The sequence below is a fragment of the Sinosporangium siamense genome, assembly GCF_016863435.1.
Taxonomy (GTDB): domain Bacteria; phylum Actinomycetota; class Actinomycetes; order Streptosporangiales; family Streptosporangiaceae; genus Sinosporangium; species Sinosporangium siamense.
Genome location: NZ_BOOW01000003.1, coordinates 1 through 57,071, shown reverse-complemented (window position 1 = coordinate 57,071; position 57,071 = coordinate 1). Strand labels below are relative to the sequence as shown.

General features: G+C 69.3%; 43 protein-coding genes and 1 tRNA gene. 20 read left to right on the top strand and 24 right to left on the bottom strand.

Annotated elements, in window-relative coordinates; all coding sequences use genetic code 11:
* Positions 1–517 precede the first annotated feature (517 nt).
* Entirely contained in the window at positions 518–1,429 is a 912-nt protein-coding gene (locus Ssi02_RS01220; protein ID WP_204020119.1) for a phosphotriesterase family protein, read from the bottom strand.
* 239 nt (positions 1,430–1,668) lie between these two features.
* Here Ssi02_RS01220 and Ssi02_RS01215 point away from each other — a divergent pair, with 239 nt between their 5' ends.
* Positions 1,669–2,187, top strand: coding sequence for a TIGR02611 family protein (locus Ssi02_RS01215; protein WP_239128496.1), 519 nt, complete (start codon positions 1,669–1,671; stop codon positions 2,185–2,187).
* Positions 2,188–2,215: 28 nt separating this feature from the next.
* On the opposite strand, the gene Ssi02_RS01210 is transcribed toward Ssi02_RS01215, so the two are convergent.
* The gene (locus Ssi02_RS01210; RefSeq protein ID WP_239128494.1) at positions 2,216–3,070 is read right to left on the bottom strand and encodes a 1-aminocyclopropane-1-carboxylate deaminase/D-cysteine desulfhydrase; all 855 of its coding nucleotides are present in this window, start codon (positions 3,068–3,070) and stop codon (positions 2,216–2,218) included.
* A gap of 114 nt (positions 3,071–3,184) precedes the next feature.
* Here Ssi02_RS01210 and galK point away from each other — a divergent pair, with 114 nt between their 5' ends.
* Complete coding sequence (galK, locus tag Ssi02_RS01205; protein ID WP_204020117.1) at positions 3,185–4,324, top strand: galactokinase; 1,140 nt, start codon at positions 3,185–3,187, stop codon at positions 4,322–4,324.
* 355 nt (positions 4,325–4,679) lie between these two features.
* Here the strand turns inward: galK and Ssi02_RS01200 are convergent, their stop codons facing one another.
* The 3 genes from Ssi02_RS01200 to Ssi02_RS01190 form a co-directional block, all read right to left on the bottom strand.
* The gene (locus Ssi02_RS01200) at positions 4,680–6,161 is read right to left on the bottom strand and encodes an ABC transporter ATP-binding protein (RefSeq protein ID WP_204020115.1); all 1,482 of its coding nucleotides are present in this window, start codon (positions 6,159–6,161) and stop codon (positions 4,680–4,682) included.
* Positions 6,162–6,486: 325 nt separating this feature from the next.
* Positions 6,487–7,668, bottom strand: a complete 1,182-nt coding sequence (locus Ssi02_RS01195; protein ID WP_239128493.1) for a nitric oxide synthase oxygenase — start codon at positions 7,666–7,668, stop codon at positions 6,487–6,489.
* A 351-nt stretch (positions 7,669–8,019) separates the two neighbouring features.
* Positions 8,020–8,095: transfer RNA gene (locus Ssi02_RS01190), tRNA-Asn, on the bottom strand.
* A gap of 188 nt (positions 8,096–8,283) precedes the next feature.
* Between Ssi02_RS01190 and Ssi02_RS01185 the strand changes: the two genes are divergently transcribed.
* Complete coding sequence (locus Ssi02_RS01185) at positions 8,284–8,598, top strand: YtxH domain-containing protein (protein WP_204020142.1); 315 nt, start codon at positions 8,284–8,286, stop codon at positions 8,596–8,598.
* A gap of 45 nt (positions 8,599–8,643) precedes the next feature.
* Here the strand turns inward: Ssi02_RS01185 and Ssi02_RS01180 are convergent, their stop codons facing one another.
* Positions 8,644–9,129, bottom strand: coding sequence for a hypothetical protein (locus tag Ssi02_RS01180; protein ID WP_204020113.1), 486 nt, complete (start codon positions 9,127–9,129; stop codon positions 8,644–8,646).
* 23 nt (positions 9,130–9,152) lie between these two features.
* Positions 9,153–10,451, bottom strand: a complete 1,299-nt coding sequence (locus Ssi02_RS01175; protein WP_204020111.1) for an MGH1-like glycoside hydrolase domain-containing protein — start codon at positions 10,449–10,451, stop codon at positions 9,153–9,155.
* Between the two features lie 446 nt (positions 10,452–10,897).
* On the opposite strand from Ssi02_RS01175, the gene Ssi02_RS01170 reads away from it, so the two are divergent.
* Both Ssi02_RS01170 and Ssi02_RS01165 read left to right on the top strand, forming a co-directional pair.
* The gene (locus Ssi02_RS01170) at positions 10,898–14,161 is read left to right on the top strand and encodes a S8 family serine peptidase (protein ID WP_204020109.1); all 3,264 of its coding nucleotides are present in this window, start codon (positions 10,898–10,900) and stop codon (positions 14,159–14,161) included.
* 202 nt (positions 14,162–14,363) lie between these two features.
* Positions 14,364–17,621 (top strand): S8 family serine peptidase, encoded by a 3,258-nt coding sequence (locus tag Ssi02_RS01165; protein ID WP_204020107.1) that lies wholly within the window; start codon positions 14,364–14,366, stop codon positions 17,619–17,621.
* Between the two features lie 51 nt (positions 17,622–17,672).
* On the opposite strand, the gene Ssi02_RS01160 is transcribed toward Ssi02_RS01165, so the two are convergent.
* The 3 genes from Ssi02_RS01160 to dnaG form a co-directional block, all read right to left on the bottom strand.
* A complete protein-coding gene (locus tag Ssi02_RS01160) occupies positions 17,673–19,241 on the bottom strand; it encodes a serine hydrolase domain-containing protein (RefSeq protein ID WP_204020105.1) in 1,569 nt (522 codons plus the stop codon).
* A 154-nt stretch (positions 19,242–19,395) separates the two neighbouring features.
* On the bottom strand, positions 19,396–20,499 hold the full coding sequence (gene rpoD, locus Ssi02_RS01155) for an RNA polymerase sigma factor RpoD (RefSeq protein WP_239128492.1): 1,104 nt from the start codon (positions 20,497–20,499) through the stop codon (positions 19,396–19,398).
* Positions 20,500–20,685: 186 nt separating this feature from the next.
* Positions 20,686–22,569, bottom strand: coding sequence for a DNA primase (dnaG, locus tag Ssi02_RS01150; protein WP_204020101.1), 1,884 nt, complete (start codon positions 22,567–22,569; stop codon positions 20,686–20,688).
* Positions 22,570–22,825: 256 nt separating this feature from the next.
* Here dnaG and Ssi02_RS01145 point away from each other — a divergent pair, with 256 nt between their 5' ends.
* Positions 22,826–23,689, top strand: coding sequence for a M23 family metallopeptidase (locus tag Ssi02_RS01145; protein ID WP_204020098.1), 864 nt, complete (start codon positions 22,826–22,828; stop codon positions 23,687–23,689).
* 208 nt (positions 23,690–23,897) lie between these two features.
* Here Ssi02_RS01145 and Ssi02_RS01140 read toward each other — a convergent pair whose 3' ends face one another.
* From Ssi02_RS01140 to Ssi02_RS01115, 6 genes are all read right to left on the bottom strand, one after another.
* On the bottom strand, positions 23,898–25,115 hold the full coding sequence (locus Ssi02_RS01140) for an NAD(P)/FAD-dependent oxidoreductase (RefSeq protein WP_204020096.1): 1,218 nt from the start codon (positions 25,113–25,115) through the stop codon (positions 23,898–23,900).
* A gap of 178 nt (positions 25,116–25,293) precedes the next feature.
* Positions 25,294–26,532: a deoxyguanosinetriphosphate triphosphohydrolase gene (locus tag Ssi02_RS01135; protein ID WP_204020134.1), complete on the bottom strand. Its 1,239-nt coding sequence runs from the start codon at positions 26,530–26,532 to the stop codon at positions 25,294–25,296.
* Positions 26,533–26,677: 145 nt separating this feature from the next.
* On the bottom strand, positions 26,678–29,341 hold the full coding sequence (gene ppdK, locus Ssi02_RS01130) for a pyruvate, phosphate dikinase (RefSeq protein WP_204020094.1): 2,664 nt from the start codon (positions 29,339–29,341) through the stop codon (positions 26,678–26,680).
* A 497-nt stretch (positions 29,342–29,838) separates the two neighbouring features.
* Positions 29,839–31,203, bottom strand: a complete 1,365-nt coding sequence (locus Ssi02_RS01125) for a glycine--tRNA ligase (protein ID WP_373870063.1) — start codon at positions 31,201–31,203, stop codon at positions 29,839–29,841.
* 93 nt (positions 31,204–31,296) lie between these two features.
* Positions 31,297–31,605, bottom strand: coding sequence for an antibiotic biosynthesis monooxygenase family protein (locus tag Ssi02_RS01120; RefSeq protein WP_204020090.1), 309 nt, complete (start codon positions 31,603–31,605; stop codon positions 31,297–31,299).
* Between the two features lie 364 nt (positions 31,606–31,969).
* Positions 31,970–33,235, bottom strand: a complete 1,266-nt coding sequence (locus tag Ssi02_RS01115; protein WP_204020088.1) for a BtrH N-terminal domain-containing protein — start codon at positions 33,233–33,235, stop codon at positions 31,970–31,972.
* 409 nt (positions 33,236–33,644) lie between these two features.
* Between Ssi02_RS01115 and Ssi02_RS01110 the strand changes: the two genes are divergently transcribed.
* The 6 genes from Ssi02_RS01110 (at position 33,645) to Ssi02_RS01085 (ending at position 38,576) form a co-directional block, all read left to right on the top strand.
* Entirely contained in the window at positions 33,645–34,040 is a 396-nt protein-coding gene (locus tag Ssi02_RS01110) for a DUF6703 family protein (protein WP_204020132.1), read from the top strand.
* A gap of 31 nt (positions 34,041–34,071) precedes the next feature.
* Positions 34,072–35,043 carry a metal ABC transporter substrate-binding protein gene (locus tag Ssi02_RS01105; RefSeq protein ID WP_204020086.1) on the top strand — a complete coding sequence of 324 codons (972 nt, stop codon included), beginning with the start codon at positions 34,072–34,074 and terminating at the stop codon, positions 35,041–35,043.
* The gene (locus Ssi02_RS01100; RefSeq protein WP_373870062.1) at positions 35,040–35,828 is read left to right on the top strand and encodes a metal ABC transporter ATP-binding protein; all 789 of its coding nucleotides are present in this window, start codon (positions 35,040–35,042) and stop codon (positions 35,826–35,828) included. Before Ssi02_RS01105 ends, Ssi02_RS01100 begins: the two co-directional genes overlap by 4 nt.
* Positions 35,825–36,658: a metal ABC transporter permease gene (locus Ssi02_RS01095; RefSeq protein ID WP_204020084.1), complete on the top strand. Its 834-nt coding sequence runs from the start codon at positions 35,825–35,827 to the stop codon at positions 36,656–36,658. Before Ssi02_RS01100 ends, Ssi02_RS01095 begins: the two co-directional genes overlap by 4 nt.
* Entirely contained in the window at positions 36,655–37,041 is a 387-nt protein-coding gene (locus tag Ssi02_RS01090) for a Fur family transcriptional regulator (RefSeq protein ID WP_204020082.1), read from the top strand. Before Ssi02_RS01095 ends, Ssi02_RS01090 begins: the two co-directional genes overlap by 4 nt.
* Before the next feature lie 986 nt (positions 37,042–38,027).
* Positions 38,028–38,576 (top strand): CGNR zinc finger domain-containing protein, encoded by a 549-nt coding sequence (locus Ssi02_RS01085; protein ID WP_204020080.1) that lies wholly within the window; start codon positions 38,028–38,030, stop codon positions 38,574–38,576.
* Positions 38,577–39,243: 667 nt separating this feature from the next.
* On the opposite strand, the gene Ssi02_RS01080 is transcribed toward Ssi02_RS01085, so the two are convergent.
* Positions 39,244–40,092 (bottom strand): isocitrate lyase/PEP mutase family protein, encoded by an 849-nt coding sequence (locus tag Ssi02_RS01080; RefSeq protein WP_204020078.1) that lies wholly within the window; start codon positions 40,090–40,092, stop codon positions 39,244–39,246.
* Positions 40,093–40,389: 297 nt separating this feature from the next.
* Positions 40,390–40,776 (bottom strand): winged helix-turn-helix transcriptional regulator, encoded by a 387-nt coding sequence (locus tag Ssi02_RS01075; RefSeq protein ID WP_204020076.1) that lies wholly within the window; start codon positions 40,774–40,776, stop codon positions 40,390–40,392.
* Between the two features lie 122 nt (positions 40,777–40,898).
* Here Ssi02_RS01075 and Ssi02_RS01070 point away from each other — a divergent pair, with 122 nt between their 5' ends.
* Positions 40,899–41,750 carry an NAD(P)H-binding protein gene (locus Ssi02_RS01070; protein ID WP_204020075.1) on the top strand — a complete coding sequence of 284 codons (852 nt, stop codon included), beginning with the start codon at positions 40,899–40,901 and terminating at the stop codon, positions 41,748–41,750.
* Positions 41,751–41,810: 60 nt separating this feature from the next.
* Positions 41,811–42,677 carry a haloalkane dehalogenase gene (locus tag Ssi02_RS01065; RefSeq protein WP_204020074.1) on the top strand — a complete coding sequence of 289 codons (867 nt, stop codon included), beginning with the start codon at positions 41,811–41,813 and terminating at the stop codon, positions 42,675–42,677.
* A 284-nt stretch (positions 42,678–42,961) separates the two neighbouring features.
* Here Ssi02_RS01065 and Ssi02_RS01060 read toward each other — a convergent pair whose 3' ends face one another.
* Positions 42,962–43,741: an isoprenyl transferase gene (locus Ssi02_RS01060; RefSeq protein WP_204020073.1), complete on the bottom strand. Its 780-nt coding sequence runs from the start codon at positions 43,739–43,741 to the stop codon at positions 42,962–42,964.
* A complete protein-coding gene (gene recO, locus Ssi02_RS01055) occupies positions 43,680–44,477 on the bottom strand; it encodes a DNA repair protein RecO (protein WP_204020072.1) in 798 nt (265 codons plus the stop codon). The genes Ssi02_RS01060 and recO overlap by 62 nt, the downstream gene beginning before the upstream one ends.
* Before the next feature lie 150 nt (positions 44,478–44,627).
* On the opposite strand from recO, the gene Ssi02_RS39205 reads away from it, so the two are divergent.
* The 5 genes from Ssi02_RS39205 to rocD all read left to right on the top strand — a co-directional run bounded on the left by Ssi02_RS39205 (position 44,628) and on the right by rocD (position 49,709).
* A complete protein-coding gene (locus Ssi02_RS39205; RefSeq protein ID WP_204020071.1) occupies positions 44,628–46,172 on the top strand; it encodes a CDP-alcohol phosphatidyltransferase family protein in 1,545 nt (514 codons plus the stop codon).
* 70 nt (positions 46,173–46,242) lie between these two features.
* Positions 46,243–46,956: a DUF5941 domain-containing protein gene (locus Ssi02_RS39200; protein WP_204020069.1), complete on the top strand. Its 714-nt coding sequence runs from the start codon at positions 46,243–46,245 to the stop codon at positions 46,954–46,956.
* Positions 46,957–47,040: 84 nt separating this feature from the next.
* Positions 47,041–47,514 (top strand): Lrp/AsnC family transcriptional regulator, encoded by a 474-nt coding sequence (locus Ssi02_RS01040; RefSeq protein WP_204020067.1) that lies wholly within the window; start codon positions 47,041–47,043, stop codon positions 47,512–47,514.
* Between the two features lie 114 nt (positions 47,515–47,628).
* Positions 47,629–48,429 carry a dimethylargininase gene (gene ddaH / locus Ssi02_RS01035; RefSeq protein ID WP_373870061.1) on the top strand — a complete coding sequence of 267 codons (801 nt, stop codon included), beginning with the start codon at positions 47,629–47,631 and terminating at the stop codon, positions 48,427–48,429.
* A 65-nt stretch (positions 48,430–48,494) separates the two neighbouring features.
* On the top strand, positions 48,495–49,709 hold the full coding sequence (gene rocD, locus Ssi02_RS01030) for an ornithine--oxo-acid transaminase (protein ID WP_204020065.1): 1,215 nt from the start codon (positions 48,495–48,497) through the stop codon (positions 49,707–49,709).
* A gap of 77 nt (positions 49,710–49,786) precedes the next feature.
* Here the strand turns inward: rocD and Ssi02_RS01025 are convergent, their stop codons facing one another.
* Complete coding sequence (locus Ssi02_RS01025) at positions 49,787–51,382, bottom strand: alkaline phosphatase D family protein (protein ID WP_239128490.1); 1,596 nt, start codon at positions 51,380–51,382, stop codon at positions 49,787–49,789.
* Positions 51,383–51,585: 203 nt separating this feature from the next.
* Here Ssi02_RS01025 and Ssi02_RS01020 point away from each other — a divergent pair, with 203 nt between their 5' ends.
* Positions 51,586–52,602 carry a trypsin-like serine peptidase gene (locus tag Ssi02_RS01020; RefSeq protein WP_204020064.1) on the top strand — a complete coding sequence of 339 codons (1,017 nt, stop codon included), beginning with the start codon at positions 51,586–51,588 and terminating at the stop codon, positions 52,600–52,602.
* Here Ssi02_RS01020 and Ssi02_RS01015 read toward each other — a convergent pair.
* The 3 genes from Ssi02_RS01015 to Ssi02_RS01005 all read right to left on the bottom strand — a co-directional run bounded on the left by Ssi02_RS01015 (position 52,599) and on the right by Ssi02_RS01005 (position 56,684).
* On the bottom strand, positions 52,599–53,510 hold the full coding sequence (locus tag Ssi02_RS01015) for a Gfo/Idh/MocA family protein (RefSeq protein WP_239128489.1): 912 nt from the start codon (positions 53,508–53,510) through the stop codon (positions 52,599–52,601). The genes Ssi02_RS01020 and Ssi02_RS01015 overlap by 4 nt on opposite strands.
* Before the next feature lie 168 nt (positions 53,511–53,678).
* On the bottom strand, positions 53,679–55,409 hold the full coding sequence (gene leuA, locus Ssi02_RS01010) for a 2-isopropylmalate synthase (protein ID WP_373870060.1): 1,731 nt from the start codon (positions 55,407–55,409) through the stop codon (positions 53,679–53,681).
* Between the two features lie 432 nt (positions 55,410–55,841).
* Entirely contained in the window at positions 55,842–56,684 is an 843-nt protein-coding gene (locus Ssi02_RS01005) for a bifunctional 5,10-methylenetetrahydrofolate dehydrogenase/5,10-methenyltetrahydrofolate cyclohydrolase (protein WP_204020063.1), read from the bottom strand.
* Between the last annotated feature and the right edge of the window lie 387 nt (positions 56,685–57,071).

Here is a 57,071-nt window from a genome sequence, read left to right as displayed (position 1 = left end):
GCACGGCACGGGGCCGGACGGCACGGCACGGGGCCGGACGGCACGGCACGGCCGCACGGACCGGCACGGCCGCACGGACCGGCACGGCCGCACGGACCGGCAATGGCCGCACGGACCGGCAATGGCCGGTTGGCCAGCGCGCCATGGGCCGGTTGGCCAGCGCAGCAAGCGCAGCACGGCCGGACGCACGGCCGGACGGCGCGGCGCGGCACGGCCGGACGGCACGGCACGGCACGGCCGGACGGACCGGCAATGGCCGGTTGGCCAGCGCGGCACGGCCGGACGGCGCGGCCCCTGGCATAACCGGCCCGAGCAACGGGTCCACGTCGATGAGTGGGGTGCCCAGGCGGCCATATGCAAGGAGCCGACGCGCCCGCGGCCACTATGAGGCTTGAAAAGGTTGCTGTGACCGGCGGCGCTGCGGCGGGGGTGGTTGTGCCGGACGGCTCCGGCGGTGGGAACGGGGCGGCCGGGTGGTCATGCGCACGGAGCTGTGCCCCGAGGGTCGGGTGCTAGGTCAGCGGTAGAGGGTCAGCCAGCGCAGTGGGTTGGCGCGGGTGACGGTGTGGAGGGTTGCCTCGTCGACGCCCGCGTCGCGCAGGGCGGGCAATACGTGGCGCGGCATCTGGGCGAAGCCGGCTCCGCCGTACTTCCTGAGTTGCTCGACGCGGCAGATCCCGGTGCTGAGCAGCAGCCGCTCGGCGTGGCCTTCCTCGATGAGGGTGAGGGCCGCCCGCACGACGTGGTCGAGCGGCATGCCGAGGGTGCCGAGTGAGACATAGGCGCCGGCTTCGGCGATCTTGCGCAGCACGGCGGGGTCGAGGGCCGAGCAGCCCACGGCGACGCGGGAGCCGTCGAGCCCCTCGCCGAGCACGATCTCCAGCAGCGTGAGCCCGTCGCCGCCGTAGGTCGACACCGGCAACCCCGTGGTGCGCCCCGCCCGGGCGGCGGCCCGCAGGGCCTGCTCCTCGCCGGGGGTGGGCTCGGCTCCCCACGCGCCCACCTCGCCGATGACGCCGGGCAGCACGTTGGTGCCGTCGAGGCCGCCGAAGATCTCGGTGAGCAGGTGGTCGGTCAGCGCGGCGGCGTCGGCGACCCGGAGCTGTACTGTGTTGAACGGCTCGGTGAACAGCCCGGTCGAGGCGACGACGGCGACCTTGGCGCTTGCGGCGATCCTGGTCAGGGAGACGGCGTCGCGGCCCATGCCGAGGCAGGTCTGGTCGATCACCAGGCCGAGCTCCTCGGCCTCGTGCAGGACGCGGAGCTCGTCGATGACGCTCTGCTCCTCGTCGAGCCACCGCGCGGGGTCGGACTCGACGCCCACACCCCAGCGGGTGTCGACCCGCAGGTGCTCGTGCGGAAGAACGAAACCGTTGACGGCTGATGGTGCGACGTCGCCGGTGACCGTGCGAATGAGGGGCTCGCGCATGCAGGGACATTAGCCGAGAATTACCGTAAAAGTTACAGGCGGCGGAAAATTTTGCCGTGCTCATACCCGGGGCGGGCATCGATCTCCACTGGGGTCGGGACCGGGTCCACGCCGCAGAGGAAGTTCGCCCCTATCCTGGGAAGCCTGACGATGACAAATGCTTTTCATCCTCTCCGAGACGGCCACCCGCAGGGCGTGGGCTGGGATGGAAAGGTGTGGCCTGGGGGTTTCCTGTGTCCATGTCCGACGGCGGGGTGCACGACCCCCAGCACGACCGGCCCGAGCAACGGCCCACCGCGCCCGCGGCCACTCTGGGCTCTGAGAGGACTGTCATGACCGGCAACGCCGAGGATCTGAAGCAGGAGGGCGTTCGGCGGCGCGGGCTCGCCGGATGGCTCGACGGTGTGCGCGCGACCCGCTCGGGGCGGCTGGCGCTGAAGATCGTGGTCGGCGTGATCGGCGCGATCCTGGTGATCGGCGGCCTCATCCTCGTGCCGTTCCCCGGCCCCGGCTGGCTGATCGTCTTCGCGGGCGTCGCGGTGCTGGCGACCGAGTTCCCCTGGGCGCACAAGGTCCTCGACTTCGGCAAAAGCACCCTTCACGCCTGGACCGAGTGGCTCAAGCGGCAGGGCTGGACGGTGCGCATCCTGGTGCTGGGCGTGACACTGCTCGCGATGGGCGTCATCATCTGGGCGGCGCTCAAGTTCAGCCTCAAGATCGACCTGATCGTGGAAGCCCAGAAGCTCCTGTTCAAGTGATCGGCCGACGTCCCTGGCCTCGCTTGTCTCATCCGGTCCACGGCACTCCGGTCACCACGGCAGCGACCCGGGTGCCCGGCGCGAAACGCCCATCTCTCGCCATGGCCAGCACTCCGTAGAGCATCTTCGCCACATAGATCCGCTCGACCGCCACACCGTGCCGCACCTCAAAGTCGGCCGCGAACTCCTCCAACTCCCGAGGCACCCGGGCATAACCCCCGAAATGGTGGTCAAGGTCAATGCTCCAGTTGTCCTTGACCTCCCCCAGGGTCTCCCGTTGAAGGCGCGCCACCTCGTCGTTCAGAAACCCCGCCCCCTTGAGTACGGCGAAGCCGACCGCCCGCCGCGGACCCGAGAGCCCGGCCGAGATCCCGGCCAGCGTGCCGCCGGTGCCGACCGGGCAGCAGACGACGTCGGCGGCGTCCCCCACCTCTCGGGCGATCCCGGCGCACCCCCGGACGGCGGCGGGGTTGCTTCCGCCCTCGGGAAGCAGATGAAAGGTCCCGAAGCGCTCCCGCAGGGCGTCTGTCACCGCCGGGGTGTGCTTGAGGCGATAGGTCGCCCGGTCGAGATAGGTCAGCCGCATGCCGCAGGCGACCGCGTGCGCGAGCGTGGGGTTGAGCGGCAGCCGCTCCTCCCCCCGGATCACGCCGACGGTCTCAAACCCCATCAGCCGCCCCGCCGAGGCCAGCGCGCGGATCAGGTTGGAGTGGGCGCCGCCGAACCCGAGCACCCGGTCGTGGCCGAGGTTGCCGATCAGCTTGCGCCACTTGTTGCCCGTCACCTCGGGATGGAGGAGATCGTCGCGTTTGAGCAGCAGACGCACCCCGCCGAGCCGATCGTCGTCGATCTCCATCAGGGGTGACGGCAGTCGGGGCTCCACCCAGGCAGGCTAACCTACCTGCGACTCAAGGAGTCCCCGCTGTGATCTTCAAAGGCGCACACCTCAAGACCCGCTGAAAACCGAATCCCAGGCCAAACAATCCACGGAGTTCCAATGCACATTCCGACAAACCTGGGCGAGGTCTTCCACGCCACTTTCGGCCTCGATCCCGAGCTGGTGTGGCACGCTCCCGGCAGGGCCAACCTGATCGGCGAACACACCGATTACAACGGCGGGCTGGCGATGCCGTTCGCGCTGCAGTGGGGTGTGACGGTGGCAGTGGCCCGGCGGGCCGGCGGGGCGGTGCGGGTGCGGTCCCTCCAGCGCGACGACCCAGCCGGGCCCCTGACGCTGGCTCCAGGTGAGCACGGTGACGGGTGGACACGTTTCGTCGCCGGGGTGTTCTGGGCGCTGCGGGCGGCGGGCCACGACATCGGCGGGGTCGACCTGCTGGTCGACGGCGATGTTCCCGCAGGCGCCGGGTTGTCGTCCAGCGCGGCGCTTGAGGTGGCCACGGCCTGTGCGGTCAACGATCTGTTCTCCCTGGACCTGTCCGACCGCGAGCTGGTGGAGATCGCCCGCGAGGCCGAGAACACGGTGGCGGGGGTGCCCTGCGGGGTTCTCGACCAGGCGGCCTCGGTGATGTGCCGCGAGGGGCATGTGTTGTTCCTGGACTGCGGCAGTGTGGCGGGCCGCAACGTCCCGCTGCGACCGGCGGACCACGACCTCGCCCTGCTGATCATCGACACCGGTGTCAGACACGAACTGGGCGACGGCCGCTACGCCCGGCGGCGAGCCGAGTGTGAGGAGGCGGCGCGCAGGCTCGGCGTGGAGTCGCTCCGCGAGGTGGACGACCTGCCGGGCGCCCTGCGCTCCCTGGACGCGGTCGGCGGCGCCCGTGTGCGGCACGTGGTGACGGAGAACCACCGGGTCGAGGCGGCACTCGGCCTCCTCCGCGCGGGCGCCCTGGGCGATGTGGGGCCGCTGCTCAACGCCTCCCATCTGTCCTTGCGCGACCAGTTCGAGGTGTCCTGCCCCGAGCTGAACGTGGCGGTGGAGGCGGCGGTCCGGGGCGGCGCGCGAGGGGCCCGCATGATGGGCGGCGGCTTCGGCGGCTCGGCCCTGGCGCTGGTGCCGACCGGCAATGTGGCAGCCGTGCGCCAGGAGGTCGGCGCCGCCTATCACGACCGCGGATGGGCGTCCCCCCGCTTCCTCCCGGCCGAACCCGCGGCGGGCGCGCACCGCGTGAGCTGAACTACGCCGGAGGCTCCCCCGGCCGGAAACGCGGCAACCAGGCCCGTGCCGTACAACGGCCAAGACCGGGGAGGCCGGCAACCAGGTCCCGAGACCGGGATGCGCGGCAACCAGGCCCATGCCGTACAACGGCCGAGACCGGGGAGGCCGGCAACCAGGTCCATGCCGTACAACAGCCACGGCAACCAGGCCCGTGCCGTACAAACCGGCCGGGCGGCTGAGGCCGGGACCGGCGCCCGGCCAGTGGGAGCGGGTCGGGCGGGTCCCGGCGCTCAGCCGGCCCGGAGCGGGCTGGCACACCTCCTTCCTGGGGCGTGTTCCCTCAGCGGAAGCCGGGCGGTGCCTCCGGAAGGGATCAGCCGGACATGAGAATCGGGGACGCCGCGGACAGCAGGGACCGTGTCCGAGGGTGCCGCGGGAGGAACAGGACGTCGTCGGCGTTTCCCTCCTCGATGACGCGTCCTCCCCGCATCACCAGCACCCGGTCGCCGACGTGGTGCACCGTGCCGAGGTCGTGGCTGATGAACACCAGGGCGGTGCCGTCCTCCCGCTGGACATCCGCCAGGAGGTCGAGCATCGCCGCCTTCCCCTGGGCGTCCAGCGCCGAGACCGGCTCGTCGCAGACGATCAGGTCGGGGCGCGGCCCGAGCGCGCGGGCGAGGGCGGCGCGTTGCCGCTGGCCGCGGGACAGGGCGCCGGGGCGCAGGGCGGCGGTGGAGGCGGGCAGGCCGACCCGTTCGAGGAGTTCGGCGACGCGGGCGCGGCGAGCGGGTCCGGGGAGCGCGCCAAGGGGTTCTGCCAGGATGCGGCCGAGGGTGTGGCGGGGGTTCGCACGTGCCAGGGGTTCCTGGGAGACGAGTTGCACCATCGACCGCCAGGGGCGTCTGCTCCGCTCGGGCAACGACGACCACGCCCTGCCGTGGAGCTCCACCTCTCCCCTGGTGGGACGGGCATAGCCGAGGAGGAGCGCGGCGAGCGTGCTCTTGCCGGAGCCGGACTCGCCGATGACCCCGACGGTCTCCCCTGCGTGCACGCGGAGGGACACCTCACGCACGATCTCCCGCCCGCAGTGCGTCAGGGTCACTCCCGACGCCTCGACGACCGCCGAGGCGGTGTCGACGGGCCTGGCGGGCCGCTTCGGGCCGGTGCGCGCTGACGTGAGGCGTGTGCCACGTGTGGCGGCGGACGGCACGGGGGTGAACAGCCGGCGGGTGTGCTCGTGCCGGGGGTCGCCGAGGACGTGCCCGGCAGGCCCTTCCTCGACCACGAGCCCGTCGCTCATGACCAGCACGCGGTCGGCGACGGCGGCGATGAGGCCGAGGTCGTGCCCGGTCATCAGCACACCGGCGCCTCCGGCCCGGCGGGCGGCGACGAGCGTGAGGACGCGGGCGCGGGCGACGGGGTCGAGCGCGGCGAGCGGGTCGTCGAGGACGATCAGGTCGCGCCCTCCGCCGAGCACCTCGGCGATCTCGTCCTCGACGCCGCGGGGCATGCCGTACGGCAGGAGCCTGTCGGCCGGCACCACGCCGATCGATCTCTCGCGGAGCCGCCGGAAGTCGCGCACGCCGTAGCCGCGGGCGTCCCTGCCGTAAATCTCGAACCGGGCGGCACGCACCGCGGCGCCGGCGCCGGCGAGCCCGGCGAGCGCGCGCACGGCGGCGCTCTTGCCCGCCCCCGACGCTCCCACGATCGCGACGCATTCGCCGTGTGCCACGGTGAGGGAGATCCCGCGGACCGCCTCGCCCTCCGGATAAACCACTCGCAGGCCGTCGACGCGGATGAGGGGCGCTGAGGCGCCACCCGTCCGCCGGTCCGCCGCCGCGCCGGACAGGGTCATCGGTTGCTCCCCTCAGCTCACGCTGTTCGCGGGCTGCCGCGCCGGGTGTGGCCACCCGGCGGCGGCCAGCCTCCGCCGCCGGGTGGCCGCCATCTGAACCGCACCGACCGTGCCGCGGACCTCACCTTCCGCTTGCGGGGGCGGCCATTGGGGGGCCGCCGGATTCCCCGACGATCACGCTCGGTCCAGACGTCTTCGGTGTTTCCTCCGAAGCGGCTAAACCCATTTAAACAGTAGGAATTACATGAATTCCTGTCAAGACCACATCCCTTCCTTCTCACAGCCCGCCACGACGGCGGTGAAGGTACGGCACGAGCCCGGCCGATCAGTCCACGGGATGACGGCCGAGCGCCCGCTCGATCGCGTCCGGATGGTGGACGAACGCCGGGGAAAGCTCCGCCTCGTCGTAGTAGCGGTGGAACACCGGAGTCGCCGCGCTCGACATGGGTGGCACGATCCAGCTCCACTCCGCCGGGCAGACCCGCCCCGCCTTCTCCTCACGCGCCACATGCGTGAGGAATCTCCGCGACTCGGTGTGATGATCGCTTATGGTGACCCCGGCCGCCTCGAAGGAGTGCAGCACCGCGACGTTGAGCTCCACCAGCGCGTGGTCGCGCCAGAGAGTGCGCTCCCGGGTCGTCTCAAGGCCGAGCCGACCGGCGACCGTCTCCAGCAGGTTGTATCTGTCCGGGTCGGCGAGGTTGCGCGCTCCGATCTCGGTGCCCATATACCACCCGTTGAACGGCGCGGCCGGGTAGCAGACACCCCCGATCTCCAGGCACATGTTCGAGATCGCCGGCACGGCGTGCCAGCGTAGCCCGAGCTCGGCGAACCACGGATAGGACGGGTGCACGAGCGGCACCTCCACCACCGCGTCCCCCGGCACCTCCGACAGCAGCGGGCGCCCCGTCCCGTCGGAGATCACCAGCGGAAGCACGTCGAACGGCGTGCCCTCGCCCCCACGCCACCCCAGATAGCGCACCATCTCCGTGAAATCCGCATACCTGGGGTCGCCCATCACGCTCCCGTCGGCACGGCCGTAGCCCGCGTAGCGAATGAGCTGCTCATTCCATATCCGCGGCGCGGGAGCTCCGGGGGCCTCGGGCGCGAAGACGGTGATCGTGGGCCGGATCCTGCCGTCCGTGCACGCCTCCCTGAGATGGTTGACACATTCGACCGCCACGCCCTCGGCCGTCCTGATCCGGCGCCGGTCGCGCACCCGCATCGAGCGCCAGTAGAGCCGCCCGATGCAGCGTGAGCTGTTGCGCCACGCGACCCTAGCCCCGAAGGTCAGCTCGTCGGGGGTGTGGGTGTAGGTCCCGGTCTGGGAGATCTCAAGCATGACCTCCCGCAGTCGCGGCCGGACCGGACCGGCCGATTCCTCCTCCGCGTGGAACTGCCGGATGAACTCCTCTGCGGCGTCCGGATCGACCGTCTTCGCCGGGCCGTGGGGGTGGGGCAGGGGGGGTGAGCAGGGACTCTGGACACCATGGAGTGACTCCAGCACCTGGGGCTGGGATCTTTTCCAGGTCAGCACGTGTTGACCGCCACACTTTGTCCACGGGCGCCTTCACCGTTCCGGGCGGTTCGGGTGCCCTACGCGCAGCGGCCTCTCCCCACTGCGATCATCGTGATCCGCGGCGGCGGCACCCCAGGACTACCGGCGGTGAGCACGGAGTCGCGGGACGCAGCCAGGATCATTTTCAGTGATTCGCCGCGATTTGTCGCCCGATCTGACGAGCTGGTCTAGATATCAGCAGCAACACCGGAAACACGAAGAACCGCAGGCCAACCGCACCCGCGGCACATGCCCCCAACGCCGAAGGCCCCGGGAGCACATGCTCCCGGGGCCTTCCAGTGGCTCCCGCGATAGGACTCGAACCTATAACCTGCCGGTTAACAGCCGGACGCTCTGCCGATTGAGCTACGCGGGATCGACCTTGCTCCGGAGGTTTGGGCCTCTTGGCCTTTCCCCTCGGCGCGGAACTAGATTAGCGCACTCAGAGGGGTGCGTGTCGCATCGTTTGGTGTGGGGTAGGTCGGAATGGAGCGGCGCAGCCGGATCAGGGGAGTGCGGGCGGAGTGAAACCCCTCCCCAAGAGCAATTACGCGGAGGTGCACGATGCGTTACCGGATCACGTTCGCTGCCGGTGTGGCCATTGGCTATGTCCTGGGCAGCCGGGCCGGCCACGAGCGCTACGAACAGCTCAAGCGAACCGCCCGGCGCGTGGCCGACAACCCGTCGGTCCAGGAGGCGGCGGGGCTGATGGGGGCACAGGTGGCCCGGGCCGCGGGATTCGCGAAGTCCAAGTTGGGCGAAGGCATCTCGTCGCTGCCCTTCCTGCGCCCGCACGATCAAGAGGACGAGACCGTCCCGCTCTGCCCCGCCCCGAAGGAGCGGCACACCGAGAAATCGCGGACACCCTCGTCCCCCTAGCGGCCCGGTGATCACCCCCGGCCCGCCGACCCCGCCGGGCGCCGCTCACACCCCCATCGTGCGACGGACTCCCTCCAGGGCCTGTTCGGCCAGGGCACGCAGGCCCGGGTCGTCGGGATCCATCCCCGAGTCGAAGGCGAACTCCCACAGCAGATCGGAAGAGCCGGGCACCCGGCGGGCCACGATGCGCACCCCTCCGTCACGGGCGAGTGTCACATATCGGCTCACCACGATCGAGGCGGTCACCCGCTCCCGCACGACCTCGGGCATCCGCCCGGGCTCGGCCACCGGCACCTGGCGGGCGGGCCCCTGCGTGGGGATCACGCGCAGCCCCTCCTCGTCCCAGGACGCCCGGTCGATCAGATGCCACGGCACCCGGGTGCCGCCGGGCAGCAGAAGAGCCCGGTCGGTGGCCACCAGGTAGCCGTCCTCCCCCGATTTCGTGTGCGTGAGGACACGCTCGCCGGGTTCCAGGGACAGGGCCTTGCGCACCGGCGCGGGCATGCGGCGGGAAGCAAACGAGAACCTCATGCCGACACGCTATCCGGCGCCCCCTACGCACACCGTCCCGCTCCCCCGCCGGTGGCCCCCTCGTCGGCCAGGAGGTCCAGTGCGAGCGCCGCCGACCATGAGAAGTCCCGGCATCCCCTCCCGCTCCCGTCGAACGGATCGAAACACTCGCGAAACCCCGCCTGCCGTACCAAACGCAGCGTGTCCGAGGCGAGCGCCGCCGCCAGCTCCTCCAGCCCGTGTACGGCAGCGGCCCGGCATAACAGCCAGTTCATGTTGACCCACGACGGCCCCCGCCAATAACGCCCCCGGTCGAACTGCTCTGCCCGGATGTCGCAACTCGGCACCGGATACCCCGCAGCCCCCATGAACCGTGCCGACGACAACATCCGCACCATCGACTCCACTCGCTCACCGGGCATGCCAGGGTCGAGCAGCGGCCCGAAACTCCCCACGGTGGACAGGCGCAACAACCGCCCGGTGCGCAGATCCCTGGCGTGGAAACCGCCGCCGTCCCACAGACGCTCCAGCAACGCCGCCCGGATATGCGCGGCACGCTCAGTGTGAGGGCGGGGGTCGGCGCCGGCGACGGGAGCGAGCTCGGCGAGCGCCTCGCACGCCGCCAGCCACACGCCGTTGAACATCGGGTCCTCGACGGCGAAGGGGTGCTCCTGGCTCAAATACTCGGGCCGGTAGCCGGAGTCGCGATATCTCTTGGCCAGCCAGACGAAATGGTCTGTGTAGTCCCCCGGGGCGTCGTCATGGCGGAAGCCGTAGATCGAACGGGGAAGTGCCGCGAGCGGCAGGTCCCAGGTGGGGCTGTCGTCCATGCCCGACTCCCACGGGTGCACGATCGAGGCCAGCCCGGCGCCGCCGAGGTCGCGAAAGGCCGCCAGATAGGCGTGCTGGGCGGCCAGCCGGGGGAAGACCTCGCGCACGAACCCCGCCACCGCCTCCCCGTGGTGGCGCCAGATCCACCAGACGGCATAGGCGTGCAGAGGCGGCGCGGTGAGCCCCGAGGTGGGCAGCCCGTGGGGGGCGTCCTTGTGGTCCTCCGAGCGCCACATCTTCGGGCCGGGGAAGTAAGGGTCGCCACTGTGAAACACCACATGTGGCACCATCCCGTCGCGCCACTGGCCTGACAGCGCCCCGCGTAGCTCCGCCATGGCTCGGCCGGTTTTCCAGCGCGCCAGACCGATGGCCACGAAGATCGAATCCCAGCTCCACTGGTGCGGGTAGAGCCCAGGTGCGGGAACCGTCGCGCTGCCGGTCCAATTGGCGTCGAGCACAGACAGCGCCTCGTGTGCCAGCGCGTCGTCGTCGACCGCAGGCCGAGACTCCATCCTTCCAGTGTCCTCCGGTAAGGCGCTCTCGGTCTATCACACGTCCACATCGAGTGAGCTTTTTCACCTCTCTCCTGTGTCTCTCAACCTTTCTGCCTGCGTGTTGTCACTTCAGCGGCACATCCGGTCACTCGTGAAAGCAGCGCGAAACTTCTACCCCTATTTCCAACAAATCCGAAATATCAATATTGACCACTACTTATCGCTACGCTTATGGTGATCATCCGTCCGGCCGCCGCTAGCGGAGCAGCGACACAAGCGCGTCGTGCCCGCACCGGCCGCGGACATGTTGGACGCTCCGCCTTCGCGTGTTGAAAGCGGCGCGCATTTCGCCACGGGCAGGGGCAGCCCGTCGGACATGCCTCACCTGACCATGCAACTCGGTGGATCAACACGGAACCGGACACCATTCCCGGTGCCGGATCCTTGCGTACCGAAAGGCACAGATGAAGCTCAAAGCAGGTTTTACTGCATTAGCCGTAGCAGTAGGCGCAGTCGTCTCCTCCGCAGCCGCACATGCGGAACCGGCACCCGCCACCCCCTCCGCGGCTCCCGTCCCCACCTCGGCGGGACCCGTCTCGGGGACCGTCACCCTCATCACCGGTGACAAGGTCACCCTCCTCCGCGACAAGAACGGCAAGCCGTCCGTACGGCTGGCGCCCGCCGACGGCCGTGAGGTGCACTTCTCCACGCGATGGGTCGGCGGGCACCTCGTGGTCATCCCCTCCGACGCCGCGCCGCTGATCGCCCGCGGCCTCCTCGACCGGCGGCTGTTCGACGTCACAGAACTCCTGTCCTTCGGCTACGGCGACGACAAGCGCGCCGACATCCCGGTCATCGCCGAATCCCGCCAGGGCAGCACCGCGAGCCTGAAGAACGCCCAGGAGACGAAAGCCCTCCCCGGCCTCGGCTTCACCAGCTCACGCGTGCCGAAGGACAAGGCCGGCGACCTCTGGCGAACCCTCCAGAGCGGAGCCCAGGCCCGCACGTTGTCCGGCGGCGTCGAGAAACTGTGGCTGGACGGGCAGCGCCAATTCACCCTCGACCAGAGCGTCGAGCAGATCGGCGCGAAAGCCGCCTGGGCCCAGGGGTTCACCGGCAAGGGCGTGACCCTCGCGGTGCTGGACAGCGGCTACGACGCCCAGCACCCCGACCTGCAGGGTGGCGTCGTCGCCCACGCACGCAACTTCTCCCCCGAACCCGACATCCGCGATGAGATCGGCCACGGCACCCACGTCGCCTCCACCGTCGCCGGTTCAGGGGCCGCCTCCTCCGGGAAGTACCGCGGCGTGGCCCCCGAAGCCAAGCTCGCCATCGGCAAGATCGGCGGCGTGACGGGCATCTACGACTCGGCCATCCTCGCCGGCATGGACTGGGCGGCCAACGAGATCAAGGCCACCGCGGTCAACATGAGCTTCGGGTCCTCCGACGGCCCCGAGATCGACCCGGTCGAGCAGGCCGTCAACACGCTCAGCGCCACCACCAACACCGTCTTCGTGGTCGCGGCAGGCAACTCCGGGCCGAGGTCGATCGGCTCGCCCGGCAGCGCCGACGCCGCCCTCACCGTGGGCGCCGTCGACAAGAACAACGTGCTCGCCGACTTCTCCAGCACCGGCCCCCGCAACCACGACGGGGCCGTCAAGCCCGACGTCACCGCGCCGGGTGTGGGCATCGTCGCCGCCGCGGCCCAGGGCACCGCGGCCGAGCCGTACGTGCCCATGAGCGGCACCTCGATGGCCACCCCGCACGTCGTCGGAGCGGCGGGCATCCTCGCCCAGCGCAACCCCACCTGGACCGGCAAGCAGATCAGGGCCGCCCTCATCGGCAGCTCCGCCAAACAGGGCACCGACGGCCCCTTCAAGCAGGGTGCCGGCCGGGTCGACGTCGTCCGTGCGATCGCCCAGACGGTGACCGCCGAACCGGCGAGTCTCTCGGTCGAATTCCCCTGGCCGCACACCGGCGATCAGCAGGTGACCAAGACCGTCACCTACGTCAACCACGGCGCCGCCCCGGTCACCCTGGACCTGGCGCTGGAGAACGGCGACACGCCCCTGCCGAACGGCCTGATAACCCTCTCCGCCCAGCAGGTCCAGGTGCCGGCCGGCGGCCAGGCGGCCGTGACGCTGAACCTCGCCGACAGGGACATCCCGGTCGCTCCGTACAGCGCGGTGCTCACCGCCACCTCCGGCGAGACCGTCGTCCGCACTCCCCTCGGCGCACACGTCGCACCCGAGACCTACGACGTGTCCGTCGAGATCATCGGCAGGGACGGCGCCGCCCCCTCGATGGTGATCGGCGGCGCCTACCGTCTCGAACCCGTTGAGTACTTCGAGCTTCCCCCCTCGGGCAAGCTCCGGCTACCTGTCGGCGAGTGGTTCGTCCAGGCCGATGTCTTCTCCGCCGACAACAGCTTCACCACCGTGTACGCGGCGGTGACGGTCAAGGCGGGCGTGCAGCCGGTCGTCCTCGACGCGCGCAAGGCCAAGCAGATCAAGTTCAGCGTCGACCGCCCCGACGCGGCTCCCGTGCCAGGTATGAACCATCTGTATCTGCACAAGCAGGGCGCCTCCTCGGTCGAGTTCGGGGCCTCGTTGGGCGGCCGCGACATCCAGGAGAAGAGCTACGTGCTCCCCGTCCGCCAGCGCGGGCTGAGCTACGGAGTCTCGACGAGCTTCGCCCAGCAGGGCGCGGCCCAGAGCCCCTACCTGTATGACCTGACCCAATATGAGTCCGGGGGCCTCCCAGACAACCCCGTGCTCCATGCCAAGACCAAGGACCTCGCCAAGGTCGTCGTCGACTATCGGGCGAACGGCGCCGACGGCCAGGCGGACGTCTTCGTGGGGTCGTCGATCGGCGAGACCGCGATGTACGGTCCCCCGGCCCTGGTGAAGCTGCCGAGCAAGGTGACGCACTATCGCACACCCCACCGGGCATTGACCTGGCACTCCGGGTTCGGGCAAGACCAGTTCGAGCTCTATGAGGTCGACCGCGGCCGGCCGCTCGCCCGCAAGTCCTACTCCGAGACCTGGAACGCCGCCGTCCGCGCCCCCTCCGCGGAGGACTACAGCGGCATACGCTCAGGCGACGAGATCTTCGTCTCCGCCTATCCCTCCTTCAGCGGGCCGGTGGCCGGCCGCGTCGGCACGGACGCGGGCGCCAAGGGCACCGTCACCCTGGCCAAGGACGGCCAGGTGCTCGCGAAGCAGGACTACACCGGCTGCTACGGACCTTCCCAATGCGCTCTGACCACCCAGGTGCCGAGCGCGGCGGGCGTCTACACCGCCACGGCCACCGCCACGCGGGACGTCCCCCGCGCCACCCTGTCGCCGTCCGTCGAGACCACCTGGACCTTCCCGTCGGCGAAGACGACGGAGGGCAAGCCCCTCCCGCTGCTCCACGTGCGCTACGCCCCCAAGGGCTTGGACGCCTACAACCGCGCTAAGACCGGCAAAGCAACCCTGATCCCGCTGCGTGTGGAAACCGCCGCGGGCGTTCCCGCGCCGCGGGTCAGGTCGGTCTCCGTCGAGGCGTCGGGCGACGACGGCGCCACCTGGACCAGGGTGCGCGTCACCCGCACCGCCAAGGGCTGGGCCGCCGTGGTCCCGGCGAACCTCACCGGCTCCTTCGTGTCGCTGCGCACCGCAGTGGACGCGGGGGCCGACACCAAGGTCACCCAGACCGTCAAGCGCGCTTACGCCCTCATCCCGTAACCACCCAGGGGTGCCGTCCCTGCGCGAGGACGGCACCCCTGCCTCTCCCCCCATGGGACGACGCCCACATGCGCCGAGTCCCGTGTCAAGCGCCTCATCACAGGCGGAGGCGGCCCGTCTTCCAGCCCGCCCAGCCCCGATCGACCGGCAAGACCCTCACGCGGTGCGGCAGCTCAGCCGCAGCGACCATGGAAAGGCACAAATGAAAGTCAGAGCAGGCCTGACGGCACTGGCCGTAGCGGCCGGCGCCGTCATCCTCTCCGGAACCGCGCACGCGGCCCCGGAATCCGGCACCACCACCCCGTCCGTCTCGCCCCCGGCGGGACCCGTCTCAGGCACCGTCACCCTCATCACCGGTGACAAGGTCACCCTCGTCCGCGACAAGGCCGGCAGACCCCTGGTGAGGGTCGCGCCCGCCGGCGGCCGGGAGGTGGACTTCTTCACGAAATGGTTCGGCGGAAAACTCACCGTCATCCCCTCCGACGCGGCACCGCTGCTCGCACGGGACCTCCTCGACAAGCGGCTGTTCGACGTCACCGAGCTCCTCGCCGCGGGGTACGGCGACGCCCGGCGAACCGACATCCCGGTCATCGCCGAAACACGTCAGGGCGGCACCGCGGGCCTGAAGAACACCCAGGAGGCCAAGGCGCTCCCCGGGCTCGGCTTCACCAGCTCGCGCGTGCCCAAGGACAAGGCCGGCGACCTCTGGCGCGACTTGCATACGGGAGCCCAGTCGCGCACGCTGTCGAGCGGGGTCGAGAAGCTCTGGCTGGACGGCAAGAGGCAATACACCCTCGACAAGAGCGTCGAACAGATCGGCGCCCCCGCGGCCTGGGGGCAGGGCCTCACCGGCAAGGGCGTGACCGTCGCCGTCCTCGACAGCGGCTACGACGCCCAGCACCCCGACCTGCAAGGCGTCGTCGCCCACGCACGCAACTTCACCACCGAACCCGACACCCGCGACAATGTCGGCCATGGCACCCATGTGGCCTCCACCGTCGCCGGCTCGGGCGCCGCCTCCTCCGGCAAGTACCGCGGCGTCGCCCCCGACGCCAAACTCGCCATCGGCAAGGTCGGCGACGTGGCCGGATTCTACGAATCGGACATCCTCGCCGGCATGGACTGGGCGGCCAACGAGATCAAGGCCACCGCCGTCAACATGAGCTTCGGCAGCGAGGACGGCCCCGAGACCGACCCGATCGAGCAGGCGGTCAACACCCTTAGCGCCACCACCAACACCGTCTTCGTCGTAGCGGCAGGCAACGCCGGGCCGAACTCGGTCGGCTCACCCGGCAGCGCCGACGCCGCCCTCACCGTGGGCGCCGTCGACAAGAACAACCGCCTCGCCGACTTCTCCAGCACCGGCCCCCGCAACCACGACAAGGGCGTCAAACCCGACGTCACCGCCCCCGGTGTGAACATCGTCGCCGCCGCGGCACAAGGCACTTCGGCTGAGCCGTACGTGTCCATGGACGGCACCTCCATGGCCACACCCCACGTCGTCGGGGCCGCCGCCATCCTCGCCCAGCGCAACCCCACCTGGACCGGCAAGCAGATCAAGGCCGCCCTCATCGGCAGCGCCGCCAAACAAGGCACCGACGGCCCCTTCAAGCAGGGCGCCGGCCGGATCGACCTCACCCGCGCGCTCGCCCAGACCGTCACCGCAGAACCGGCCACCGCCTCGGTCGAACTGCCGTGGCCGCACACGAACACCCAGCCCGTCACCAAGACCGTCACGTACACCAACCACGGCACCACCCCCCTCACCCTCGACCTGGCGCTGGAGAACGGCGAGCGGCCCCTGCCGAGCGGGCTGATCACGCTCTCCGCTCAGCAGGTGCAGGTGCCCGCCGGAGGCCAGGCGACGCTGACGCTGACCTTCACCGACAAGGACATCCCGGTCGGTCCGTACAGTGCGGTGCTCACCGCCACCTCCGGCCAGACCGTCGTGCGCACACCGCTGGGCGCGCACGTCGCACCGGAGACCTACGAGGTGTCCACCGAGATCATCGGCAGGGACGGGGGCGCCCCCCTTGGGGTGTACAGCACGGCCTACCGGCTGAACCCGCTTGAAGTGCTGATGCTCCCCTCCTCGGGCAAGATCCGGCTGCCGGTCGGCGAGTGGTTCCTCCAGGCCGACGTTTACTCCGCCGACCGCACCTCCACCTCCGCTCACACCGCGGTGACGGTCAAGGCGGGTGTACAGCCGATCGTCATCGACACGCGCAAGGCCAAGCAGGTCAAGTTCACCGTCGACCGGCCCGACGCCGCTCCCGACATCAGCCTGAGCGAGGCGTACCTCCACAGGGAGGGCACCGACTCGATCGAGTTCGGCTCCATAGGCTTCGGCCAGTCCATCCAGGAGAGGACCTATGTGCTCCCGACGCGGCAACGCGGGCTGAGCCACGTGATCTCGACGGCCTTCGCTCAACAGGGCGCGGCTCACTCTCCCTACGTCTACGACGTGGCGCAGTTTGAGGACGGTGGTCTGCCGGACAACCCCGTCTACCACGCCAAAACCGCAGACCTCGCCAAGGTCACCGTCGACTATCGGGCGCACGCCACCGACGGCGAGGGAGACACCTGGGTGGGGCCGAGGATCGGCGAGCAGTCCATAGCCGGAAACAGGCTCCCGGTGAAGCTGCCGAGCACCGTGACACGCTACCGCACGCCTCACCCGTCCATGACCTGGGACTCGAGTCTGGTGATGAGGATGGGTGAGTTCAACCAGTTCGACCTGGGCCGGGTGCTCAAGCGAAAGGCGTATTCCGAGACGTGGAACGTCGCCGTCCTCGCCCCCTCAGCGAGGGTCTACAGCGGCTCGCGCACAGGTGACGAGGTGGCACTCTCCGCCTACGCCTCCTTCAGCGAACCGGCGGCCGACCGCACCGGCCAGGACAACTCTGCGAAGGGCACGATCACGCTGGCCAAGGACGGCCAAGTGCTGAAGAAGCAGGACTACGCCAGTTGCCGCTCAACGTCGGAATGCGGCCTGAGGAGCACGGTGCCGGCCGCCCCCGGCGTCTACACCGCCACCGTGACCGCCACGCGTGACCTCTCCCACACCTCGCTGTCGACCTCCGTCGAGACCACCTGGACCTTCCCCTCGGCGAAGACGACAGAGGCCAAGACGCTGCCGCTCATCCACGTGCGCTACGCGCCCAAGGGCTTGGACGCCTACAACCGCGCCAAGACCGGCAAGGCCACCCTCGTGCCGCTGCGCCTGGAGACCGCCCCGGGTGCGCCCATGCCCAAGGTACGGTCGGTCGCCGTCGAGGCGTCGGGCGACGACGGCGCCACCTGGACCAGGGTGCGCGTCACCCGCACCGCCAAGGGCTGGGCCGCCGTGGTCCCGGCGAACCTCACCGGCTCCTTCGTGTCGCTGCGCACCGCAGTGGACGCGGGGGCCGACACCAAGGTCACCCAGACCGTCAAGCGCGCTTACGCCCTCGCGCCCTGACGCTCACAGCGCCGCCCCCGGCCTTCGGGCCGGGGGCGGTTGGTGTCCGGCTCAGTCCTCGCGGGTGAAGCGCACACCGGTCGCGCGGGGGAACTTGACGAAGAGGTCGGGGCCGCGGTGTTCGAGGACGAACGACCCGAACACATAGAGGCCATCACCCACCGGCTGCAACACCTCGGGCTCACGCCAGCCGCGCCGCACCCGCAACTCCCGCTCGTCGCCGGCGATGCGGTAGGTCGCGTCGAGTTCCTCGCTGTAATAGGTCCCGGCGAGCGACGGGTCCGGTACGGCAGCGCCGGCGACCTTGGCCAGCGTGACGTCGAGCATGTGGGGGATCACCACGCGCAGTGTGCCGTCGGCCCTCAGGTGGACTCTGGAGGAGTCCCGGAAGACCGGCAGCGTGAACGTGTGCTCCCCTGTCGCCTCGTCGGACGTGAGGTGGATCAGCGGAACGAGGCTCCCGAGCAGGCGGGCCTGCGGTCCTTCCTCGGACTCGACGAGCTCAACGAGAGTGCCGCCCTCGGCGTCGCGGTACCAGCCGGTCTTCCCGGTGAGGCCGGGCGGGGCGGGCGCCGCCGCGTCCTGCGGCGAGGCCGCCGCCGTGGTGCCGAGAATGCGCAGAGCCACCTTCGTGGCGATGACGTCGGGCTCGCTCACCGGGCTGTTCGCCAGCACGATGACACTGAGCCGGTCGTCGGGGAAGCGGATGAACTCGCAGCGGAACCCGCCCCACGCCCCGCCGTGGCGGATCGTACGGTGCCCCTGTTCCTCGCCGATTATCAGGCCGTAGGCGTAGACGAGTTCGGTGCCGTCGTTGAGCCTGCCCCGCACGAGCATGCGGCGGATGAGGTCGTCGCCGCCCGGCAGCCTGCTGCCGTAGAACTCGCGGTCCCAGATCGCGAGGTCGCCCACCGTCGTCTGCACCGCGCCGTCGCCGATGACGTCGATGGGCGGGTTGTCGACCAGGAAGCCGCCGTCCGGCCCGGGGGTGTAGCCGGTGGCGCGGCGGTGGATGACCTCCCGGTAGTCGTCCCGGGCGAAGGTGGAGGTCATGCCGAGGGGGCCGAAGATGCGCGAGTGCACGAACTCGCGGAACGATATCCCGCTCACCACCCGGACCAGGCGGCCCATGAGCAGGTAGCCGGAGTTGCTGTAGCTGAACCGGCTACCGGGCTCGAAATCGAGGCCGCGCTGCCGGCCGAGCAGGTCGGCGATCTCGTCCTCGGGCGCGACGTTCTCGATGTAGCGCCCGGCCATCTCGGCCAGCGCGATGTAGTCGCGGATTCCACTCGTGTGGTGCACAAGCTGGCCGACAGTGATCTTCGGATGGTGCTTGGCGAGCTCGGGGAGGTAGTCCCGGATGTCGTCGCCGGCGGTCAGTTTGCCGTCCTGCTCCAGCAGGGCCACGGCGGCGGCGGTGAACTGCTTGCTCGTCGAGGCGATGTCGAACCTGGTCTCCGGCGTGATGGGCACGCCGAGCTCCAGGCTCGCCAAGCCGTACCCCTCGGAGAGCACCACCTCGCCGTCGCGCACCACCGCGATGGCGAAGCCGGGCGCGTCCGGTTTGATGTACGGCGCGCAGACGTCCCCGACGATGCTCCTTACACTGTCAGAACTCATGGCCACACTCTTCCCAGCGGGGCCGGGCGTGGCATTGGCCGGGCAGCTCAAGCCGGGCGGCGAACTATGGCCTTCGCCACAACGCACGGGGGAGCTTGCTTGGCTATGTCGAGCATCCCACGGCTAACAAAAGCGCCTAAAAGGCGAAACAGGACTATTCCAGATAATCCCTCAGCATTTGGGCGCGGGTGGGGTGCCGTAGTTTCGCGAGGGTCTTGGACTCGATCTGGCGGATACGCTCCCGCGTCACACCGAACTCGCGGCCGACCTCCTCCAAGGTGCGCGGATGGCCGTCGGACAGCCCGAAGCGGAGCTGGATGATGCGCTGCTCACGCTCGGACAGGGTGGCGAGGATGTCGTCGAGCTGGTCCTGGAGCATGATGAACGCGGCGGCCTCCATAGGCACGACCGCGTCGGCGTCCTCGATGAAGTCCCCGAGGTCGGAGTCCTCCTCACCGATGGGCGACTGCAGCGAGACGGGCTCCTGGGCGATGCGCTGGATCTCGACGACCCGGTCCACCGGCAGATCCATCTCCAGCGCGATCTCCTCGGGAATGGGCTCCCGGCCGAGATCCTGGTGGAGCTGGCGCTGCACGCGCACGAGTTTGTTGATGGTCTCGACCATGTGCACGGGAATTCTTATCGTGCGCGCCTGGTCGGCAATTGCCCTCGTGATGGCCTGGCGGATCCACCATGTGGCATAGGTCGAGAACTTGTAGCCTTTCGTGTAGTCGAATTTCTCGACCGCTCTGATGAGCCCGAGGTTTCCCTCCTGGATTAGATCGAGGAACAACATTCCCCGGCCCACATAACGTTTGGCGATCGACACGACAAGCCGCAGGTTGGCCTCGATGAGCCGCTGTTTGGCGCGGTTTCCCTCCCATACGAGCTCCCGCAGCTCGGGCAGGGTCAGGCGGGCGACGTCGTTGCCTAATTTGTCCTCGGCGAACAGACCGGCCTCAATGGCCTTGGCCAGCTCGACCTCCTCCTCGGCGGTCAGCAGCGGGACGCGCCCGATCTCCCGGAGATAAATGCGGACGAGGTCGCTCGTCGGCGCACGCCGGCCGACGTCCTCGTCGTCGGCCCTGCCGGATTCGTCGTCGGTCGCGGGCTCGAGTACCTCCACTCCGTGCTCGGCCAGCACACGGACCACGCGCTCAAGCGCGTCGGACGGAAGTTCCGACCGGTCGAGCGCGGCGGCGACGTCGTCGACGGTGACGCCTCCTCGCTCTCTTCCCCTCGCGACTAGATCGGCCACCTGATCGACTGACGGTGGTCCGCTTGGCAGCACCGATGCACCCACGAAACATAGTCTGCTGTATTGGGCACGGAAAACGGCAGACCTATTTTTGTCACCGAAGGTAAGGCGAGAGCATTACCAAATTGAGATCTATATTGGGTTTGACGGAAGGATGATCAGGAAAGGTAAAGCGAATTACGCGGGTCAACTTCCGGCTGCCCGCTCTCTCAGTGTGCGCCGCTGCTGTTCAAGTGCCACAAGCTCACCGAAGAGCCGATTGTAATCTTGCTGCTCGTCCACCGGATTGAGCCGCTGCATCCTGCCCTTGACCTGGGCTATCGCGCGGTCGACCGAGATCGCGGAAAGCGCGGCGAGCAGTCCGGACGCATATCTTTCCTCGCTCTCAAGCGCGGTGCGCAGCGTTTCCACCGCGAGGCGCGTCACCATGGACCGCAGAGTGTCGTTGGGTGCCCCCTCGATCAGCCTGTCGACCCACCCGCGTCCCCCGTGGCCCCCCGCGGCGGTGCCGCCGGAGGCGAGCACGAGGTCGTAGAACGCCGCGTGCTCGGGACGGCTGAAGCTCTCGGAGCCGAGGGAGTCGAACCCCGGCCCGAGCAACGCGGGGCGCTGCACGGCCAGCTTGAGCACCTCGAGCTCGACCCGGCTCCGCGGGTCTCCGGGGTCGGGCGGCCCGCTCTCCCCACGCCTCTCAGGCCCGCGCGCTCCGCGCTGGCCTGGGACTCCCGGGCCGGCGGCGGGCGGGCGGCGGGCGATCTCCGTCACCCGCTCGATCACGAACTGCTCGTCGAGGATGCCGAGCCAGCGGTCGAGGTCCACGGCATACATCCGGCGGAGGGCGGTGTCCTTGATGCCGGCCACGATCGGCGCCGCGGCGTCCAGGGCGGCCAGGCGGCCCTCGTTGGCCCGCAGGTCGTAGCGGGAGATCACGTTGCGGATGGCGAAGGCGAACAGCGGCTCGCGGCCGGCGACGAGGTCGCGCACCGCCGCGTCACCCTGCTTGACCCGCAGGTCGCAGGGATCGAGGCCGTCGGGCTGCACGGCGACGAAGGTCTGCGCGGCGAACTTCTGCTCGTGGGCGAAGGCACGCTCGGCGGCCTTCTGGCCTGCCGAGTCGCCGTCGAAAGTGAAGATGACCTCGCCGCGGCCTGCCTCGTCGAACATGAAGCGGCGGAGGATCTTGATGTGCTCCTCGCCGAAGGAGGTGCCGCAGGTCGCCACGGCGGTCGGCAGACCCGCGAGGTGGCAGGCCATGACATCGGTATATCCCTCGACGACGACGGCCTGGGACCTCTTGGAGATCTCACGCTTCGCCAGGTCGATGCCATAAAGAACAGAGCTCTTCTTATAAATCGGGCTTTCCGGGGTGTTCAAGTATTTGGGGCCGTCGTCGGCCTCCAGCAGCTTTCGTGCCCCGAAACCGATGACCTCTCCGGTGGAGTCGCGAATGGGCCAGATCAGCCGCCCGCGGAACCGGTCGATGGGCCCTCTGCGGCCCTCCTTGGCGAGACCGCCCTTGACCAGCTCGGCCGCGGTGAACCCCCGGGCGAGCAGATGCCGGGTCAGCGCCTCCCACTCGTTGGGCCCATAGCCCACCCCGAAGTGCTCGGCGTCGGCCCGCTCGAAGCCGCGCTCGGCCAGGAAGCGCCGCCCGGCCGCCGCCTCGGGCGAGGACAGCCGGTCGGCGTAGAACTCGGCGGCTGCCCGGTGGGCCTCGATCAGCCGGGCCCGCTCCCCCTGCTCACGCTTCGGGACATAGCCCCCCTGCTCATAGCGGAGCTGAATGCCGGCCCGCACCGCGAGGCGCTCGACCGCCTCGCCGAAGGTGAGGTGCTCGATCATCTCGACGAACTTGATGACGTCGCCGCCCACCGCGCACCCGAAGCAGTAGAACAACCCCCGGTCGGGGGTCACGTTGAAGGACGGCCCCTTCTCTTCATGGAAGGGGCACAGGCCCTTCAGGTTGCCCCCGCCCGCGTTGCGGAGCTGCACATGCTCCGCGACCACGTCGGCGATCGGGGAGCGCTCACGCACGAGCGCGATGTCCTCATCACGGATCCGCCCTGCCACGACGTGAGTCTACGGCGGCCGGCCGACATTTCGTGCCTCGGTCAGGCCGCCGGGGAGCCCGTCCGCGACCTGGAGGCCCGGCCGCCGCGGCGGTGGCGTACAACCGAGTCGTTTGCACTCATCGTGCGAAGGCCCCATCCGAAGACCGGGTGGACGTGGCATCCTAGGGCCAGATTCTCGAACATGCCATCAGGTATGTAGGGATCGATTAGCCATGTAATCGGATCTAATCCGGGCAATGTCACAGGTGGAGATCATGCGTTCGGGCCATATCTTACGGCTGACCGCCATCGGCGGAGCCGCGTTCCTGACCTGCGCATGCAGCGGCGCCCCCGGCGTGGCCACGCCCCGGCTGAAGGCCGAGCCCGTCATGGCGGTCTCCACGCCCACCCCGGTCGTGACCGCGACGATCCCGGACACCAACGGCGCTCCCCCGCCCAACGTGCCGCGGCCGACGGCCGAGGAGCCCACATGGGTGCCGCCGCCGAAGATCTCGAAATACACCTACACGTTCCCGGTGGCCGACTGCCGCACCGACTACGCCCGCGAGCTGCTCGTCGTGCCCAAAAGCACGATCTGGGCGAACCGCGGCTGCGCATTCGTCTCCCCCGTCGACGGCGTGGTGCACGAAGTTCGCAAGAGCGACCCCTGGAACCCCGCGACCGACCGGGGGACCGCCCGTGAGGGGCGGTTCGTGAGCGTCATCGGCAAGGACGGGGTGCGCTACCTGGGCGGCCACCTCGAATCCGTGGCCGACGGCATAAGACCGGGGACCAAGGTGAAGAGCGGTCAGGAGCTGGGGCGCGTGGGCAACTCCGGCGACGCCCGCAGGACCGCCACGAACCTCTACTTCGCGATCTCCTGGAAGACCGGCCACCGCTACTGGTGGATTCGGCGCGGCATGGTGAACCCCTGGAACTATCTGGACGCGTGGTACAACGGCAACCGCACCCTCTCCCCGCAGGCCGAGACCATGGCCCTGCGCAAGAAGAAGAAGGTGACCCCGCCCTGCGAGACGCGGTGCGAGAGCCGCTCGCCCCAGGCGCCGCCCCCGGCCAAGCCGAGGCCGAAGCCGAGGCCCACGAAGACCCTCGACCTCGGCCCGCACCACCAGCGCTGATCTCGCCTGCCGGGCGGCGGCGCGTACGGCGGAGCCCAGCGGCAGGCCTCCACCTCGGCCGCCGCTGAGCCCGGTGTGGCCTCGATCTATACGGCCGGGCCCAGCGGCAGGCCTTCACCTCGCTCGCTGAGCCCCGTGTGGCCTTGATCTGTACGGCGGAGCCCAGCGGCAGGCCTTCACCTCGGCCGCCGCTGAGCCCGGTGTGCCCCTAGGAGGCGAGGCTGTCGAGCGGCTGCGCCGGATCGGCGAGCGCGCCCGTGTCGACGGCCTGGCCCGACCTGATCAGCCCCTGGATCGCGCCCGTGACGTCCCAGATGTTGACATTCATCCCGGCGATCACCCGGCCCTCGCGCAACCAGAACGCGATGAAGGCCAACTCCTCCACAGAACCCCGGTAGACGACCTGGTCATAGCCCTGGATGTCGCCGGAGAACTCCATGCCGAGTTCGAACTGGTCGGTGTAGAAGTAGGGCACCCGGTCGAAGACGACGTCCTGCCCGAGCATCGAGCGGGCCGCGGCGGGGCCGCCGTTGAGGGCGTTGGCCCAGTGCTCGACCCGGATGCGCCGGCCGAGCAGCGGGTTGTGGGCCTCGGCGACGTCGCCCGCGGCGAAGACGTCGGGGTCGGAGGAACGCAGCCCGGCGTCCACGACCACGCCGTCGGCCACGTCGAGCCCCGCGGCGACGGCCAGGCCCGTGTTGGGGGCCGCGCCGACGCCCACGATCACAAGGTCGGCGGGCAACCGCTCGCCCGCGGTCGTGACGACCTCGCGCACCCGGCCGTCCTCCCCGGCGATCTCCGCCACGCCGGCGCCGAAGCGGAACTCGACGCCGTTGCGGCGGTGCACCCCGGCGTAGATCTCGCCGAGCTCGGGGCCGAGCACCCGGTGCAGGGGCGTCGGCTCGGACTCGACCACGGTGACCTCGCACCCTGCGGCACGTGCCGCCGCGGCGGTCTCCAGGCCGATCCACCCGGCTCCCGCGACCACGACCCGGCCCGCCTGAGCGAACGCCTGCCTGAGCGTGTCGCTGTCGGGCAGGGTGCGCAGGGTGTGGACACCGCCGAGATCGGCGCCGGGGACCGGCAGCGTCCTCGGCGTGGCGCCGGTCGCGAGCAGGAGCTTGTCGTAGGCCACGGTCTCGCCTGAGTCGAGCTCGACGACCTTGCGGTCGCGGTGGACGGCCACGGCGGTCGTGCCCAGCCGCAGGTCCACGGAGTGCTCGGAATACCACTCGGGGCTGTGGACGTAGACCTTCTCGCGCTCGGACTTGCCCTTGAGATAACCCTTGGAGAGCGGCGGACGCTCGTAGGGACGCTCGCCCTCCGCCCCGATCAACACGATGTCGCCGTCGAACCCCTCGTCTCTCAGTGTCTGGGCCGCTTTAGCACCCGCGAGCCCGGCACCGATGATCACAAAGGTCGTCATGTATGGCCTCCTGCCATGGTCGCGCTCGGGCGGCGGGCGGAAGGGAGGCGACTTCCCCACCGATCGTCCACCCGGCGGCTCTCTCGGACGTTAACCGCACGAGTCTTCCGAAGTATGCCGCGATCACCTGCGGAATGACGCGGCGGGCCCCGGAAAACGAGTATTCCCCCAGGGGGTATTATCCGCTACGGCGTGACATGTGCCGGTGCCAGGCCACGGCGGACGTGTCGGTGAGCGAGGCGATCTGGTCGATCACGACCCGCACCCGGGCGCCGTCGTCCCCGGCGCTCTCGTAGACGGGGCGCAGCGCGGGCTCCAGCGTGCCCGGCGCGCCGAGCGTGATGAGGGCGGCCAGTTCGGTGATCAGTTCACGCTGCCTGGCCTGGTTGGCGTGGTGTTCGTCGCGGCCCATCACGTAATGCGCGATGACCCCCTTGAGCATCGCGCATTCGAGCCGCGCGGCGCGGGGCACGACGAGATCGGCGACGCGGCGATCGGGGCGTGAGCCGTACGTCTCGCGTGTGGCACGTTCCGCCGCGCGGCAGAAACGACCGATGAGGGAGCTTGTGAGGCCCTTCAGCCCGGCGACATCGGCGAGCCCACCGTCGAAGTGGCCCGGCCAGAAGGGCTCGGCCATGAGGCGGTCGAGCAGCTCGCCCAGCTCGGCGGGGTCGGCGTCGGGGCAGTGCCACTCGGCGGTGCGCTTCACGACCTCGCGCCGCTCGCCCGGGTCGCGGAGCGCCTCCAGGGTGACGTGGCCGGAGTGGAGGGCGTCCTCAAGGTCGTGGACGGAGTAGGCCACGTCGTCCGCCCAGTCCATGATCTGGGCCTCGAAGGACACACGATTCGGTTCGGTGCCCTCCCGGATCCACTCGAACACCGGCATGTCGTCCGGATAGACCCCGTATTTAGCGCTCTTCTCCCTGGTCCAGGGATATTTCAGGGCGGCGTTCAGCGACGCTCGGGTGAGGTTGAGCCCGGCGCCCCGCCCGTCCTCGGTCAGGACCTTTGCCTCAAGCCGGGTGAGCAGCCGCAGACTCTGCGCGTTGCCCTCGAAGCCGCCGCACCCTCCGGCGAGCGCGTCGAGCGCCACCTCGCCGTTGTGCCCGAACGGCGGATGCCCGAGATCGTGGGCGAGGCAGGCGGTCTCCACCAGATCGGGATCGACGCCCAGCGCCTCCCCCATCTCACGGCCGACCTGCGCGCACTCCAGCGAATGGGTCAGCCGGGTGCGGGGGATGTGCTGGCCGAGATCGTATGTCTCGCCGGGGCCGACGACCTGCGTCTTGGCGGCGAGCCTGCGCAGTGCCGCGCTGTGCAGCACCCTGGCGCGGTCACGCTCGAACGCACTGCGTTCGGGATTGCCCGGGGGTTCAGGCACCCAGCGGGCTTGGTCATGCTCGTCATAGTGCGCCATAAGAGCAGTGAGCATAGTCGTTCGGCGAGGGTCCGGCACGGCGGCGAAGTGCCGGCTCGAAGGCCGGGATCGGAGTACGGCGGAAGCCCCAGACCGGGAGCGTCGCGCGGGGGTGGGGCACTCTGCGCACCCCACCCCGCATGTGTCATCGAGTGTCCGAATCTCCAGCGGTCAGGGCCGCGCGGGCGGCCTCCAGCCGCGCCACCGGGATGCGGAACGGCGAGCAGGACACATAGTCGAGGCCCGCCTCGTGGCAGAAGTGGATCGAGTCCGGGTCGCCGCCGTGCTCGCCGCAGATGCCGAGCTTGAGGCCGGGCCTGGTCTTCCTGCCCTCCTCCACGGCGATGCGGACAAGCCTGCCGACGCCGTCGCGGTCGAGGCTCTCGAAGGGCGACACCCCGAAGACCCCCAGGTCGAGATATTTCGAGAAGAAGGATGCCTCGACGTCGTCACGGGAGAAGCCCCAGGTCATCTGGGTCAGGTCGTTCGTACCGAACGAGAAGAACTCCGCGGCCTCGGCGATCGAAGCGGCGGTGAGCGCGGCGCGCGGCACCTCGATCATGGTGCCGATGAGCGCGTCGACGCCGGTCTCGGCGAGGATGTGCTCGGCCTCCTCGCGCACCAGCTCAAGCTCCTGCACCGCGCCGACCAGCGGGATCATGATCTCGGCGCGCGGGTCGCCGCCCACCTCGGCCCTGGCCCGCGCCGCCTCGGCGATGGCCCGCACCTGCATGGCGAACAGGCCGGGCACGACCAGGCCGAGCCGTACCCCGCGCAGGCCGAGCATCGGGTTCTGCTCATGCAGCCGCTTGACGCAGTCGAGCAGGACGCGGTCCTTGGCGTCCGCCTTGTCCCCCGCCACCGCAACCTTGATCGACAGCTCGGTGAGGTCGGGCAGGAACTCGTGGAGCGGCGGGTCGAGCAGCCGGATCGTGACGGGCAGCCCGTCCATGGCCTCGAAGATCTCGGCGAAGTCGGCCCGCTGGAGCGGCTCCAGCTTGCGCAGAGCGGCCTCGCGGCCCGCCTCGTCGGTCGCGAGGATCAGGTCCTCGACGAGCTGCCGCCGCTCCCCGAGGAACATGTGCTCGGTACGGCACAGCCCGATGCCCTGGGCCCCGAACCGCCGCGCCCTGGCGGCGTCCTCGGCGTTGTCGGCGTTGGCCCGCACGGCGAGCCGGCGGGTGGCGTCGGCGTGGGCCATGATCCGGTGCACGGCCGACACCAGCTCGTCGCCGAGGTCGCCCGAGCCCTCGAAGTATTCGACCACGGGCGAGGGCACCACAGGCACCTCGCCGAGGTATACCGCGCCGCTGGAGCCGTCGATGGAGATGATGTCACCCTCCTCCACGACGACGCCGCCCGGAGCGGTGAACCTCCGCTCCTTGGTGGAGACGTTGAGCTCCTCGGCCCCGCAGACGCAGGTCTTGCCCATGCCGCGGGCGACCACGGCGGCGTGGGAGGTCTTGCCGCCGCGTGAGGTGAGCACACCCTTGGCCGCGATCATGCCGCTGAGGTCGTCGGGGTTGGTCTCCCGGCGTACCAGCACGACGGCCTCGCCGCGGGCGGCAAGCTCCACGGCGCGTTCTGAGGAGAACACGGCCTTGCCGACGGCGGCGCCCGGGGAGGCGTTCATGCCCTTGGTGAGCAGGCGCGCTCCGGCGGCCTGGTCGAAGCGGGGGAACATGAGCTGGGCGAGCTGTCCGCCGGACACCCGGGTGACGGCCTCGTCGAGGGTGATGAGGCCCTGGTCGACCAGCTGGGTGGCGATGCGGAAGGCCGCGGCGGCGGTGCGCTTGCCCACGCGGGTCTGGAGCATCCACAACTTGCCGCGCTCGATGGTGAACTCGATGTCGCAGAGGTCGCGGTAGTGGTTCTCCAGCTTCTCCATGATCTTCATGAGTTCGGCGTAGGAGACCGGGTCGAGACGTTCGAGCTCTTGCAGGGGGATGGTGTTGCGGATGCCGGCCACGACGTCCTCACCCTGGGCGTTCTGCAGGTAGTCGCCGTAGACACCCTGGTGGCCGCTGCCGGGGTCCCGGGTGAAGGCGACGCCGGTGCCGGACTCCATGCCGAGGTTGCCGAACACCATGGCGACGATGTTGACGGCGGTGCCGAGGTCGGCGGGGATGCGCTCCTGGCGGCGGTAGAGCACGGCCCTCGGCGCCTTCCACGAGTCGAAGACGGCCAGCACGGCGAGTCTCATCTGCTCACGCGGGTCGGTGGGGAAGTCGATCCCGGCCTGCTCCCGCACGATGCCCTTGTAGGTCGCGACCAGCTCGCGGAAGTCGGCGGTGGCGAGGTCGAGGTCGCCCTTCGCCCCCCGCTCGGTCTTCAAGTGGTCCAAGGCGTCTTCGAAGTGCTCGCCCTCGATGCCGAGCACGGTCTTGCCGAACATCTGGATGAGCCGCCGGTAGGAGTCCCACGCGAAGCGGTCGTTACCGCCCGCCTGCTTGGCGAGTCCCAGCACCGATTCATCGTTGAGGCCGATGTTGAGCACTGTTTCCATCATGCCGGGCATGGAGAACTTCGCCCCGGAGCGTACGCTCACGAGTAGAGGGTCGTCACTCTGTCCGAGCCGCCTGCCCATGCTCTGCTCCAGCGCGGCAAGGTGCTCGTCGATCTCTTCCTCAAGACCCGCGGGGAAGGTCCCGTCGGTGAGGTAGTGGCGGCACGCCTCGGTGGTGATCGTGAAGCCGGGAGGCACAGGCAGGCCGAGATTGGTCATCTCGGCGAGGTTGGCTCCCTTTCCCCCGAGCAGGTCCTTGAGATCTCTGTTGCCCTCGGTGAAGCCGTAAACATACTTGGGCATGACAGCTCCTTCATTGACCTCTAATGCGCAATCTGCCTCTCTTGCGGACTCTACAGATAGAAATCAGGAAGAATCGTCACCCGTCGGCTGATACGACATCTGCCCAGGTAGATACCCTCGGGGAGGTCTAATCCAATTCAAAAAGCGGCAAACTTTCGATCTCTCACAATGGTATATACCAATTGGTGTAAACCAATTTACGCGCTTCGATCTTCGGGGTTTTCGCCGCAGTGCCCACTCCCCCGGGGCCCAAACACACTCCCGCCCGCGGCGGAACGGACGGTTGTCGGCCACCAAACGGACGGCCACCTCCCATGGAACAGACGGCCGCACGGGCGGCAGGGCCGGCGGCCAGACGGGCGGACGAGCGGACGGACGGACGGGCCGGCGGACGAGCGGGCGAGCGGACGGACGGACGGATCAGAAAACGGCCGGACCGGAAAACGACGACGGGCCCGCGCCGGGATGCGGCGCGGGCCCGTCGAGGGCGAAGCGAATCAGTCGTTGAGGTGCTGACGCAGGTAGGACTCCACCTGGTCGAGCGCCACCCGCTCCTGGCCCATGGTGTCGCGCTCGCGCACGGTCACCGCGTGGTCCTCAAGCGAGTCGAAGTCGACCGTGACGCAGAACGGCGTGCCGATCTCGTCCTGGCGGCGGTAGCGGCGGCCGATCGCCCCCGCGTCGTCGAACTCGACATTCCACCGGCGGCGGAGCTGAGCCGCGAGGTCGCGGGCCTTCGGCGACAGGTCGGCGTTGCGCGACAGCGGCAGCACCGCGACCTTGACCGGGGCGAGACGGTGGTCGAGCCGCATCACCTTGCGGGTCTCCATGACCCCCTTGGCGTTGGGGGCCTCGTCCTCGGCATAGGCGTCGAGCATGAACGTCAGCGTGCAGCGGTCGACACCGGCCGCCGGCTCGATGACGTAAGGCACATAGCGCTCACCGCTGTCCTGCTCGAAGAACGACAGGTCGGCCCCGGAGTGCTTGGAGTGCGTCGTCAGGTCGAAGTCGGTGCGGTTGGCGACGCCCTCAAGCTCGCCCCACTCCGACCCGGTGAAGTTGAAGCGGTATTCGATGTCGACGGTGCGCTTCGAATAGTGCGACAACTTGTCCTGCGGGTGCTCGTAGAGCCGCAGGTTGTCGCGGTCGATGCCAAGATCGATATACCAGGCGAGGCGCTGGTCGATCCAGTATTGGTGCCACTCCTCGTCACTGCCCGGCTTGACGAAGAACTCCATCTCCATCTGCTCGAACTCGCGGGTGCGGAAGATGAAGTTGCCCGGGGTGATCTCGTTGCGGAACGACTTGCCGATCTGGCCGATGCCGAACGGGATCTTCTTGCGGGACGACTGCTGCACATTGAGGTAGTTGATGAAGATGCCCTGCGCGGTCTCCGGCCGCAGATAGGCCAGCCCCGATTCGTCCTCGACCGGGCCGAGGAAGGTCTTGAGCAGGCCGTTGAACATCTTCGGCTCGGTGAAGGCGCCCTTGTTGCCGCAGTTGGGGCAGGTCAGGTCGGCCAGGCCGTGCTCGGGGGCCCTGCCGTGCCGCTCCTCGAACGCCTCCACCAGGTGGTCGGCGCGATAGCGCTTGTGACACGACTGGCACTCGGTCAACGGGTCCACGAACTCCTGCACGTGGCCGCTGGCCTCCCACACCTCACGGGCGAGGATCACACAGGAGTCGAGGCCGACCACGTCGTCACGGCCCTGGACGACCGCCTTCCACCACTCACGCTTGACGTTGTTCTTCAGCTCGACGCCGAGGGGGCCGTAGTCCCAGGAAGCCCGCAGCCCTCCATAGATCTCGCTCGACGGGTAAACGAGCCCGCGGCGCTTGGCAAGGCTGACAATGGTCTCCATGACGTCATTGCGACGTGCCATGTGTGGAACTCCGTCCGGCTGGGTGTCGGCGTTGGTGACTGGGATCGAGTGGGGCGCTTCACCTGCTCGATTTCACCCAAGCTTAGGGGAAGCCCCGCCGCGCTCGCTCCGATAAACGGCCTCGAAGGCGCTCGGCTCGTTGATCATGAGAGTCATGAGCGGATACATCACCAACCGGGCCGCGGACAGGGCACGACGGTAGAAACCCGCCCCCTCCCATTCGGACACGAGGGCCCACAGCTCCTCCTCGTCCACCGAGCGGGAAAGCTGCCCGCTCACAAAGCCCGGCTGGGCCTCGAAAACGGCGAGGATCTCACGCGCCTGACCGGCGAACTCGTCGGTCTGCGGACCCGGCACTGTGTAGCGGATGACTGCGAGCATCGCATCAGGATGCCACCCACCCCGGCCGGCGGCGGACTCGGGCGTCCCGGAGGCGCGGCCTGAACACCCGGCCGCCGTCCCGGCTCATGCCGTACCCCACGATCGGGTACGGCGAAGCCGGGCAGGACGGGTGCCGTGGCGAGAAGGCCAGGCCCGCGCGACATGGTCCTGGAACTTGCCGTGACCGCCGGCTCGTCGCAAAGACCTGTCAGTGCAGCGAAGCGTACGGCTCCCACAAGACCGCGAGCGTTGCCACTGCTGCCAAGGCTGTGAACTGCATGACCGCGCTGCTGTCTTGTCTACTTCGCCGACGGTGTCTCCCGGAGGAGAGGCGGGGCATTGCCGGCCCCGGGGAATGAGCCGGTCAGCCGGCCACCGCCGCCTTCAGGTCGGCGATCGCGGAGGTCTCGGCGGTGTAGATCGCGGTCACGCGTTCACCGATCTCGATGAAGAGGGATTCGGGGTCGATCGGTAAAGGGGCGGAGGCGAGGCCGACGCGGAGGCGCCACAGTTCGGTGGTGGCTTCGATGTCGGTTCGGCCCTCGGTGAGGATCGAGTGGCGGTTGGCGGTGGTCAGGTCACGCATGCGGGCGAATTCCGGGATGTCGGCGGGAAGGGCGGCGTCGGCCAGGGCGCGCCACATGCCGTGGATCTCGCGGAAGCGCTCGGCGAGGGGCACGAGGGCGGGACGGCCGAGCATGACCGCGGCCTCGTCGAGGCCGGTCGCGAACAGGTCGCGCAGGTCTCCGCCGTCCATGCCGACCGGGCCGGCCTCCTCCCAGAGGGACAACAACGCCCCGGTCAGGCCCTTGCCGCCGGCGAAGACCTTCGGCCAGGCCTTGGCGTTGCGGCGGTCGGTGGTCAGGCGTGCCCACTTGCGCCAGGCGGGCAGGGAGAACGAATCGGACGTGCCGCTCAAATGCTCGGCGCAGTCGCGGAGGCCCTCAAGCACCGCGCCCACGAGGCGCTCCTCACCGATCGGGGCGGGTTCGAGGGCGATGGTGAAGTTCTTATACGACCCGACCCGTGCCCGGGCGGCGTCCATGCTCTCCCGGGGCACGTGGATGGGCACGAACCCCCGGTCGTCCACGAACACCCCGCCGGCGTCGTGCCGGTAGACGAGCACCGGGTGCCCGCCGTAGCCGTCGAGGTGAGCGGGAAGCCCCCAATAGCCGATGTGGTAGCGATCGGGCAGCACGATGCACGGATGCCCCGCCTCGAGCTCCTCCGTCAGATATTTCGCCGCCGCCTTGGCCCCGCCGGTGCGGTGAACGCGGTGGGGCACGCCGAGCCGCTCGAGCGTCTTGCAGAGGAAGCTGTCGTGATATTGCCACCGGTTGGTGAAGCCCATGACCAGGTGGGCACTCCGGTGCTCCTTGAACTCCCACAGGATGTATCCCGCACCGATGCCTCCACCCGCGAGGAAGACCGCCGCCTCACTCACCGGAACCCCGGCGTTGACGAGAGCGGAGGTGACGGCCGAGCTGGCCGAGTGGACGCCGGAGAGGAACCGCCACCCGCCGACCCGGGGATCGTCGACGGTCAGATGCTTAAGCGCCGCCGTGTAACTCTCGCCGGTCTTGGCCATGCGGGCACGGACGCGCGCCTTGAACTGCTTCTTGCTGGTCATCATGTGCTCCAGTGACGTCGGCGCACGCGGAGACGGCCCACGCCCGCGATCCGGCCGCCGCACCTGGTGCTCGCATGTGACCTAACCGCACTCCCGAGGCACCTATGTCCCCTTTGCCTCCGCAGGTGACGGGCAGCGTGGGTGCCCGCTGAAGGAGGTTGGGCGCGAGAGTTCGCCACCCGGCATTCTAAGCACCTCCCCTCCCCCACGCCACCCCCGCATCCGTCACCACGTGGACAAACGCCACCCCGGCTCATGCCGTACGGCACAAGCCCACCAAAACACACCCGCACACGTGACCTGTGCCCGATCGTGCCCCGTGACCGATCGCCCCTCGCCCGGTTAGGCTCTCCGCGTGGCCAGGAACGCGAAGCCAGGAAGCGACGACGGCCGGTCCGGCCGGCATCCGATGGCGAGGCCCCGGCAGGATCGCCGCGGCGGCCGGAGCGGGGGAACGCGGCGCCCTCTGCCCAAGGGCGAACATTTCTTCACGCCCGGGGCGACGGGCTTGCGTGCGGCAGTGGAGCGGCGCAGCGCGGCCCCGATGGTCTATCTGTTCCAGCTTCCCCGATGGTTGCCGCCCGTCGTGCTGGTGGTGTTGCTTCTGGTGGGGCTGGCGGCGCCGTCGGTCTGGGGTGGGCTTGCCGTCTTGCCGGTGTTGCTGTTCGTGACCTGGCTGGCCTATACGTCATGGCCGTCGCTGGGCGCCCGGGGAAGGTTTCTGCGGGTGGTGCTGTTGACGTTCCTTGTGTTGCTAGCTTCTGACCGTTTTGGCGTACTTGGCACCGTCCTAAACTGGTTTTGACAACCATTTTCATTCTGTCCATACTTACTGTATGAAGTCGTTCCGAGCACTGCGCACGTCGGGTTTGATGGCCGGTGTCGTACTCCTCACCGCCACCACCGCGGCCTGCGGCTCAGGCTCGGCGGGTTCCCCCTCCGCTGGTTCCCCCTCGGGCGGCAAGCCCGAGGTCCTCGCGGCCTTCTATCCCCTGCAGTGGTTGTCCGAGCGGGTCGCCGGCGGAGCCGCGCAGGTCACAGGCCTGACCGGCCCGGGGGTCGAGCCCCACGACGTCGAACTCACACCGCGCCAGGTCGCCTCCCTCAGCCAGGCCAGGCTGACGGTCTATGTGAAGGGCATTCAGCCCGCCGTGGACGAGGCGGTCGAGCAACACGCCGCCGACCGCGGCTTCGACGCCGCCGCGGCGGTCACGCCGCTGACCGCCGGCCCCTCGCACGCCGAGGAGGGGCACAGCGAAGGCGACGGGCACGACCACGGGCATGAGGACGGGCAGGGCACCGACCCGCACATCTGGCTCGACCCGAGCCGCCTCGCCACCGTGGCGACCGCCCTCGGCCAGAAGATGGCGACCGCCGACCCCGCGGGCGCGGCGGGCTACCGCGAGCGGGCCGCGGCCACCGCGAAAGAGCTGAGCACGCTCGACGAGGAGTTCACCAAGGGCCTCGCCACCTGCGGCACCCGCACGATCGTGACCAGCCATGCCGCGTTCGGCTACCTGGCGGAACGTTACAAGTTCAAGCAGGTCGCCATCAGCGGCATCGACCCCGACGCCGAACCCTCCCCTGGCCGCCTGGCCGAGGTCGCCGAGATCGCCCGGCGCGAGAAGGTCACCACGATCTTCACCGAGACCCTCGTCAACCCCAAGGTCGCCGACGTGCTCGCGCAAGAAGTGGGGGCCAAGACCTCCGTACTCGACCCTGTGGAGAGCAAACCGTCCACGGGCGACTATCTTTCAGCGATGCGCCAGAATCTCACCGCCCTCCGCGCCGCCATGGAGTGTTCGTGACGCCGGAGATCACGTTTGCGATGACCGGCGGGCATGTCGTTCTCGACGGCCGGCCGATCCTGCGCGGCATCGACCTGACGATCCGCCAGGGTGAGGTCGTCGCCGTGCTCGGCACCAACGGATCGGGAAAGTCCACCCTTATCCGGACACTGCTTGGCCTGCTCCCCCTCTCCTCCGGCACCACCACGATCTACGGTGCCCCGCCCGCCAGGTTCCGCCAGTGGGAGCGGGTGGGATATGTGCCGCAGCGGCTCCAGGTGGGCGGCGGCGTGCCCGCGACGGTCGGCGAGATCGTGTCCTCGGGCCGGGTGGCGAGGCGACGCAGGTTCAGCCGTACCTCCCGTGAGGACAAGGCGGCGGTCGCCGCCGCGCTCGAAGCCGTCGGCATGGCCCACCGCGTCAAGGACCCGGTGCACGCGTTGTCCGGCGGGCAGCAGCAGCGGGTGCTCATCGCCCGGGCGCTCGCCGGGCAACCCGACGTGTTCGTGATGGACGAGCCCACCGCGGGCGTCGACGCGGAAAGCCAGCGCGACCTCGCGGCGACTCTGGCGGCCCAGGCGGACCTCGGCAAAACCGTCGTACTGGTCGCCCACGAACTCGGCCCGCTCGAACCGCTGATCGCCCGCACACTGGTCGTACGGGACGGCCTGATCGTCCACGACGGCGACCTCGTGCCGAGTCCCGGCGGACGGCACGAGTGCGACGAGACGGACAACGGCGGCACCAGGCTCTCCGGACTGGACCTCAGCGCGAAAATGACGATCGGGACGGGCGACGGCACGTGATCGAGCTGCTTCAATTCGACTTCATGCAGCGGGCGCTGATCGCCGCGCTCCTCGTGGGCCTCGCCGCGCCCGCCATCGGCACCTTCATCGTCCAGCGCCGCCTGTCCCTCCTCGGCGACGGCATCGGCCACGTCGCCCTCACCGGCGTCGCACTGGGCTTCCTCACCGGCACCGCACCCGTGATCACCGCGATGATCGTGGCCGTGCTCGGCGCGGTCGCCATCGAACTCGTCCGGGCACGCGGCCGCACCAGCGGCGACGTCGCGCTGGCCCTGCTGTTCTACGGCGGCATCGCCGGCGGCGTCCTGCTCATCGGCATGGCGCCCGGCGGAAGCAACGCCACCCTGATGTCGGCGCTGTTCGGCTCGATCACCAGCGTCACACCCGAGGACGTGTGGATCACCGCGGCGCTGGCGGTGGCCGTGCTCGGTGTCGTGGCCTACTTCGGCCGTGAACTCTTCGTGCTCTGCCAGGACGAGGACATGGCACGCGCGAGCGGGCTCCCGGTGCGTTTCCTCAGCCTGCTCATCGCGATCACCGCCGCGCTCACGGTGGTCATCGCCATGCGCGTCGTCGGCCTTTTGATGGTGAGCGCGCTCATGGTCGTGCCCGTCGCCACCGGCCAGCAACTCTCCCGCAGCTTCCGCGCCACAATGCTGCTCGCCATGGCATTTGGCGTCGTGGCGACAGTCGGCGGGCTGAGTTCCGCGTTCTATGCTGAAGTGGCCCCTGGAGCCACGATCGTTCTCGTCTCCCTCGCCGGGTTCGCCCTGGCGCTCGGGGTCGGTAGATTCGTACGGCGAAGCCGAGCCCAGGAGTCCAGCAGATGAGCAATCGCCGCGAGGCCGTCTACGAGATCCTCCGCCACAGCGGGAGTTTCCGCAGCGCGCAGGACATCTACGCTGAGATGCGTGCCGAGGGTGCCAAGATTGGCTTGACCACCGTCTATCGCGCTTTGCAGGCCCTCGCGGACGCCGGCCACGTCGACGTACTGCGCACCGACGAAGGCGAGGCCGCCTACCGCGCGTGCGCGAGCGACACCCACCACCACCACCTCGTGTGCCGCCGCTGCGGACGCACCATCGAGGTCGCCGGCCCCGCCGTCGAACGCTGGGCCGAGGGAGTGGGCGCGGAGCACGGCTTCACCGACATCACCCACACCGTGGAAGTCTTCGGCACCTGCCCGGCCTGCGCCGCCGAAACCCCGGGCTAGGCAGGGGCCTCCTTCCCACAACCTCATCCCGTCTTTCCACGACCTCATCCCGTCTTTCCACGACCTCATCCCGCAGGCGCGTGTCGACGTGGCGCGGGAGCGTGCAGGCATGGCCCGAGAGCACGTGGCGCGGCACGGAAGCGCGTGACCGCCGGCGCGCAGGCATGGCGCGAGACCGCGTGGCGCGGCACGGAAGCGTGTGGCCGCATAAGAGAGCAACATCCACCCCAGCACGTGCGGCCCGAACGCCGGCAGAACCAGTCACCCGTGCCCGGGCCATGCCGGCGTGAACACCACCCCCCGTCGGAGAGCCCCACAACGGCGATCAGCGCCGTGGACACCAGCGTGACGTGTAAGAGCGGTCCCGCCACGCGGGAGCCCGTGGAGCCGCCTCTGAGCGCCGGCGGGAACCCCGCGTACGACACCGACGCGCGCCCCCGAGCAGCACGCCCGCAAGCGGCCGGCCCTCATAGGCCACACCGCCCAGCAAAACCGTCCACCACCCCCCGAGAGCAGCACCACTCCCCCGAACACCAACGGCACCGCGACGACCACCGCCGCCCAGGCCGCTCCCCAAACGACACCCACGACGCAACGCCACCACGAACACCGGCAGATTCCCCAGCACCGTCGCCAACCCCGCCCCCACCGCCGAGGTCGCGTGGTGCCAGAAATACAGATCCAGACCGAAGCACAGCCCCGCGACCCACGCGAGCAGTAGACTCCGGAGCGGCACCGGCCCGAGCCATCGCCGCTCCGGCCACGCCGCGATCAGCTAAGGCCCCAGGGCATATCCGCATCCAAAATCGCGGAGGTCGCCGGGGGCACCTCCGCCAGGCGGACAAACGGCGCCGAGGTCGCGATGACCAACGCACCAGCCACGGAGACAGGCACGGCAACGCGCGGGAGATCATCACAAAACCCCCGGATCGACCGCGAGAGGGTACGCTTCCGAACGCTAGAACCGGGTCGCAACGGGAGGCAACATGCCATTCGGCCATGACATGGTGCACTCACTGGGCACAGTGGTCGATCTACTTAACTCCGCCCCCGAGATCGGCGGCGAGGAGACGCTACGCGACCTCAACGACCTCGCCACCTTCATTCGGCAACGCGAGATAAGCGGCATCGACCACCTTGACGAGGGCGAACTCACGCAGATCCACACACTGCGCAGCGACTTCCACCGCATCCTCGCCGCCCCCGACGACCCCAGCGCCGTCACCCTGCTCAACGCCCTCCTCAGCGAAACCCGCATCACCCCCCGCCTGACCGAACACGACGGCCACCCCCTGCACATGCACTACTTCGCCCCCGGCAGCTCCCTGGCCGAACACCTGGCCGCCGACTGCGGCGTCGCCCTGGCCCAACTCCTCATCACCGGCGAACGCGAACGCCTGCGCACCTGCTGCGCCCCCGGCTGCTCCCGCGCCTTCTTCGACGAGTCCCGTAACCGCTCCCGCGTCTACTGCGACAGCCGCACCTGCGGCAACCGAATGCACGTAGCCGCCTACCGAGCCCGCCGCCGCACCTGACCCCCACCTGACCCCCACCCCCAAATCTGGGAAACGCCTGCGCTCGGCAGCCTCCGGGTGTGCTGGAGCTGGCGACCTCACCTGTAGCCCCGAAGTCGTGACGGCCACGCCCCCTCCCTCCGACGTTTCATGGCAGATGCTCGTCGGTTCGCGCGTCGTGGGGAAAGGCCACCCGAACCCGCACACCGCCGCGAAGCCAGGCATCTCTCCCGGCACGGTCCCCGGCAAGTGCGCCGGTGCCGGGAAGTGCGCTCGCACGGCCCACACGAACGGCCGAGCAAGCCCCGGGACTGCACATCACACATCTGCCGAGAAGAGAAGCCCCGCCGCATCCCCGGGGGTAGCCCCCGCGTGCACGGCCGCTGCGAAGGCGTGCCCAGACGCGCTCTCGCGGCTCTCGCGGCCTGGAGGGGCTTCCTGCCGGAGCCCCCGCCCGACCCCCTCGGCTACGACCTCACGCGCACCACCGTCGACGACCACGCCCGCACTGTCCCAAGCCCTCGGCCGACGAGAATCGCCACGGCCTTACAGCCGCCCGCATGATCGGACGTTTCGAGTGGATTTCAGCTGACGACGCCGGGAACCGCAGAAGTGTCGGTCCGAGTGCCAGTTCCGGATGGCGGGCTCAAGCGGGGCGTGCCGCGGGATGCCCCCTCCCCGCAAGCGGTCAGGGTGACTCGCCGGCCCTCTCCATCAGTGTGTTGAGGTCGCGGTGGGAGGTGGTGTCGGTGGCGAAGGACAGGGTGCCGTGGTCGTGGAGCTCCTGGGCTCCGCGGGTGAAGGCGGTGAGGGCGGCTCGGACGAGGGTTGAGCCCACGCTGATGCGGCGGGCGCCCAGGTCGCCCAGGTCGGCGACGGAAAGGCGCAGGGCGCCGCCCGCCAGGATGTTGACCGGGCGGGTCACGGACGAGCACACGGCGTGGACCGCGTCGGCGTCGGGGAGGCCGGGAGCATAGAGCACGTCGGCGCCCGCCTCCTCGTAAGCCTGGAGGCGGCGGATCGTGTCGTCGAGGTCGGGGCGGCCGACAAAGAAGTTTTCGGCGCGGGCGGTCACCGTGAACGGGAAGGGCAGGGCCCTGGCGGCCTCCACGGCGGCCGAGACGCGCTCCACGGCCTCCGCCAGTGAGCGCTGGGGATCGGCCCCGCTCCCCGTGGAGTCTTCCACGGAGCCGCCGACCAGGCCGGTCTCGGCGGCCAGGCGGATGGTCTCGGCCACCTCCTCGGGGGTGTCGCCGAAGCCGCTCTCCAGATCGGCCGACACGGGCAGACGGGTCGCCTCGACGATGGCGGCGGCGTTGGCCAGGGTCTCCGCCCGGGTGACGCGGTTGGCGCCGTCGGGGCGGCCGAGGGTGAAGGCGAGGCCGGCGCTGGTGGTGGCGAGGGCTGCGAAGCCGAGCCCGGCCAGCAGGCGCGCGGTGCCGGCGTCCCACGGATTGGGCACGACGAAAGGCTCGGGCCCTCGATGCAGGGCCTGGAAAGCGACGGCCCGACGGTGCTGCTCGGTGGAAAGAGTCATGGAACGCCCCCCGTGCGGCTCGTACCCCACCTGACAAGGACCGCAGCTTAGCCCTCCCTACCGACAGTTTCCCGCTCCCACGGATCGGGCTTGCGTGACCCTGCTCCGCCGTACCGCTGAACCGTGACCCTGCTCAGGCGTACCGCCGAACAGGGTCACGAAGCGTGGCCAAGGGGCCTGGCCACGGAGACGGCTCCGCCGTACCACCGAGCGCCGTGCCACTGGGCAGGGTTCCGACGCAGCAGGGTCGCGGAGCAGGGGTCCGGCGGGGCGCACCGGCCGACGGAGAGGCGGGTCTCAGGTCCGCGGCGCGGTGGTGTTGTCGTAGTTGTGCCGGGAGCGCTCGACTTCGGGCAAGTTGGTGTCGGCCCACTGGGTGAGTGAGGCGAACAGGGGGCCGAGGCTGCGGCCCAGGTCGCTGATCTCGTATTCCACCCGGGGCGGGATCTCGGGGTGGTAGGTGCGCACGACGAGGCCGTCGCGCTCCAGTTGCCGCAGGCGCTGCGTCAGCACCTTGGGGGTGATCGTGGTGATGCGGCACTCGAGTTCGACGAAGCGTTGCCTGCCGAACTCGTGGAGGGCCCACAGGATCGGGGTCGTCCACCGGCTGAAGACGATCTCGACGACCGGGGCGATCGGGCACGCCTGCTCGGGGAGCGCTTCGGGGTCCGTTTTCCCGCTCACTGGATGTCCATGGGGTAGTCACTTTCCTCTAGGTACCTACTATAGCGAGGATGTTAGCGTCGCCGAGTCGCGACGGGATCCCGCCGCGGCGTGACCGGAAGCAGCGGATACGGGAGGCGATCATGATCGTGGTGACGGGGGCGACGGGGAACGTCGGAGCACCGCTTGTCCGGGTGCTCGCGGCGGCGGGTGAGCGGGTGACGGCGGTTTCGCGCCGCGGTGCGGGTGTGGAGGCGCTGGAGAACGTGGAACACAGGACGGGCGATCTGGCAGCGCCGGAAAGCCTCGGACCTGCCTTCGAGGGAGCCGAGGCGCTGTTCCTCCTGCTCTCCGGTGAACTCCTCGCCGGACCCGCGAGCCTGGACCGGCGGGCCCTGCTGGACATCGCGCGGGAGGCCGGGATCAAGCGGGTCGTCCTGCTCTCCTCTCAGGCCGCGGGCACGCGGCCTGCGGTTCCGCCCTACTCTCTCCTGCGCGCGGCGGAGGACGATCTGCGGGCATCGGAGCTCGCGTGGACGATCCTGCGACCCGGCGGTTTCCACTCCAACACCTTCGGGTGGGCGGCGGGTGTGCGTGAGCAAAAGGCGGTGGCCGCGCCGTTCGGCGATGTGGCTCTGCCGTTCATCGACCCGTCCGACATCGCGGAGGTCGCGGCGACGGTGCTGCGCGACGCCGGCCACAGCGGGCAGATCTACGAGCTCACCGGCCCGGAGCCGGTCTCCCCGCGGGAGCAGGCGCGTGCGATCGGCGACGCGCTGGGAACACCGGTGCGGTTCGCCGAGCAGAGCCGTGACGAGGCCAGGGCGCTGCTGGTGCGTTTCATGCCGGAGGCGGTCGTCGACGCCACTCTCGACCTTCTGGGCGCCCCGTCCGCCGCCGAGCGGCTGGTGAGCCCGGCGGTCGAACGGCTTCTCGGCCGTCCGGCGCGCACCTACGGCGAGTGGGCGGCGCGGAACGTCGCCGCCTTCCGCTGATCCCTGTGCCCGGGTCCCGGCGCATGACCGGGGCCCGGCACCGACTGAGAGGCAGGAGTCATGCCCACCGTAAGCGTGCTCGGCTCAAGGATCTTCTATCGCGAGGTCGGCGCGGGAACACCGATGGTCTTTCTCCACGGCAACCCGACCTCCTCCCATCTGTGGCGGCATGTCCTCCCGGCCGTCGGCGACCCGGGACGCCGGTTGGCTCCCGACCTGATCGGCATGGGTGAGTCCGGCAAGCCAGACATCGCGTACACCTTTGCCGACCACTCCCGCTATCTGGACGCGTGGTTCGACACGCTCGATCTCGATGGTGTGGTGCTCGTCGGGCACGACTGGGGCGGGGCACTGGCCTTCGACTGGGCGGCCAGGCACCCTGCCCGGGTGCGCGGCCTCGCGTTCACCGAGACGATCGTGAAACCGCTGTCCTGGGAAGAGTTCCCCGAGGGCGGGGGCGACCTGTTCCGTTCGATCAAAACGCCGGGCGTCGGGGAGGCCATGATCCTGGACGACAACGCCTTCATCGAGCGGCTGTTGCCCGGCAGCGTCGCCACGGGCCTCGCCGAGGAGGACCTCGACGTCTACCGCATGCCCTATCCCACGCGCGCCGGCCGCCTCCCGCTGCTCCAGTGGGCCCGATCGATGCCGCTCGGCGGCGAGCCGGCCGACGTGGTGGCCAGGGTCGCGGCCTACGTCGAGTGGCTGGCGGCGAGCGCCGAGGTGCCCAAGCTCATGCTCACCTTCGCGCCCGGCCCCGGCACGATGACCACCCCGGAGGTCGTCGACTGGTGCGCCGCCACCTTCGCCGGCCTGGAGATCAGCGCACACGGGGCAATCGCGGGCCACCACACCCCGGAGGATCAGCCGGCGGCGATCGCCTCCGCCTTGGCCGACTGGGCCGAACGGCACAGCCTGCGGACATGAGAGACGTAGAGCAGGGCCTGAGGGGCGCGGACGGCCTCCGGGCCTGAAAACGCCCGCAAGCCACGGAGAAGGGACGCTGGGGGCGCGGGCCTGAGAGCGCCCGTAAGCCCCGGATCAGGGCCGCACGAGCGCGGGGGCGCGGCCCTGAAGCGCCCGCAAGCCACGGATCAGGGACGCTGGAGGCACGGGCCTGAAAACGCCCGTAAGCCCCGGATCAGGGACGGTGGGGGGTCGGCTCTGAAAGCGCCGGTAAACCACGGGGCAGGCCCTGACAGGCGCGAGGGTCAGGGTCTGACCTCGTTGGGGATGGCTCCGCCGTACCGCCGGTCGCGCTTGGCGTATTGTTCACAGGCGTCCCACAGGTCACGCCGGTCGAAGTCCGGCCAGAGCCGGTTGAGGAACACCATCTCCGCATAAGCCGACTGCCAAAGCAGGAAGTTGGACGTGCGCTGCTCCCCGGAGGACCGCAGGAACAGGTCGACGTCGGGAATCTCAGGCTCGTCCAGGTAGCGGGCGAAGACCTTCTCGGTGACCTTGCCCGGCTTGACGCGCCCGGCGGCGATGTCCGCGGCGAGTTTGACCGCCGCGTCGACGATCTCCGAGCGCCCGCCGTAGTTGACGCAGAACTGCAAGGTCAGGGTGCGGTTGTGCTTGGTCATCTCCTCGGCGTCGGTGAGCTCGGAGATCACGCTCCTCCACAACCGCCCGGGCCGCCCGGCCCAGCGCACACGCACGCCCATCGCGTGCAGCTCGTCACGGCGACGGCGGATCACATCGCGGTTGAACCCCATGAGGAACCGCACCTCATCGGGCGACCGCTTCCAGTTCTCCGTGGAGAACGCATAAGCCGACAGGTAGGGGACGCCAAGCTCGATGGCCCCCTCGATCACATCGAAGAGCGATGACTCGCCCATCTTGTGACCCTCGACGCGCGGGAGCCCCCGCTGCTTGGCCCATCTGCCGTTCCCGTCCATCACGATCGCCACGTGACGCGGGACCAGGTCACGCGGGATAGGAGGCGGGATCGCGCCCGACGGATGTTGTGACGGGGGACGGACTTTCACCTTGTATCTGCTCCCTTTCAACGTGTTTGAGGGACCGGATGCCGTGCTCCAGATGCCACTGGAGGTAGGCGGCCACCAGGCCGCTGCATTCGGACCGGTGGCGCGACTGCGAGGCGTCGGCGCCGGCCCAGTCACCGCGCATGAGCGCGGCCATGAGTGCGATCGTCTCCCCGGCCGGCACCGCAGCCCCCGGCGGGCGGCAACCGCCGCACACCACGCCGCCCTCGACGATCGCGAAGGCGCGTACGGCAGGAGTCCGGCACTTGGCGCACGCCTCCAGGGCGGGGGCGTAGCCGGCCACTGCTAGTGATCGCAGGAAGTATGCGTCGAGCACGAGTCTGGCCTCATGGGCCCGCTCGGCGAGGGTGCGCAGGCCGCCGACGAGCAGCAGGAACTGGCGGAGCGCGGGCTCCTTCTCCGCGACGGTGAGCCGGTCGGCGGTCTCCAGCATGGCGATGCCCGCCGTGTAGCGAGGATAGTCGGTCACGAGGGCTTCGCCGTAAGGCCTGATGGTCTCGGCCTGCGTGATCACATCCAGGCTGCGCCCGGTGTGAAACTGCACGTCGACGTGGGTGAAGGGTTCAAGCCTGGCCCCGAACTTGGACGTCGTGCGCCGCACGCCCTTGGCCACCCCCCGCACTTTACCCATGCGTTTGGTGAGGATGGTGATGATGCGATCAGCCTCACCAAGTTTGTGGGTGCGGAGGACGACGCCCTCGTCCCTATACAGGCTCACCCATCCATTTTAGGGATGCTGGTCGCGGAAGAATCACAGCTAAAGCCGCAGTGCGCCCGCTTGACCCTCAGCGTCATTAGACTTTGACCTCTGGCGACGTCCCCCGCGCCGCGTTTTTACCCGCCCCCTCGCACGCCTCGAAAGGGTGACATGACCCGCGTGGTCCTGCTGGGCTCATCGCCCGGCCCCCACTCATCCCCCACCGGCATCAAGCTGGCTTCGCTGCCCGGCGCGCCCACGGTGACCGAGCGACTTCACAGCCAGCTCGCGTCGCTGGATCCCAATCCGATCACGATCACACGCTCGGCCGCGGGCCACCCCGGCCATGTGGACCAGACTCGTGATCTGGCCGATGATCTGCGCGCCGTGGCCGACGCCGTGGAGCACAGCACCGAGAACCTCTTCATCATCCCCACCAACTCGCTGATCCACGACGAGCTGATCTATCAGCTCTCCAAGGCCAAGCGCGGAGCGCAGGCGCTCATCGCGAAGGTGCCGCGCCCGGACGAGGACAGCGCCGAGGAGATTCCCGACCACGTCCCGATCGACGAGGCCGACCCCGAGATCGGCCATCAGGTCCTTGAGTCCCTGAAGGTGCGAGCGCGCGCAGGGCGTTCCCGCGTGGTGTCGGTCGGCACGGCGCACCACATGGTGACCCGCCCCAACGCCGTGCTGCTCGGCCCGCTGCACCTGCACCAAAGACATGCGGCAACCCTCGCCGAGGTCGCCCGCGAGATGGCCGACATGGCGCATCTGTTCGGCGACGACGACGATCTCGTGCAGCTCTTGGTCTTCGGGCTCGTACGGCGGGGCGTGTCCGTCGGTGTGCGCGGCAGGCGTGACCTGTTCTTCTCCCGCGTCCACTCGCAGTCCGAGGCCGACGAGGCCCTGGCGGCGATGTCGGAGATCAACGAGGACAAGGCGAAGCTGAACAACGCGGTCAAGGGCGCGGACGGCTTCTTCACGACCTTCTTCGTCAGCACCTACTCGCGTTACATCGCCCGCTGGGCGGCGCGGCGCGGCCTGACCCCCAACCAGGTGACGCTGATCTCCATCGCGATGGGTGTGGCGGCGGCGCTGGCGTTCGCCACCGGCACCCGGGGCGGTGCGGTCGCCGGAGCGATCCTGATCTACTTCGCGTTCGTCTTCGACTGCGTGGACGGCCAGGTTGCCCGTTATGCACGCAAGTTCGGGGTGCTGGGCGCGTGGCTGGACGCGACGTTCGACCGGTTCAAGGAATACGTGGTCATGGCGGGGCTCGCCGTGGGCTCCGTCGTGGCCGGATACGGCGACGTGTGGACGCTCGCGCTGATCGCTCTCGGCGTGCAGTCGATCCGCCACCTGCTGGACTTCTCCTTCGGCGCGGCGAACCGCCGCAAGCCGCCGTCCCCGCTGCCGACGCTGGCCCTGTCCGCCGTCTCCGACACCGATCTGCGGCGTGCGCTTGAGACCCGCAGGGCGACGCGCAACACCGGTGTGCGCGGTCTTCTGAAGATGTGGACGAAGGCTGGGAAGTTCCGCCCGGTCCACTGGGCCCGGAAGATGATCGTCTTCCCGATCGGCGAGCGTTTCGCCGCCATCGCGATCACCGCGGCCTTCTTCGAGCCGAGGGTCACCTTCCTCACCTTGGTGATCTGGGGCAGCATCGCCGCCACCTACTCCCTCACGGGCCGCCTGATGAGGTCGCTCGCGTGACGGCCGGCCTATCGGCGCCGCGCCGTACCCCCCACCACCCGCTAACCGGACGTCCCCCGAGGTCGCTCGCATGATCACTCAGCCCCAGGCCGTCTCCGCGCAAACCCCCGACCCGGACGAGGAGCGCCGGCGCATCCAGACCGCGCGGTTGCTCGCCTACCGCGACGACGGGCCGCTCGCCGGCGCGCTCCGCCACAAGCTGGGCCGCGGCCTGCCGCCCGTGGCCTCGACGCTGGTCGCCCTGATCGCGATCGTCGCCGTTGCGGTCGCCGGGCTGCTTGAGCCGGGGCCGAGCCTGCTAATCCCTGTGTTGATCATGGTGTTGCTGGTGTTGCCTACGGTGCCGCGTGATCATCTGGGCAGATTCGACTGGCTTGCCCCGCCGCTGATCCGGGCCACCGAGTTCACGGTCGTGCTGCTTGTCGGGTTGACGGCAGGGGCGCCCCAGTGGCTCCTGTTCGTGTTGATTTACGTGGTGGGTTACCACACGTACGACACGGTCTACCGGACCAGGCAGAGCATCTGGCCGCCCGCCTGGGTGTTCCAGGCCGGGCTCGGCTGGGAGGTGCGGCTGCTCGTGCTCGGCGCGGGCGCCGCGCTTGAGATGTTGACGCCGGTGCTGGTTGTGCTCACGGCCTACCTGTTCGTGCTGTTCGCCGTGGAGAGCGTGACGAGCTGGGTGCGCCTCGACAAGGCGTCGGCCCAGGCCGCCGCCGAGCAGGACCTGGAGCAGTCGCCCGAGGAGGCCCTGGAGCAGGCCACGGGCGAGGCCGACAAAGCCTGACCGTTCTCCCCAAGGGGGCTCGTGTCGGAGGACGCGAGCCCCCTTCGGCATTTCGTCCGCCCGAATGGCTGTATACAGGTCACCGTGGAGCTCGACCGGTTGGACCGTGACATCATCGGGGCGCTGATCGCAGATGCCCGATCGACATATGCAGAAATAGGCCAGCAGGTGGGCCTGTCGGCCTCGGCTGTCAAACGGCGGGTCGACCGGTTGCGGGAGCACGGGGCGATCACCGGGTTCACCGCCAAGGTCGAGCCCGCCGCCCTCGGGTGGACCACCGAGGCATATGTCGAGCTGTTCTGCCGGGGCAAGACCTCGCCGGTCGAGATCGGGCGGGCCGTCGCGCGCCATCCGGAGATCGTCTCCGCCTGCACGGTCACCGGGGAGGCCGACGCTCTCCTGCACATCAGGGCCACCGATATGCGCCACGTGGAGAAGGTGATCGAGCGCATCGCGTCCGAGGCGTTCGTCATCCGTACTAAGAGCTCCATAGTGCTCTCCCGCCTCCTCGACACCCCTCTTGTGATGGAACGCAACGGATCACCGCGGATCGGCTGATAGACGCAATCGATTAGCGTCAACGCGCAATATCAGGCTCTTGGCCTGCGAAAACACGGTTTCTAGGCTGCTGCTGTCCCCAACGACCCCGTTTTTTCGCATGGAGAGTGACACGTGGCGCAGAAGAGGCACTACCTGATGTGTCGGCCGGAGCACTTCACGGTGGAATATGCGATCAACCCGTGGATGGACCCCGAAGCCGGCGCCGATCGCGATCTCGCGGTCACCCAGTGGGAGAGCCTCAAGAACGCCTACGAGGAGCTCGGACACAAGGTCAGCCTGATCGACCCGGTCGAAGGCCTGCCCGACATGGTGTTCGCCGCCAACGGCGCACTGGTCGTCGGCGGCCGCGTCTACGGCGCGAAGTTCGCGCACAAGGAGCGGGCCGCCGAGGGCCCCGCCTATCTCGGGTGGTTCGCGGCCAACGGCTACGACACGCGTATGGAGCCCACCTTCACCAACGAGGGCGAAGGCGACTTCCTCCCCCTGGACGACTTCATCCTCGCCGGCACGGGCTTTCGCACCGACCCCACCGCACACGCCGAGGCGCAGGAGTTCCTTGGCCGCCCGGTGATCACCCTCAAACTCACCGATCCGCGGTTCTACCACCTCGACACCGCGCTCTTCCCCCTCGACGGGCGGAATATCGCCTACTACCCGGGAGCGTTCTCTCAAGGGAGCCAGGAGGTCCTCCGCCACCTCTTCCCGGACGCGGTGATCGCGACCGCGAACGACGCCGCCGTGCTCGGCCTGAACGCCGTCAGCGACGGCGCCAACGTCGTGGTCTCGGCCGCCGCGAGCGACCTGACGCTGGAGCTGAAGCGCCGCGGATATGAGGTCGTCCCGGTCGACCTCTCCGAGCTCCTCAAGGCCGGTGGCGGGCCGAAGTGCTGCACCTTGGAGATCCGTGAATAATCCCCACGTGGCCCCTCGTATACGGCCATCTGGGCAGACGACACACCGAATGGGGAACAGGAACGATGAGCACGACCGACAAGCTGATCGAACTCAGTGAGCGCCGCAGCGCCCACAACTATCACCCGCTTCCGGTCGTGATCAGCCAAGCCGACGGCGCCTGGGTCACCGACGTCGACGGCAGGCGCTACCTCGACTGCCTGGCCGGATATTCCTCGCTGAACTTCGGCCACGGCAACGAGAAGATCCTGGCCGCCGCGCGGGCCCAGCTCGACCGGCTCACCCTGACCAGCCGGGCCTTCTACCACGACCAGTTCGCCGACTTCTGCGCCGGTCTGGCCGACCTCACCGGCAAGGACATGGTCCTGCCGATGAACACCGGCGCCGAAGCCGTCGAAACCGCGATCAAGGTCGCCCGCAAGTGGGGTTACCAGGTCAAGGGCGTCGCCCCCGACCAGGCCAACATCATCGTGATGGAGGACAACTTCCACGGGCGCACCACCACGATCGTCAGCTTCTCCACCGACCCCGTCGCCCATGACCACTTCGGTCCCTACACGCCGGGCTTCCGCATCGTGAAGTACGGCACGGCCGAGGCGATCAGGGACGCCATCGACGAGAACACCGTCGCGGTGCTCCTGGAGCCCATCCAGGGCGAGGCGGGCGTGCTGATCCCGCCGGACGGCTACCTGACCCAGGTCCGTGAGCTCTGCACCGAGAACAACGTGCTGTTCATCGCGGACGAGATCCAGTCGGGCCTCGGCCGCACGGGCAAGACGTTCGCCGTCGAGCACGAGGGTGTCGTCCCCGACATGTACATCATGGGCAAGGCCCTCGGCGGCGGCGTCATCCCCGTCTCTGCCGTCGCCGCGAACAGCGACGTGCTCGGCGTCATCAAGCCCGGCACGCACGGCTCCACGTTCGGCGGCAACCCGCTGGCCTGCGCCGTCGGCCGCGCCGTGGTCGACATCCTCGGCACCGGCGAGTTCCAGGAGCGGGCGGCGCGCCTCGGCGAGGTGCTCCACGCCGGGCTGCTCGGGCTCGTCGGCCAGGGCGTGGTCACCGTACGCACCCGGGGCCTGTGGGCCGGTGTCGACATCGACCCGTCGATCGCCACCGGACGCGAGGTCTGCGAGGCGCTGCTCAAGCGCGGCGTGCTGGCCAAGGACACCCACGGCTCGACGATCCGGCTCGCCCCGCCGATCGTCGTCGCCGAGGAGGACCTCGCCTTCGCCGTAGCCCAGCTCGCCGACGCCCTGAAGGAGCTGTCGGCCCGTTAGGCGGCCAAGCGTGTACGGCATGAGCCCGGCCGGGGCTCATGCCGTACACGTCGTTCCAGGGTCCTTCCTGGCCGGTTCTAGGCCTCCAGGGTCGCGCGGTGCAGCTCGGCGATGCCGGCCCCCGAGCCGCGGTCAGGCCCGTCGGCCGGGCCCTCCCAGATGATCGTGGGCAGGCCGCGCAGCTCGACCGTGGACAGGGCGTTGTGGAACCACGGCCCCTCGTCGATCTTCCACTTGTACGGCGGGCGCGGCACCCTGGCCAGGCGGGCGAGCACCCAGCCGCCGGCACCGGCGATGCCGAACCCGGCCACGACGTTGGCCCACAGGATCAGCCGGCCGAGCGGGTTGCGGATCGGCGAGCAGACGACCTGGTAGACCCGGCCGCCACGCAACCGCGCGAGATATGAGTAGTGCACGTCGCCGGAGAGAAGGATCACCCGCGTGCCGCAGGCCACGAGCATGCGCGACAACTCCTCAAAGGAGCGGCGGAACGCCGCCCAGTGCTCCAGATCCACCATTTGCCGCACGGCCTCGGCCCAGCGGGCCACGCGCTTGCCCCAGGCGCCGTCGCAGAGGGCTTCGTTCCAGCTCTCCACGTGGTGGATGCCCACCGGCAGCAGCACAGGGACCGACGAGCCGATCAGCAGGTTGTCCATCGACCGCGCGCCCACCACCTGCTCGGCGAGCCATTCCCACTCCCCCGTGTCGACCATGCGCCGGTCGCCGGGGGTGAGTCTGCGGGCGGCCCGCGTGTCCAGCATGATGAGCCGCACACTCCCCATGTCACGCGCGTAGCTCCACCGCGTGCCCTCGGGCTCGGCGTCGGCCCGCAGCGCGAAGGCGTCCAGCAGCTCGGCCCCGTCGCCGTCGAGTGCGCGGATCGCGGCGAGAACGGGGTCTTTGCCGCGCTCGGCAGGGCTGAGGTTGCCGAGGTGCTGATAGACCCAATACGACCCGAGACCGGCGGCCACCCTCCGCGGCCACCAGGAGACCTGCGCCATCTTCGCGCGCCAGGACGCGGAGGTGTTCCAATCGTCCCGCAGGTCGTGATCGTCGAAGATCATGGCGCTGGACAGCGTGGACAGCAGCCACCGCACCTCGGGATCGCCCCACGCCTGGCGGTAGAGCGCGGCGTATTCGTCGAAGTCCGCGAGCTCGTCCACCGGCTCCTCGCCCGGCTTCCTGCGCTCGCGGATGGCCTCAAGCACATCCCCGGTGGGCTCGTCCGCGTAGACCTGATCGCCGATCATCAGCAGCAGATCCGGCCACTCCTCGACGGGTGAGGCCGCCATCCGGATCGCATATTCATGCAGCATGTCCACGCCGTGCGACTCGATGTGCGGCGCGTCGTGCGGCAGGCTGGAGCGGCACGAGCCGAAGACCACACGCCTCGGCCCCGCCTCCGGCATGGCCCGCACCACACTGGGCGGCATCCCCTCGACCGGCCACACCTTTCGCCCTTGCAGCGCCACCGAGTACGCCACGGGCTCGCTCGTCAGCCGGTCGAGATCGACGACGGCGTAATGGTGCCCGTGCACCGTGAACGTCCGCGCCTCGGCGCTCGCCTCCCCCGCCGTCACCCGCACCGTGCACGGCTCGCTGGTCTCGACCCAGATCGAGGCGCAGGTGGAGTCCACATAGCGCAACATCGGCCCCACTAGCAGCTCAACCACCGATTCCCACTTCCCTCCAGCGAACGGCGCCGCGGCCCGGCTCCCACACCCCGATCTCACACCACGATCCCCTATCGGCGACAGCGGTTCGCCCCGGCGTCACGCTGGGTGAGCGATCGACACCGTTCCCATACGCAGAGCCGTTCTTCAACAGAGCGTGAGGCCACAGTGAGTAATCTGCGGTGGTGAGCGAAGGGGGAGGCGTGTTCACAGGGGTGACCGCGATAGCGATGACGACGGCCGTGGCATCCGCGGCGCAGCCGGCGGCCGACCCGTTTGCCGTCGGCGGGGCCGTTGCTTGGCGCCATTCGCAGGAGTCCCCGGCCGAGGTCGCCCGTTATTGGCAGCCTGAGCGGGTGCGCCGGGCCCGTCCGGCTCTCCCGACCGACCTTCCTTTTCGCCTCAACCTCCGGGCGCTCACGATCCCCGCCACCAAGGTGCTCACGCCCGGGGGCGACTCATACGGCTATGCCCCCGTGGCCCGTCCCTACATCCGGCGGGGGCCGGAGCGGGTCACCGGGCTCCTGGTCGGTCACGACCCCGCCACCGGGCAGGACCTGACCTGCGGAGCGGCCGTGGTGCGCTCCGAGAGCAAGAGCCTCGTCGCCACGGCGGCGCACTGCGTGTTCGCCAACCGGGGCGGCGGGCGGCGCCGGCTCACCCACGTCGCCTTCCTGCCCGCCTACAACAGCGCGGGCGACGGCACGGCGCCCCTCGGCGTCTGGCCCGCCGTGCGCCGCTGGGTGCCGGAGCGGTGGTGGAGCAGGCCCTATTCGTTCCGATCGTTGCCTTATGACATCGCTCTGGTCACGGTGCGGAGCTCGGGGCGGGGGGCGGACAGGCTGCTGGAGGATGTGACCGGTCCCGGGCTCAAGCCGCGTCTCCGGCCGCGGTGGACGGGCACGGCCGAGGTGGATATGTACGGCTATCCCGCTGACCTCCACTACTCGGGGGCCGATATGCACAGATGCCGCGCTCAGGCCAGTGACTCGGACACGTTCGGCATGGGACTGCTGCTGACCCGCAACTGCCAGATCGTCGGCGGCGGAAGCGGCGGCCCCGTCATCGCCGGGGGCACCCTCGCCGGCGTCGCGTCCTCCTCCGGACCTTACGGCGACCCGCTCGGCTTCTCGTTGATCACCACCACGTGGCAGCGCCCCTTCCGCACCCTCCTGGCCCGGGCGGAGCGCGCGGCGGCCGGCCCTGGTCACCCTCGTTAGGGGCCGTGCCCTTCGGCCGCGGCGACGATCTCCTCGCAGATCTCGTGCGTCGCCAGCGTGTCCTCGGCCGAGAGCACCCGGCCTTCCCTGACGGCGTTCAGGAACTCCGAGCAGACCTGCTCGATGCCCCGCTGGCGGGCCACCGGCGTCCAGTCTCCCCGGCGGGTCACCACCTCGGCGCCCGTGTAGTCGACGACCTCGGCCAGGTTGTTCACGCGGCGCTTCACGCCGTTTCCCGAGACCTCGCAACTCTCCTCGGACGACCCGCTGTGCCGGTTCATCACGCCGATGGCGGTGAACCCGTCTCCGGACAGCTCAAGCACCACGTGCTCCAGCAGGCCGCCTTCGCCCATCCGGGTGCGGATCCTCCGTTCGGTGACCTCGCCGGGGGCGAGGAAGCGCAGCGTGTCCACCACATGAATGAAGTCATCAAATATCACCCGTCGGGGGATATCGGGGTGCTGCTGGCGGTTCTTCTGCATGAGGATGAGGTGTCGTGGGAGCTGCACAAGGTCCGCGTAGCCGGGTGCGTATCGCCGGTTGAAGCCCACCGTCAGGCTCACGCCGGCCTCCTGCGCCAGCCGTACGAGCCGCTTGGCGTCCTCCAGGTTGTCGGCGAGCGGCTTGTCGACGTAGGTGTGCACCCCGGCTTCCAGCAGGGTCTCCACGATCTCCACGTGGGCCTCCGTGGCGGCGTGCACAAAGGCCGCACGAATCCCCGACCGCACGACATCCGCCACAGAGGTGAAGCGGCCGGACAATCGATAGGTCTCCCCCAGCCGCTCCAGCGTGCCCCGGTCCCGCGTGCACAACCGGATGTCCAGGCCAGGCATGGCGGTCAAAGCCGGAAGATATGCCTTCTGTGCGATGTCGCCCAGTCCGATCAGTGCCACCGATAGGTCCGTCACCAGTCCTCCTCAAGGGATAGCCAGGCTCGGCCACAGCCTGTCATCAAGATCAAAATGCTGAAGCCGCAGTCCACCGCCACCTGGCTTCACCGCCAAGCATGGCTTCGCCGCCAAGCATGAGAAACCCGGGGTGTACGGCACTGCCGTACACCCCGGGCGTGTGCTTCGTCAGCGGGACGCGCGGTTGACCGCCGAGACGATGGCCTTCAGCGACGCGGTCGTCGTGTTGGAGTCGATCCCGACACCCCACAGGACCTGCCCCTGCACCTCGCACTCGACGTAGGACGCGGCCTTCGCGTCGGTGCCGGCGCTCATCGCGTGCTCGGTGTAGTCGAGCACACGCACCTGGACGCCGATGCCGCTCAGCGCATCACAGAACGCCGAGATCGGGCCGTTGCCCTTGCCGCCGATCTCCCGGATCTCACCGTCGACCCGCACATCCGCGGCGATGCGGTCACGGCCGTCGACCGTGGAGTCGCTGCGGTGCGCCATCAGCGCCAACCGGCCCCAGCGGTGAGCGGGATTCGGGAGGTATTCATCCTTGAAGGCATCCCACATATCGGCCGCGGTGACCTCGCCGCCCTGCGCGTCGGTGCGAGCCTGGATCACGCGGGAGAACTCGATCTGCAGGCGCCGCGGCAGGTCCAGGCTGTGGTCGGCCTTCATGATGTAGGCGACCCCGCCCTTGCCCGACTGGCTGTTGACCCGGATGACCGCCTCGTAGGTGCGGCCCACGTCCTTCGGGTCGATCGGGAGGTACGGAACCTCCCAGGCGAAGCCGTCCACCTCGACGCCCGCCCGAGCGGCGTCGCGGTTGAGGTGCTCCAGGCCCTTCTTGATCGCATCCTGGTGCGAGCCGGAGAAGGCCGTGTAGACGAGCTCGCCGCCGTAGGGGTGGCGCGGGTGCACCGGGAGCTGGTTGCAGTATTCGACCACGCGGCGGATCTCGTCGATCTCACTGAAGTCGACCTCCGGGTCGATCCCCTGTGAGAAGAGGTTCATCCCCAGCGTCACCAGGCAGACGTTGCCGGTGCGCTCGCCGTTGCCGAACAGGCAACCCTCGATGCGGTCCGCACCCGCCATGTAGCCCAGCTCAGCCGCGGCCACGGCGGTGCCCCGGTCGTTGTGGGGGTGCAGCGACAACACGATCGAGTCGCGGTAGGCCAGATTGCGGTGCATCCACTCGATCTGGTCGGCGTAGACGTTGGGCGTGGCCATCTCGACGGTGGACGGCAGGTTGACGATCACCTTGCGGTCGGGCGTCGGCTGCCACACGTCGTTGACCGCGTTGCACACCTCGACCGCGTATTCCAGCTCGGTGCCGGTGAAGGACTCCGGGGAGTATTGGAAGTAGATCTCGGTGTCGCCCATGTCCTCGGCGAGCTTCTTGCACAGCTTCGCGCCCTCGACGGCGATCGCCGTGATGCCCTCGCGATCCTGGCCGAACACCACACGCCGCTGAAGCGTGGACGTCGAGTTGTAGAGATGGACAATCGCCTGCTTGGCCCCGCGGATCGCCTCAAAGGTGCGCTCAATCAGCTCCGCCCTGGCCTGCGTCAGCACCTGGATAACCACATCGCCGGGGATGCGCCCCTCTTCGATGATCTGGCGGACGAAGTCGAAATCGGTCTGCGAGGCGGCGGGGAACCCTACCTCGATCTCCTTGTAACCCATTTGGACCAGCAGGTCGAACATCTTCAGCTTGCGGTCGGAGTCCATCGGGTCGACCAGCGCCTGGTTGCCGTCTCTCAGGTCCACCGCACACCAACGCGGAGCCTTGTCGATCACCTGATCAGGCCAGGTGCGATCAGGCAGGGCCACCGGGGCGTAAGGCCTATATCGGTGGAAGGGCATAGGGCTTGACTGCTGCTCGGAAGCGTCGCCGAACATTGTGCTCATGGGGGTCTTCACCTGCTCTTTCGTCGGTTCCGAAAAACGGCCGACGCGCATGACTCGCTCCGCGGCGAGGGAGCCGGCCTAGAGGCCCCCGCCGCGGCAGCTAAGGAGCAGCACACGCAGCATGCCCAGCACACTAGCAGACGGCTCCGAGTGCCTGAGACCTACATGCCCACACTCTGAGACATCGGCTGCGCCGTACGAGGCTCCCTTTCAACATCGGCCCAGGTCATGCTTTCGCGAGACATGGGACATCGGGACATCGTTTGAGTCCGCACCAGACCCGACGCCATGCCGTACGTTGCCTGGCATCGTCGCCACACTCCTTGATCAGCGCGAGCTTGATCAGCGCGGTCTCGATCAGCGCGGTCTCGATCAGCGCGGTCTCGATCAGCGCGGTCTCGATCAGCGCGAGCTTGATCAGCGCGAGCTTGATCAGCGCGAGGCCGCCTGCACGGTGTGCTGGAGCAGCAAGGCCGTCGTCACCGGCCCGACGCCTCCCGGCACCGGAGTGAGCGCCCCCGCCTTTGCGGCGACTCCCTCTGCCTCCACATCGCCGACCATCCCGCCACTCTCCGTCGGGATCGTCCCGACATCCACGACAACGGCCCCCGGCGCGACGTGATCCGCGGTGATCAGCCCCGCCTTACCCACCGCCGCCACGACCACTTCCGCCGACGAGGTCACCTCGGCCAGATCCTTGGTGCGGGAGTGGCACACCGTGACGGTGGCGTTCTGGTTCAGCAGAAGGTGAGCGACGGGCTTGCCCACCACCGCCGACCGTCCGACCACGGCGACCCGCCGCCCCGTCAGCTCGACATGATGGTGATCCAGCAGCCGGACGACGGCCTCGGCGGTGGTCGGCGCGAACGCCGGCAGTCCCGACACCAGCCGCCCCAGGGACAGCGGATTGGCACCGTCGACATCCTTTTCGAAGGCGATCGCCAGCGCGACGTCCTGCATCCTCACTCCATGGGGCAGCGGTGTCTGGAGGATGATGCCGTGCACACGCTGATCGAGGCTCAGCGAGGAGAGCTTGTAACGCACATCCCGCTCCGAGGCGTCGGGACCGAGATCGACGATCTCGCACCCGACTCCCACCTTCTCCGCGGTCTTTGCGATCAACCGGACATACCACGCGGCCGACTCGTCCGCCGTCGCGTACACGACCGCGAGCCGGGGCCGCACCCCGACAGCCGACAACTCGGCCGCTTTCACAGCGATCTCAGCGCGGATGGCGGCGGCCAGTTCCTTGCCGGAGAGAAGGGTTGCGGTCACTAAACGATCTCCTTAAAGGACGGCGACTCGTCGGGTCTTATCCCATGCAGCCATGACCACGCAAGCGCCCCTCCCCCATACGACATCGAATATCACCCTTGTCCGTTCCACCACACCCCTTTCACAGCCCACTTGGAATGCAGCGCCACCGAGTGGGCACAGACGTCGTCCTACGGCACGCCCCCGCCTGCGAACCACTTCCCGAGCGACCGAATGCCCGTCTTCCAACACCACCCCCGGAGGACCGACTCCCAGCCTCCTCCCACGACACCACGATGACAGCACGGTGGCCCGCGACCTGTGGCCCGTGGCCCGTGGCCAAGACCCGTGACCCGTGGCCCGTGACCGGAGGCCGAAGGCCCGTAACCGGTAGCCGAAGGCCAACGA

Bases quoted from the DNA above. Each gene is read 5' to 3' on its own strand.
- Ssi02_RS01220 (WP_204020119.1), bottom strand. From the start codon at position 1,429: ATGCGCGAGCCCCTCATTCGCACGGTCACCGGCGACGTCGCACCATCA.
- Ssi02_RS01215 (WP_239128496.1), top strand. From the start codon at position 1,669: ATGTCCGACGGCGGGGTGCACGACCCCCAGCACGACCGGCCCGAGCAA.
- galK (WP_204020117.1), top strand. From the start codon at position 3,185: ATGCACATTCCGACAAACCTGGGCGAGGTCTTCCACGCCACTTTCGGC.
- Ssi02_RS01200 (WP_204020115.1), bottom strand. From the start codon at position 6,161: ATGACCCTGTCCGGCGCGGCGGCGGACCGGCGGACGGGTGGCGCCTCA.
- Ssi02_RS01185 (WP_204020142.1), top strand. From the start codon at position 8,284: ATGCGTTACCGGATCACGTTCGCTGCCGGTGTGGCCATTGGCTATGTC.
- Ssi02_RS01180 (WP_204020113.1), bottom strand. From the start codon at position 9,129: ATGAGGTTCTCGTTTGCTTCCCGCCGCATGCCCGCGCCGGTGCGCAAG.
- Ssi02_RS01175 (WP_204020111.1), bottom strand. From the start codon at position 10,451: ATGGAGTCTCGGCCTGCGGTCGACGACGACGCGCTGGCACACGAGGCG.
- Ssi02_RS01170 (WP_204020109.1), top strand. From the start codon at position 10,898: ATGAAGCTCAAAGCAGGTTTTACTGCATTAGCCGTAGCAGTAGGCGCA.
- Ssi02_RS01165 (WP_204020107.1), top strand. From the start codon at position 14,364: ATGAAAGTCAGAGCAGGCCTGACGGCACTGGCCGTAGCGGCCGGCGCC.
- Ssi02_RS01160 (WP_204020105.1), bottom strand. From the start codon at position 19,241: ATGAGTTCTGACAGTGTAAGGAGCATCGTCGGGGACGTCTGCGCGCCG.
- Ssi02_RS01145 (WP_204020098.1), top strand. From the start codon at position 22,826: ATGCGTTCGGGCCATATCTTACGGCTGACCGCCATCGGCGGAGCCGCG.
- Ssi02_RS01140 (WP_204020096.1), bottom strand. From the start codon at position 25,115: ATGACGACCTTTGTGATCATCGGTGCCGGGCTCGCGGGTGCTAAAGCG.
- Ssi02_RS01135 (WP_204020134.1), bottom strand. From the start codon at position 26,532: ATGGCGCACTATGACGAGCATGACCAAGCCCGCTGGGTGCCTGAACCC.
- ppdK (WP_204020094.1), bottom strand. From the start codon at position 29,341: ATGCCCAAGTATGTTTACGGCTTCACCGAGGGCAACAGAGATCTCAAG.
- Ssi02_RS01125 (WP_373870063.1), bottom strand. From the start codon at position 31,203: ATGGAGACCATTGTCAGCCTTGCCAAGCGCCGCGGGCTCGTTTACCCG.
- Ssi02_RS01120 (WP_204020090.1), bottom strand. From the start codon at position 31,605: ATGCTCGCAGTCATCCGCTACACAGTGCCGGGTCCGCAGACCGACGAG.
- Ssi02_RS01115 (WP_204020088.1), bottom strand. From the start codon at position 33,235: ATGACCAGCAAGAAGCAGTTCAAGGCGCGCGTCCGTGCCCGCATGGCC.
- Ssi02_RS01110 (WP_204020132.1), top strand. From the start codon at position 33,645: ATGGCGAGGCCCCGGCAGGATCGCCGCGGCGGCCGGAGCGGGGGAACG.
- Ssi02_RS01105 (WP_204020086.1), top strand. From the start codon at position 34,072: ATGAAGTCGTTCCGAGCACTGCGCACGTCGGGTTTGATGGCCGGTGTC.
- Ssi02_RS01090 (WP_204020082.1), top strand. From the start codon at position 36,655: ATGAGCAATCGCCGCGAGGCCGTCTACGAGATCCTCCGCCACAGCGGG.
- Ssi02_RS01085 (WP_204020080.1), top strand. From the start codon at position 38,028: ATGCCATTCGGCCATGACATGGTGCACTCACTGGGCACAGTGGTCGAT.
- Ssi02_RS01080 (WP_204020078.1), bottom strand. From the start codon at position 40,092: ATGACTCTTTCCACCGAGCAGCACCGTCGGGCCGTCGCTTTCCAGGCC.
- Ssi02_RS01070 (WP_204020075.1), top strand. From the start codon at position 40,899: ATGATCGTGGTGACGGGGGCGACGGGGAACGTCGGAGCACCGCTTGTC.
- Ssi02_RS01065 (WP_204020074.1), top strand. From the start codon at position 41,811: ATGCCCACCGTAAGCGTGCTCGGCTCAAGGATCTTCTATCGCGAGGTC.
- Ssi02_RS39205 (WP_204020071.1), top strand. From the start codon at position 44,628: ATGACCCGCGTGGTCCTGCTGGGCTCATCGCCCGGCCCCCACTCATCC.
- Ssi02_RS39200 (WP_204020069.1), top strand. From the start codon at position 46,243: ATGATCACTCAGCCCCAGGCCGTCTCCGCGCAAACCCCCGACCCGGAC.
- rocD (WP_204020065.1), top strand. From the start codon at position 48,495: ATGAGCACGACCGACAAGCTGATCGAACTCAGTGAGCGCCGCAGCGCC.
- leuA (WP_373870060.1), bottom strand. From the start codon at position 55,409: ATGAGCACAATGTTCGGCGACGCTTCCGAGCAGCAGTCAAGCCCTATG.